Raw genomic sequence first — 53,102 nt, 5'->3', positions numbered from 1 at the left:
CGCGTGGGGAACCGGTGCCCGATATCGACGAGGTTCCAGGCTTGTGACGGGCGTATCGCCGGGGCCGACCGCAGCGGGGTGTCTCGCCGCCGCGTGGCGATCGGCGGGGTCCCGCCGGTCTCCAGCCCGGCGGGTTCCGATGCGGCGCGTCTTGAGCCTCGCGGCCTGTCTGGGCTGGATGTCGGCGGGCTCGGCCGCCGAGCAGCCGCTCAGCATCGAGCAGCTCAACGCCGATGGCTGGGAGATCGCCGGCTACACCGGGACGTTCGACAATCGCTCGTCCCTGATCCTGTTCCGCAAGCGGGACCGGACGTATCTGGTCCAATGTTCGATCCTGTACGACGTGACGCGCAGCCCGCGCGTCATCACGAATTGCTACGCGTTGCACTGAGGCGCACGGCGCGGCTGCGCGCTCAGTCCCAGTCGATGTTCAGGGAGCGCTCGAAGGCGGCTGCCGACATCTCCTTTCCCTTTGGGTCGGCGACCGTGATCTCGCGAAATCCCCGCCGGGCCAGTTCCCAGGTCTTCTCCATCGCCTGCTCGTCGGTGCCGCAGGCGAAGGTCATGACACGCCCGGACGGATCGATCCCCTTGACGGTGAACACACCATTCTCCTCGCTCGTCTGCGTTCATATAGCGCTGCGGCTCCGATCCTGTCCCGGGGGCGACCGCCGCTGGACCCTGACGGGCGACATCGCGTTACCAGGCGGAGAGGCCACAGATGACGAACACCCGCGCGATCCAACCGCCGAAGCACGACCCCGATTCGGTCGCCCCGGGACCAGACGGCCCTCGGGACCGCGATCGGGACGGCTCCAACGAGCCTCTGCCGGTAAGCGACGCGGATCCGGATGTCGGCTTGTCCCAGAAGGGCACCGACGCGGACGCCGTCCTCCGGCGCGAGACGGAGATTTGAGTTCGGGGTCCGAGACCGACGCGCTGAACGCCGGCGTTTGTGCGATGCACACAAGACAGGGCCGTGACCGGACCGGCGGCCCCGGGGGAGACCGAGCATGGCCGATATTCCGAGCCTCGAGGCCCCGTCATGGATGCGCGCCTCGACCGGGAGCAGTCTGAGCCAAGCACACAAACCGTCTGCCGGCTTCATCGAAGGCGCGCGTCGCGTCACCGGCACGATGCAGGACTCGACGGAGTTCGCCCCCATCCAGTCCCGGGACATGTTCGCCCGCGGGCTGGACTCTGCCGAGTCGAAAGTTTGCGCCTCCTTCGATCTCGCCCGGAAACTGGCAGAAGCGCGCCCGGCTCCGGAAGCGGCGCAATTCCAGGCCGAGTTCGCGGGGCAGCGATCTGCCGCCATGCAGGCCCGGGCCCAGGATCTGAACGGCCTCGCCGAGGGCACGTTCCGGCAGGGGACCGAACGCGCCCATCCCCCGATGCAGCCGGGTGCGGACGCAGCCCGGAAGGCGGCCCAACAAGGGCGGGACGCGGCCCTTCATGCGGGCCGGGAGATCCAGCAGGCGACCGAGCAGCTTTCGCATTGATTGCGGCCAGATCGGATCACGGATCCATGCCGGCGGCGGGTCGAAGCGTCGCCGGCCATATCGGGGTGGGGGCGGAGATGATCGAGCGGGACATTGGCCGGCTGGCCGATGAAAGTCTGCGTCTGTGTCTTCGGCAGGCCGAACTCGCCGCGCTCTTGGCAACGGCAGTTCAGTACGCTTGGCTGGACCTGTGTCTTGAGGGATATCGAACGCTGGCGCTCACGATCCGCGTCGGATCGGATCAGCGGGAACGGACACGCCGGCTGATCCAGCGGGGCGTCCCACCGGCGGAGGCCGCCCGCGCGTTGCATCTCGTCTGAGCCCCGAGTGCGGAGACTCGTCCCTGAGGCGTCGCCGGAACCGGGGGCGATCCGGTTGATCGCCCCCGGTTCCGAAACCTCAGCGTCGCGCCTCGGCGGAGGCCTGAACCAGGGACCACCTGGTCGTCGAGGCGGTCCGACCATGATCCGCCGAGGGGACCGGCTGCGGCGTGGTCGTCGGAGCGGTGACGCGGTTACCCTGCCGCAGGGCGTAGGCCAGATCGCGATAGAGCGGCGGCGTCAGGTGCAGGGGCTCCTCGGCCGCGGCCGGCCCGGTGAAGACGGCGGCCGAGATGAGCGCGGACGACGCGAGGATGAAGATCGTGCGCATGGTGCGTCTCCGTTTCGATCGCAGGTCGGGTCGCGGTAAGCGACCGACGCCGGACGAAACCATGTTTTTGTGCGCTGCGGTATGCTTATCACGCAATGCAACATAACGCCGTATCGGCATTGTGGTGCAGAGATCGAGGGGCATCGTCAGCCATGATGCGCAGTCAACCGCACCGCGCGTCATGCATTCGATGCAAAGGGGGTAAAATTCATCACCATTGAACTCAAAGGAAAATTGAAGAGCTGTAAGATATAATTTGATCCGACGGTGGTTGCGGCCGGATGATGGGCAGGATCCGGCTGTGGCAGCACCGTGATCGTGGCGACACGAATCAGCAACACGTTCGCCAGATCCACGTCACACGGGGGCGCTATCGAGCGTTCGAGACCCGACGCATCCGGAGCGCTTGCATGACGCCCGCTGATCTCGACAAACGCGCGGAGCTGACCGTCTGGCCGAAACGCGGACCCGGCCGATCGGCGCAGGGCCGCCCATTCGCAACCCTGCGCGAAGCGCTCGCCGTCGCCGTGCATGCGATCGAGGCCGAGGATGCGCAGCCCTGGATTATCACCGAGGCCGGCGACATCCTCTCGCCGCGCTGGATCCGGGCCAACGGCCTGCCGCGCGCCCTTCAGTAGGATCCCCCGCTGTGGCGGGGTGGGACCAGCCGCTCAGCAGCCGATGCAGATGTCGTGCACCACATGCTGGTGCCGGGAACCGGTGCGCTGGTTCGGAAGCTGACCGCCGATAACCGGAAACCCGGCCCCGAGCGCTCTGGGCCGGCGGTGGCCCTCGCCGGGGTCGATCTGGGGCGGGGCCGGGATCGCCGGCGGCGCGGACGGTCTCACAGCCACGCTGTTCGCCATGCCGGGCTCGGGGGGCGTGAGGGCCATGCCGGGCGCCGGGGGCACCGGAGCGAATTCGCCCGCCCGGGCCGGCACGAACACGGCGAGAGGCAGAAGCGCGAGGAGGGGCGTGAGGACGAGACGGCACCGCACACGCATCCCGCACTCCCTTCGGATCGACGTCGATGGCGACCGGCGCATCCGCGCCGGTGCGGCTCGCGATCGCCTCAGTAGGCCCGGCCGAAATAGGGCTGCGAGATCGGCCTGTAACGGTTCCTGACCGGCCACGTATAGGGCTGGTCCCGGACGGTCCGCATGTCGGCTCTGAAGCTCGGCGTGCTGAAGCCGAGGGTCTGGTGGGGAACGGCCTTCCCGGCCCCCGGGGGCGGAGAGCCCGCCTCGTGCGCCAGGGCCGCGCCCGACAGACCCAGAACGAGAAAAGCCGCGTACGCGGTGCGGCTCAGATTGACGGTCATCGCCTGCTCCTGTCCCGGCCGTGGTGCCGGTGCGGAAGGAACGGCCGCGCCGGAACGGCGGTTCCGGGCCCGGCGGATCAGTACGCGTTGTCGGCGCCGAAGCAGGCCGCCGTGAGGGCACCGCTGCAGGGAACGTCGATCCGGCCGGGCGCGGCGGCGGCGCCCCCGATGCCTGCGCCGCCGGATGTCCCGCCACCAGCCGACGCCGCAGGCGCCGCTTGGACGAGATCGAGGTCCCGGCCCGCCACCGCGGTCGACGCGGCCGCGATCCCGGCGCCGCCCGAGGCCGTTCCCGCCGCCGTTCCGGTCGTCGCGACCGCCCCCGTGGCGAGGCCCGCGGCGGCTCCGGTCCCGCCGCCGGTGGTGAACGTCCCGAGCCCGGACGAGACGGTCCCGAGGGCGGCCGCGTCGACGGCATTCGTGGCCCCGCTCGAAGTGACGCCCGATGCAGTCGTCGCGCCGGTGCCCTGGCCGGTGGCGATGCCCGATGTGCTGCCGATCCCGGCGCTGGATGCCCCGAACGCGGATATCCCCGACACGGAAGTCCGCGACGCGGACACGCCCGTGCCGGTGCTCAGCCCGGTCGTCAGGCCCGCCGTATTCGTCGTGAACGCCGCGTTGCTGCCCAGGCTGGTCGTCCCGAAGCTCGTCGAGAGCGCGCTGCCCGAGAGCGAGCCGAGGGCGGCGTTCGAACTCGATCCCAGCGTCGTGCCGAAGCCGGCGAGCGTCCCGGTGGCTCCGGTCGTGCCGCTGGATCGGCTGGTGCCGAGCGTCGATCCGGTGACCCCGGCGCCGCCCGTGATGCCGGTGCTCGACGAGAACCCGAGCTGGCCGGCGCCGGGGAGCGCGCTGGTCGGCGCCCCGATCGTGCCGCCGCCACCGCCGGCGCCGCTGAGGCTCAACTGGCCGGCATTCAGCAGGCCGCCGGTCTGTGCCGAGAGGGTCGGGAACGGTCCGGTCGTGGACGTGCCCCCCAGGCTGAGCTGCCCGGGATTGGCGATCGCGGTGATCGGCTCCAGGGAGGCCGCCGTCGGCGCCGTCGCGGTGGCCGACAGGCTCTGCGCCGCGGCCGGGGCGGCGATCGGCAGCAGCAGAACGGCGAGCAGGGCGCGCACCGGCGTTTCCATGGCGGTCTCCGGCCATCTCCGCACAACGGACGTGAGGTCCAACCGAGCCCGCCCGGGGTCGTTCCGGCGACGCGGCGACGCGGCGACGCGGCCCGGCCTTCATGCTGCCGGAAAGGCGGTGTCGTGTCGGCCCAGGATCCGATCAACCGATCTTTGTGCCCGTGCCCGATACCTTCGCCCGAGGCTTGCGCCATGCCGGCTGGCTCGCCGGCCTGCCGGCGCTCGCCCTGATCTGGGCGAGCGCGACGCTCTACGCCGCCCCGCGGATCGCCGAGCGGCTCGAGGCCGCGGGGGCCCGCGTCGCGGCCGGCACGGCCACCGAGACCGGCGAGCCCTGGCTGCGCCTGACCGTGCAGGGCCGCGACCTCGTGGCGGCCGGCGAGGCGCCGGATGCGGGCGCCCGCGCCGCCACCCTGTTCCGCCTCGCCGTCCTGGACGGCCCCCGGCGCATCGTCTCAGAGGTCGGCCTCGTCGAGACCGCGACACCGTTCCAGTGGGCGGCGATCCGCAGGGGCCCAGCCCACGTCGCCCTGGAGGGCAGCCGCCCGGTGGAGATCGGGCGCCGGGCCCTGGAGGCGCGGGTCACCGGGGCGCTCGGCCCCGGCACCAGCCTCGACGATACCGCCCGGGCCGCCCGGGGCGCGCCGCCGGATTTTCCGAGCGCGGCGGCCTTCCTGGCGGCGCGGCTCTCCGGGCTCACGGCGGGCGGACGGGCCGCGCTCAGCGACACCGTTCTCAGCCTGTCCGGCGAGGCCGTCGACGTGCCGGCCTACGAGGCGCTGCGGGCCGCCCTTTCGGAGCCGCCGGCGGGGTTCAGCATCGGCCGCGTCGAGATCCTGCCGCCGCGGGTGGCGCAGTACCGCTTCACCGTCGCGAAGGAAGCGGGCGGGATCGTGCTCGACGGCTTCATCCCCTCCGCGGCCGACCGCGAGACCGCCCTGCGCGCCGCCCAGGAGGCCGCGCAAGAGTCCGCGCAGGGGACGGCAGGCGCGGCCGTGGACGACCGGCTGGTGACCGCCCGGGGGCTCGACCCGGCGATCGACCCGAAAGACCTGATCGCCTTCGCGTTCCGCCTCGCCGCGCTGATCCAGACGGGCCGCGTCGCCTTCGTGGACGGCGCGGTCTCGGTCGGCGGCGACGCCATCGACGGGCAGGCGATCCCCGACGCCGAGGCGCTGATGCGCGACGGCCGCCCCGCCGGCGTCGCGGCCGGCCGGGTCGCGCTGACGGCGCGGCCGCTCTCGCCCTACCGGGTCGCGATCCGCCGGACGCCGGAGACGGTCACGTTCACCGGGCACGTGCCGGACGCGGCCACCCGCGAGCGGGTGCTCGACGCGCTCAGGCCCCGCCTGTTCCGCGAGCCGATCCTCGACCGCACGCGCCTCGCCGAGGGCGCGCCGGCGGATCTCGGGGCGGCGCTCGCCGCCGCGGCGCCCCTGGTGGCAGGCCTCGCTACGGGTGAGGCCAGCGTCTCCGACCGGACGCTGACGCTGACCGGCGAGAGCCTCTACCGCGAGGTCGCGGCCCGCACCGCCGAGCGCCTCGCCGAGGTTCTGCCCCCCGGCTGGACCGGTCGGGCCGCGGTCACGGCCCGGCAGCCGGCGGAGCGGCGTGACCCGGCGGCCTGCCGCGCCGATTTCACCGCCGCGACCGCGGGGGCGGATCTGCGCTTCCCGGCGGGCAGCGCCGTGCCGGGCCCGGCCTTCTACCCCACCCTCGACGCCCTGGCGGCCCTGGCCAAGGCCTGTCCGACCCTGCGCATCGCCGTCTCGGGCCCCGCCGATCCGGCGAAGGCCGCGCCGACACCGGCCGCCGGCCCGGGGGAGGGCGCCCGTCCGGCCGCACCGCCGGAGCCCGAGCCGACCCGCGTCGCCAGCGCGGCCAAGCCGGAGGCCCCCGGCAGGTCGGCGGCCAAGCCCGATGCCAAACCGGACCCGAAGTCGGGCGCCAAGCACGACACCAAGGCAGATGCCAAGCCCGATCCGAAGACATCCGCCAAGGACGCCGCCCGACGCGGCAAGCCCGCCCCCAAAAAATCCGAGGCGGCCGCCGACGAGCCGCCGCAGGACCTGCCCCGGCTGCGCGCCCAGGCCGTGGTGGAGTATCTGCTCCAGGCCGGCGCCCGGCCGGATCAGGTGAGCGCCGGGCCGGACGGACCCGCCGGCCCCGTCGCCTTCGCGCTGCTGCCGTGAGGCCCGATCGATCCGCCGCGCGCGGGCGCCGCACCCGTCTGGAGACCGCACGGCCGTGATGCTGCTGCTTGCCGGATTCTGGCCCGGACTCGCCGGGGCGGGGGCGCTCGGCCTCGGGGTCGGGGCGCTGGCCGGCTGGCCGGACCGATACGCCGTGCCGCTCGGCCTGTTCGTGGCCGCGGGCCTCCTGGCGGCGGCGGCCCTCGCCGCGATCGTGCCCGGCCTGCCCGGGCTCTGGCTGGAGGGCGCGGCCTTGATCCTGCCGCCCTACATCGCGGGCTGCGCCCTCGGCGCCCTCGGACGCCGCCTCGTCGCGCGGCGCTGAGCTCCGGGAACCGTCCCGCCCCCGGCCGGCGTTGCCTCGTCATACGGGCCCGAGGCCCACCCCGCTCGACGAGGCCACCATGTCGACGACCGATCGCCGCCCGCGGCGCTCCGCCCTCCGCCTGCCGCGCCCCCGGGCGGGCGCCGCCGCAACCGGCCTGTTCCTGACCGCTCTGGCGCTCGCCGCCGCGACGATGCCGCTCTCCGAACCCGCCGATGCCACCACCGCCCACGGCACCGCGCAAGCGGCGCTGACCGCCCCGGCCCGCTGAGGGCGAGGACCAGCCCTTTCCGGGCGTTGGTCAAGAGATCCGATGCCACCGCATCGTGCCGGTCGTGCCTCGACCCTGTCCCGGGCGCATGGAGCGCCGGCGGAATGCGACCCGGGATCCAGCACAAGAGCTCGCGAAGCGGCGGTCTGAAACAGACTGTGCCGCGCGCGCGGCCCTCTTTTGTGCTGGGTCCCGGATCAGGTTCCGCTGACGCTCCACCTGTCCGGGAAAGGGCGCGTTGCCCGCCGTCACCGGATCGCCCCGGCCGCCGCCCGCCAAGGCAACCGACCCCGTCCCTGAGCGGTTGTTCGCCCGGGCCCGGGGCGGGCTCCGGGGGGAGGGGCGCATGGGTTTGCTCGAATCGGCGATCGGCGGCGTGCTGGGTCAGGTGTTCGGCGGGCAGAAGGGCAGCGCCGGGGGGATGTCGCCCCTGGTGAAGGCGCTGCTGATGCTGCTGCTGGCCAAGGGCGCAGGCGGCGGCTTCGGCGACATCTTCGGCGGAGGACGCCGGGGCGAGCCCGGCCCCGAGGCCGACCGCTCCGGCGGCGCCGGCCCCTCCGGACGTGATCCCGGCCAGCACCCCGCCGATGCCGGCGGGCGCCGGCCCGACGAGAACGGCGATATCGGCGGCTGGGACCAGTATGGTGGCCGCCGCGACAGCGGCCCGGACGGCACCGTCGACCCGTCCCTGCCGCCCGGCGATTTTTCGGATCTCTCCGGCATGCTCGACGGCCCCGGCGCCGCCCCGGCCCCGAGCCGCGCCGCCCCGGCGGGGCAGGGGGATCTCGGCGGCCTCGACGGGCTGGTGGACCGGTTCCGCCAGGGGGGCCTCGGCGACGTGATCGAGTCCTGGATCGGCCCCGGCGCCAACCGCCCGGTGGCCCCGGACCAGCTCGCCCGGGCGCTCGGCCCCGACACGGTGGACACCCTCCAGAGCCAGACCGGGCTGGACCGCGAGACGCTGCTGTCGCAGCTCGCCCAGGCGCTGCCGGAGGTGGTGCATGCGCTCACCCCGCAGGGGCGGGTGCCGGGGGAGGCGGAGCGAAGGGGATGGTGAGGGCCAAGAGAACGAGATCTAAAAACCTGTGAGTTTGGCACCTGTGGTCGTTACCTAAGCAAGGCTTTTCGCTGATACATTTGTAGCTGGTTTTTATCCCATAAATTCATCGGGAGGGAAATTTGTCATCGCGCACAATCGCTGTTTACGGATTTAATCTTCCTAATATTGATGGCATTTGAAAAATTCGAACGACTCCGATTTTGCCAAAGCATGCCGAGAGGCCTTCCGAAATACGCCGGGCGGCTTGATAAATTTTCCGAATATTCCAGAAGAAGGTAGTACATCTGTGGCAAAGCCAGACCTCAGGAGTGCTGACGCACCGAACTGATTGCCTCAAATTCAAAAATTTTCGGTCTCGTCTTAAACCCGCCGCATCACCAAGCTGGCATTCGTCCCACCAAACCCAAACGAATTCGACAGCACCACATCCACCGGCTTCCGCTTCGCCTCGAACGGCACAAGATCGATCTTGGTCTCGACCGAGGGGTTGTCGAGGTTGAGCGTCGGCGGGATCACGCCGTCGCGCAGGACGAGGATCGAAAAAATTGCCTCCACCGAGCCGGCGGCGCCCAGCAGGTGGCCGACCGAGCTCTTGGTGGACGACATGGTCGCCCCCGCGGCGGCATCGCCCAGGAGCCGCTCAACGGCCTTCAGCTCCAGCTCGTCGCCCATGGGCGTCGAGGTGCCGTGGGCGTTGATGTAGCCGATCTCGGCGGGCGAGATCCCGGCCCGCTTCACCGCCGCGCTCATGCAGCGGAAGGCGCCGTCGCCGTCCGGGGACGGGGAGGTGATGTGGTAGGCGTCGCCCGAGAGGCCGTAGCCCACCACCTCGGCGTAGATCTTCGCGCCGCGGGCCTTGGCGTGCTCGTATTCCTCCAGCACCACGATGCCGGCGCCCTCGCCCATGAGGAAGCCGTCGCGGTCGCGGTCGTAGGGGCGCGAGGCCTTCTCCGGCGTGTCGTTGAAGCCCGTGGTCAGCGCCCGGCAGGCGGAGAAGCCCGCGATCGAGAGGCGGTTCACCGGCGATTCGGCGCCGCCCGCCACCATCACGTCGGCATCGCCCAGCGCGATCAGGCGGCTCGCGTCGCCGATCGCGTGGGCGCCGGTGGAGCAGGCCGTGACCACGGCGTTGTTCGGGCCCTTGAGCCCGTGGGCGATCGAGACCTGCCCGGAGGCGAGGTTGATGATCCGGCCCGGGATGAAGAACGGCGAGATCCGGCGCGGGCCCTTCTCGTGCAGGGTCACGGAGGCGTCGTAGATGCCGCCGATGCCGCCGATGCCGGAGCCGATCAGCACGCCGGTGGCGCACTGGTCCTCGTGGCTCTTGGGCGCCCAGCCGGCATCCTTCAGCGCCTCGTCGGCCGCCGCCATCGCGTAGACGATGAACGGGTCGACCTTGCGCTGCTCCTTCACCTCCATCACGCGGTCCGGGTTGAAGGTGCCGTCGCTGCCGTCGCCGAAGGGGACCTGCGCGGCGATCCGGCAGGGCAGGTCGGCGGATTCGAAGCCGCGGATCGGGCCGGCGCCGCTGTCGCCCGCGATCAGCCGGCTCCAGGTGTGCTCCACCCCGCAGCCCAGCGGCGTGACCATCCCCAGACCCGTGACCACCACCCGCCGCATCGCACTCGTCCCGTCTTGGATCGCGCAGCCAGGCCGCCGCCGGAGCGCATCGTCTATAACCGTCGGAGGCGGATTCGGTCCCGGCTCCGAGCCTTCAAACGCATAACGGCGCGGGGGCTGTTCCGCCTCACCCGCGCCGCGTGGAAGGAAAAATCCGGCGCCGTTACGCGGCGGAGTTCTTCTCCAGGAACTTCACGGCGTCGCCGACCGTCTGGATGGTCTCGGCCGCGTCATCCGGGATCTCGACGTTGAACTCCTCCTCGAAGGCCATGACCAGCTCGACCGTGTCGAGGCTGTCGGCACCGAGGTCGTCGATGAAGTTGGCGCTCTCGACCACCTTCTCGGGCTCGACGCCCAGGTGCTCGACCACGATCTTCTTCACGCGCTCAGCGATATCGCTCATCGGTCTTCCGTCCTCGTCCTTTAAGTCTGTCAGTCTTCTCGGGGTGGTGCGTTGACCGCGTCGCGCCCCTGCGGGCTTGTTGAGCGGCCGGTGTCCGATCGCGCGTGCTTCTGACGGTGAACCGGCAAGGTGCACCGGGATGCCCCCGCCGGGAGGCCCTTGGACTGAAAACCCGCTGAACCGTCAACCCCCTGCGCGGTTGCGGGGGGTTGGTAGCACAGGCCTCCCGCCCTGGCGAGGGGCCGTTCAGAAACCCTTCAGCGGTGTGGCGTTTCCGCGTCGGCGGCGCTGATTCGCCAACGGTTGTGACCAGTATACAGCGCCTAGTACATCGCCATTCCGCCGTTCACGTGCAGCGTATGTCCGGTCACGTAGCCGGCCTCCGCGGAGGCGAGATAGAGGCAGGCGGCGGCGACCTCGGCGCCCTCGCCGAGTCGCCCGGCCGGCACCCGGGCCAGGATGCCCTCGCGCTGCTTCTCGTTCAGCGCGTCGGTCATGGGCGAGGTGATGAAGCCCGGCGCGATGCAGTTGGCCGTGATTCCGCGGGAGGCGACCTCGGCGGCGAGCGACTTGGTCAGGCCCACGAGGCCGGCCTTGGCGGCGGCGTAGTTGCCCTGGCCGGGATTGCCTGTCGAGCCCACCACCGAGCCGATATTGACGATCCGCCCGAAGCGGCGGCGCATCATGCCCTTCACGGCGGCCCGGGACAGGCGGAAGGCGGCGGTGAGGTTGACGGCGAGCACCTGCTCCCACTCCTCGTCCTTCATCCGCATGAACAGGTTGTCCCGGGTGATGCCGGCATTGTTCACGAGGATGTCGAGGGGGCCGATCGCGGCCTCGGCGGCCGGGACGAGGCCCTCGACCGAGTCCTTGTCCGAGAGATCGGCCACGACGGGGCTCGCGCGCTCCCCCAGTTCGGCGGCCAGCGCCTCCAGGGCCGCCTGCCGGGTGCCCGAGAGGGCGACGGTGGCGCCCTGCGCGTGCAGCGCCCGGGCGATCGCCTGCCCGAGGCCGCCGGTGGCGCCGGTGACGAGGGCCTTGCGGCCAGTGAGATCGAACATGCGGGGCTCCTCTGAAAGGGTCCGGATTCAAAAGGCCGAGGCCTTTTGCGGGTGCAGGGCAGCGCCCTGCTGGGTCCGGGCGAAGCCCGACATCGGGGCTCCGCCCCGACACCCCGCCAAAGGGCTCGCCCTTTGGAAACCCGTTACAGCGCGAAGGCGGCGACGTCCGAAGGCGTGCCGATCGCGGTGGCCGTGGCCTGGGGGGCGATGCGCTTGACGAGGCCGGTGAGCACCTTGCCGGCACCCAGTTCATGGAATCGGTCGACCCCGGCGGCCGCCATGGCGGCGACGCTCTCGCGCCAGCGCACCGTGCCGGTGACCTGCTCGACCAGGGCCTTGCGGATCGCCTCCGGCTCGGCGACCGGCGCGGCCGTCACGTTGGCGTAGAGGGTGACGCGGGGCGCCTGCAGGGGGACAGTGGCCAGCGCCCGGGCCATGGCCTCGGCGGCCGGAGCCATCAGCCGGCAGTGGAACGGCGCCGAGACGTTGAGCAGCACGGCGCGCTTGATCCCGCGGCCCGTGGCCAGCCCGATGGCCCGCTCCACGGCGGAACGGTCGCCCGAGAGCACCACCTGCCCGCCGCCATTGTCGTTGGCGACGTCGCAGACCGCGCCGCCGCCGGCCTCCTCGGCCAGGGACCGGGCCGTTTCGAGATCGGTTCCGATCAGCGCCGCCATCGCGCCCGCGCCCGGCGCCACCGCCTCCTGCATGGCCGCGCCGCGCAGGCGCAGGAGTTTCGCGGCATCGGCGATCGTCAGGCTGCCGGCGGCGGCGAGCGCGGCGTACTCGCCGAGGGAATGGCCGGCCACGCAGGCGACGTCGCGCTCCAAGTCGAGGCCGGCCTCGGACTCCAGCACCCGCAGCACCGCGAGGCTCGCCGCCATCAGGGCCGGCTGGGCATTGGTGGTGAGGGTCAGGTCCTCGGCCGGCCCCTCGAACATCAGGCGCGACAGGCCCTGGCCCAGGGCGTCATCGACCGCATCGAGCACGGCCTTCGCCTGCGGGAAGGCCGCGGCGAGGTCCCGCGCCATGCCGACCGTCTGGCTGCCCTGGCCGGGGAAGATGAGTGCGCGCATATCCGGTCTTGATCGCTCCGCGACGCGCGAGCGCCGCCCGTGTCGGCTGAACCTCTGGAATGGCGGGCGGACTGGCACCCGTTGCCGCGGGTGTCAACAATGCGCCGCACCATGCGGCGGCCAGGCCGGCGGACGTGCGCCCTGCGCAAGCCGCTGTGCTTGTTGCACAACGGCATCCGGTGTAGGGTGCGTTCATACCCGACATCACCCATCGCTCAAGCCCAAGGAGCCGCCCCGCATGGCGCGCGTCACCGTCGAAGATTGCATCGAGAAGGTCGAGAACCGGTTCGAGCTGGTCCTGCTGGCGAGCCATCGCGCACGGTTGCTGGCCGCCGGCGCCCCGCTCACCGTCGACCGCGACCGCGACAAGAACCCCGTCGTGGCCCTGCGCGAGATCGGCGACGAGACGATCACCGCGGACGACCTCAAGGAGCAGTTGATCCACTCGCTGCAGAAATACGTCGAGGTCGACGAGCCGGAGGCCGAGACCGTGCCGCTGCTGTCGAGTTCGCCGGCCGCCGCCGCGGTGGCGCCGCAATCCTCGAGCGACGATTCGGCGGTCCAGTTCGATCGCATGAGCGAGGAGGACCTGCTGCGCGGCCTCGAGAACCTCGCCCCGCCGGTCGAGACCGACGACGAGGGCGAGTGAGCCGCACCGCGTGGGTCTCGACGCGCCCGAACTGAGTGAATCCGGACCCGGCCGAGACGCCGGGTTCTCTCGTTCCGAGGACGCTGCGGTCGCACCGGGCGGTTTTCCGCCGCCGGGGGCTGGCGCCGGCACGGCGGTTGCGGAACAATCGGGCGTGACCCCGACATCGCGTCCCCCGCAGGAGCCGATCCCGTCCCGGCGGATGATGCGCCAGTACGAGCTGGTCGAGCGGGTCAAGCGCTACAACCCGACCGCCGACGAGGCGCTGCTCAACCGCGCCTACGTGTACGCCATGCAGGCGCACGGCACGCAGAAGCGCGCCTCGGGCGATCCGTTCTTCGCCCATCCCCTCGAAGTCGCTGCGATCCTGACGGATCTCCACCTCGACGACGCCACGATCGTGGCCGCCGTCCTGCACGACACCGTCGAGGACACCGAGGCGACGCTTGAAGAGATCCGCCGGCTGTTCGGGCCGGAGATCGGCGCGCTGGTCGACGGATTGACCAAGCTCAAGCGATTGGACCTCGTCTCCAAGCAGGCGGCGCAGGGGGAGAACTTCCGCAAGCTGCTGCTCGCGGTGGCGGCGGACGTGCGGGTGCTGTTGGTCAAGCTCGCCGACCGCCTGCACAACATGCGCACCCTCCAGCACATGCGGGACGACAAGCGCCGCCGCATCGCGCAGGAGACGCTGGACATCTACGCGCCGCTCGCCGGCCGGATGGGCATGCAGGAGCTGCGCGAGGAGCTGGAGGATCTGGCCTTCCGCAACCTCGAGCCGGAGGTCTACGCCACCATCACGCAGCGGCTGGCGCGGCTCAGCGCCAAATCCGAGAGCGTGGTCGAGACCATCGCGCAGGTGCTCACCGAGAAGCTCGGCGCGCAGGGGATCATCGCCGAGGTGAACGGCCGACAGAAGCAGCCGTTCTCGATCTGGTCGAAGATGGAGCGCAAGTCGGTCGCCTTCGAGCAGCTCTCCGACATCTTCGGCTTCCGGGTGGTCGTCGACACGGTGCAGGCGTGCTACGCGGCGCTCGGCATCGTCCACACCAGCTGGCCGATGGTCCCGGGCCGGTACAAGGACTACGTCTCGACTCCGAAGCAGAATGATTACCGCTCGATCCACACCACGGTGATCGGGCCGAAGAGCCAGCGCGTCGAGCTGCAGATCCGCACCCGCGCCATGGACGACATCGCCGAGTACGGCATCGCGGCCCACGCCCATTACAAGGAACTCGGGAAGGAGTTGGGCCGCCGCGAGGGCGAGGGCAGCGTGCACCCGAAGCTGGCCGCCGAGAGCGGCGCCTACCAGTGGCTGCGCCGGACCATCGAACTGCTCGCCGAGGGCGACAGCCCGGAGGAGTTTCTGGAGCACACCAAGCTGGAGCTGTTCCAGGATCAGGTGTTCTGCTTCACCCCGAAGGGCCGGCTGATCGCCCTGCCGCGGGGCGCGACGCCGATCGATTTCGCGTATGCGGTGCACACCGATGTCGGCAACACCGCGGTGGGCGCCAAGATCAACGGCCGGATGGCGCCGCTGCTGCACGAACTCGCCAACGGCGACGAGGTCGAGATCATGCGCTCGGACGGCGCCTCGCCGCCGGCCGCCTGGGAATCCCTGGTGGTGACCGGCAAGGCGCGGGCCGCGATCCGGCGGGCGACCCGGGCGGCGGTACGCCGGCAATATGCCGGTCTCGGCCGCCAGATCCTGGACCGGGCCTTCGAGCGGGCCGCCAAGACCTTTTCGGAGGACAAGCTGCGCGGCGCCCTGCCGCGGCTCGCCCGGGCGAGCACCGAGGACGTGTTCGCCGCCGTCGGACGGGGCGAGATGTTCTCCGGGGACGTGGTCCGTGCCGTCTATCCCGACCACCGCGACGAGCGCCGGCCCTCCGCAGCGCAGGGGCCGGCCAATGGCGCCGGCCGGCTCGTCCGCTCGGCCGACCAGACGATGCGGCTGACCTTCCCGGGCGCGGAGGGCAAGGAGGGCGAGGTCGAGGGCCGGAGCGACGCGATCCCGATCCGGGGCCTCGCGGGCGACCTGCCGGTGACCTTCGCGCCGAACGGCGGCGCCGTCCCGGGGGACCGGATCGTCGGCATCCTGACCCCCGAGGTCGGCGTCACCGTCTACCCGATCCAGTCCGCGGCGCTCGCCGCCTTCGACAACGAGCCGGAACGCTGGCTCGACGTCCGGTGGGACGTCGAGGCGCTCGGCGGCGAACGCTTCCCCGCCCGGCTCGCGCTCAAGTCGATCAACGAGCCGGGGGTGTTCGCCCAGATTGCCCAGGTGATCGCCGATCACGACGGCAACATCGACAATATCTCGATGAAGCGGCGCACCCAGGACTTTACCGACATCACCATCGATCTGTCGGTCTGGGATCTCCAGCACCTGAATGCCATCATCGCGGAACTGCGCGGCAAGCGCGCGGTCAACAGCGTCGAGCGCGTGAACGGCTGATCCGTGCCGGCGTTGCGATCTTAGGTTTACAGGATCAGTGACCGCAAAGCTTCTTAAGACCGCCCGCAAACCCGTAATGGCGAACTGTTTCGACCTTCTTGCTTCGCAGCATCCATCTCCCCGGCCACAGACGCGCCGTTCTGCTTGACACGGACGCATTTGGGACGAATGGTTCGCAGGCCTGGGCGACCGCCACCAGCCGACGACCGCGCTTTTCGCCCTGGATTGCTGAGTATATCGACGATCGATCGCGCTGATCCGTCCCGGTCCCGAGGCCGCGATCGGAGTTTGGCCGTTTCTTGAGACGATTTTCCGTCACCTTGTATTATTTTAGGATTCAACCTGTTCATGGCATCAACTCAACGCAGCGCGATCTTTATTGACGGCGCAAATCTCTACGCGACAACCAAAGCCCTCGGTTTCGATATTGATTACAAGAAGCTACTGAAGGAATTCCAATCCCGCGAAAATCTTCTTCGTGCGTTCTATTATACAGCAATGATCGAGGACCAAGAATATTCTTCGATTCGTCCGCTCATAGACTGGCTCGATTACAACGGCTACCGTGTCGTGACCAAGCCGGTGAAAGAGTTCACCGACTCCATGGGACGGCGGAAATACAAGGGCAATATGGACATCGAGCTGGCGATCGACGCCCTGGAGCTCAGCGCCCATATCGATCACATGATCCTGTTCTCGGGCGACGGCGACTTCCGCTCGCTGGTCGAGGCGATGCAGCGGCGCGGCGTCAAGGTCACGGTGATCTCCACGATCCAGACCCAGCCGTCGATGATCTCCGACGAGTTGCGGCGGCAGGCCGACGAGTTCGTCGATCTGGCGAGCCTCTCGGGGCGGATCGGGCGCGAACCGAACGAGCGGCCGGCGCGGGCCGCGGGCGACGCCCCGAGCCGTTACCGCGGGGAAGGCCGTCCGAGCCCGAGCCTGGAGAACCGCTACGGCATCCGCCAGCCGGAGGCCGAGGAGGAGTAGCGCCGCACGCGCCGGTTCGACTCGGTTTCGAAAGGGCGAGACCTTTCGCGGGTCCAGGGCAGCCCCCTGGTGAACGCCTCAGGGCTCCGCCCTGAGGACCCGCCAAAGGGCAAGCCCTTGGAAATCCAGGATTGTGGCGCGAACGGCCTCTCAGGCCGCACGCCCATCGAGCCAGTCGAGGACCTGCCGGGCGCTCTGGTCCGGCGGGAAGACCGGGTAGAACAGGTGGCTGACCACGCCGTCGTCGATCACCAGGGTGAGGCGGCGCAGCAGCACCTGCCCGCCGGCCCAGAAGACCGGCAGGCGCGCCGCCATCGCGAAGGCGCGGTGCGGATCGGAGAGCAGCGGGAACGGCAGGCGCAGCCGTTCGGCTGCCTCCCGCTGGTAGGCGCTCGTCTGGGTCGAGAGGCCGTAGATTTGGGCGACGCCGCACGCTTTCAGATCAGAATGGTGGTCGCGGAAATCGCAAGCCTGCGGCGTGCAGCCCCGGGCGCCGGGGATCGCATCCCAGTCGGGCGTGAGGCCGGGCTGTCCCGGCTCGCCGGTCCGCGGATAGGCGTAGACCACGGTGCGGCCGGTGAGCCGGGCCAGCGAGACCGTGCCGCCGTCGGTGGCGGTCAGCGCCACGTCGGGCAGCCGCATCCCGCGCAGATGATCGGCCGCGCCGTCATCCACGGGGGCGGGGAGGTCGGCGGGCAGAGTGTCGTGGGTGGATGGCATGGTGGCGCGCTCCGTTCGCTGGCGGGGATCGTACGACCGTTCAGCACCGGCGCGAAAGATTGCGCCAGCAGAGCCGGAACGGATGCGGTGCCGGTTGGATCGACAAGGCAGATGCCTGTCCTATCCGTGCCATGCTGGAGCGTGTGATGGGCAAGGCTGCCGAGATTCTGGAGATCCCCGCGACGGTCACGGCTCGGGGTCAGACGACCGTACCGGCCGCGATCCGGCGCCTGCTCGGACTCGGCAAATCCGGACGAATCGTGTTCCGCAGGCTATCGGACGGCACGATCACGATCGCCAAAGTCGATCCACCGGTCGAGGAGGACCGCGCGCTGGGGCCGTTCCTGTTCCTGATCGAGCGGGATCTTGTGAAGTGGCCGGCGGCCATTCGGCCCGTCACTCCGAACCTGTATTGACGGGCCGCCGCTCTGGTCGACGGAGTTGCGATCGATCTGGATGCCCCGCTTCCGAGCGACGAGGAGTGCGCGACGGGCCACCGAGAATCAGCGGGTGGGAGATCCATCCCATCCGTTGTTCCTCGACCAGCTCGAAGATCTCATCGCGACGGTCATGGCGGCCAGGACGAAAGACCCGGGCGGCTATCCGAACAGACGGGTCACGCAGGTGCTCGCCGCAGTCCTGAAAGTCGCATTCGAGGTCATACCAGAGGATCCAACCCGAGCGCAGGATCGACAGGGCGATACGCTTGGAAGCGTACACAGGCGCTCGTTCCGGGCAAGATTCCTTCAGCGATACCGGCCGTTCTTCCGCTACCGCGAAGCGGGCGGGCGTCGCGTGATCGTGCTGGCATGGGTCAACGATGACCGGACGCTCCGCGCTTACGGCAGCAGATCGGACGCCTACGCGGTCTTTCAGACGATGCTGCGCCAGGGCAACCCACCCGACGATTGGGACGCGCGCCTGCACGCGACGGATGCGGAGAGCGAACGTCTGAGACAGATCCGTTGCCTCGGCGATCCCGATTGAGCTGGGTCGCGGCTCCGCCCGCTAACCCCGGTCCCGCAGCAGCCGCGCCCGGTCCCGCTGCCAGTCGCGCTCCTTGGCGGCCTCGCGCTTGTCGTGGGCCTGCTTGCCCTTGCCGAGGCCCAGCTCGACCTTCGCCCGGCCCTTGTCGTTGAAGTAGATCTTCAGCGGCACCACCGTGTAGCCCTGGCGCTGGGTCGCGCCGATCAGCTTGTCGATCTGGCGGCGGTGCAGCAGCAGGCGGCGCGGGCGCTTGGTGTCGTGGTTGAAGCGGTTCGCCTCCAGGTATTCCGGGATGTAGGCGTTGAACAGCATCAGGTCGTTGCCGGACGGGCCGGCATAGGATTCGCCGATGGTCGCCTTGCCGCCGCGCAGGGACTTCACCTCGGTGCCGGTCAGCGCGATGCCGGCCTCGAGCGTGTCCTCGATCGTGTAATGATAGCGCGCGGCGCGGTTGTCGGCGACGATGCGCCGGCCGGGCTCCGGTTTCGGGGCCATTCTTTTATGACTCTCTAAAGCCTACCCAATCAGCCGTCGAGCAGGCCGGCATGCCGCAGGGCGGCGTCCACGATGCGCCGCGTCGCCTCGGAGACCGGCACCATCGGCAGGCGCAGCTCCTCGGCGATGTGGCCGAGCCGGGCCAGCGCGTACTTGACCGGCGCCGGGTTGGCCTCGGCGAACAGGCCGGCCTGGAGCGGGAACAGCCGGTCCTGGAGGGTCAGCGCCTTGGCGTAATCGCCCGCGAGCGAGGCCTCCTGCAGGTCGGCGCAGAGCCGGGGCGCGACGTTCGCCACCACCGAGATGCAGCCGTGGCCGCCGTGGGCGTTGTAGCCGAGCGCCGTCGCATCTTCGCCCGAAAGCTGGAGGAAGCTCTCCCCCATGGCCTGTCGCTGCTGGCTGACGCGGTCGATCCTGGCGGTCGCGTCCTTCACGCCGGCGATGTTCTTCAGCTCGAAGAGCCGGGCCATCGTCTCGACGCTCATGTCGACGACGGAGCGCGGCGGGATGTTGTAGATGATGATCGGAATGCCGACCGCATCGTTGACGGCCTTGAAGTGGGCGTAGAGGCCCTGCTGCGTCGGCTTGTTGTAGTACGGCGTCACCACGAGGACGGCGTCGGCGCCCGCGCGCTCGGCGTGCTGCGCCCGCTCGACCGCCTCGGCGGTGGAATTGGAGCCCGCGCCCGCCACGACCGGCACGCGCCCGCCCGCCTCGTCGATGCAGGCCTCGACCACCCGGTCGTGCTCGGCATGGGTCAGGGTCGGGCTCTCGCCCGTGGTGCCGGTCGGCACGAGGCCGTGGCTGCCCTGCTCGATCTGCCAGCGCACGAGTTTCCGGAAGGCGGCCTCGTCGAAGGCGCCGTCGCGGAACGGCGTCACAAGCGCGGTGAGCGAGCCCCGCAGGCGGCTCCCGGTCATCTCGGTCATCTCAGGCGTCCCAAAGGGTCCCTTCCGGGAATCCGGCGTTCTCGGCGCCGCGCGTGGTCCGCACCTTACGGGCGCGGACGGGCAGACATAGGCGGTCGCGCCACGGCGCGCAAACAGATCGTCGCGACGGTTAACGCGATCTTAATGGTCCCCGCCCGATCCTCGGCCTTTCCCGCTCCGGCGACCAGCAGGGGGAAATCGTGATCCGATCCGCGGCCTCGACTCCCGCCTCGAAGCGCACGTCCCTGGCCGCCGTCGTGCTGATCGCCACGGTCGGCGTGGCGCTCGCGGGCCCGGACGCGCCCGCGACGCAGCCGACCCCGCCCGCGAGCGACGCCGCCCTCTCCACCGCGCAGGTCCGCGACGCCGAGAAGGGTGCCGACCCGGTGGCGGCCGACGCTCTGAAGCTCGATCCCGTCCACACCTCGGGCGACGAGAAGGGCGAGGAGCCCGCCCGGGCGCTGCCGGCCGCGGCCTCGGCCTACGCGTCGGCCGACCCGGACGCCCCCGTGGCCTTCCCGATGCCGGACGCCGCGGTCGCCCCGGCTGCCCCGGTACCCGAGGTGCCCGACCCCGCGCGTCCGAAAATCTCCGGCGACACCGATCCGACGCTGCTGCGCGGCGCCATCGATCTCTACCGCAAGGGCCGGGTCGCGGATGGCGACCGGATGCGCGACGGCTTCACTGACCCGGCCGCCAAGGCGCTGCTCGAATGGGTGGCGATCCGCGCGGGCGCCGGGATCGGATTCAGTCGCACGGTCGCGTTCGCCCGGGCCAACCCGGACTGGCCGGCGGGTCCCCTGCTGCGCCGCCGGGCCGAGGAGGCGCTGCTCTCCGAGCGCAAGCCCCCCGCGGTGGTGCGGGCCTTCTTCGCCACGGCGAAGCCGTCGAGCGCGCCGGGCAAGTTCGCCCTGGCGCTGGCGCTTCGGGCCGACGGCTACGAGGCCGACGCCGCCGAGATGGTCCGGGACCTCTGGCGCAGCGAGAGCTTCGGGCGCAGCCTCGAGGCCAGGGTGCTCGACGCCTTTCCGGAGGCGCTCACCCGGGTCGATCACCGCTACCGGATGGAGCGGGCGCTCCTGAAGGACGATTGGGAGAGCGCCGGCCGGGCGGCCGGCTACGCGGGGGGCGCCTATGCCAGCCTCGTGCGCGCCCGCCGGGCCGTGGAGGACAAGTCCTCCGGCGCCGCCGCGGCGCTCGCCGCCGTGCCGCCGTCGCTGCGCGGGGACGCCTCCTACACCTTCTCCCGGGCGCAGTATTTCCGCCGGGCCGACAAGCCCGAGGAGGCCGCCGCCGTGCTGGCCGCGGCCCCGACCAACCCCGACGTGCTGGTCGATGGCGACGAGTGGTGGGTCGAGCGCCGGATCGTGGCGCGCAAGCTCCTCGACCTCGGCGATGCCAAGACCGCCTACCGGGTCGCCGACGCCCAGGCGGCGCGCACGCCGGAGAAGCGGATCGAGGCCGAATTCCACGCCGGCTGGATCGCGCTGCGCTTCGCCGGCGATCCGGCCGCCGCCGCGCAGCATTTCGCCCAGATGGCCACCATCGCGGAGAGTCCGATCTCGGTGGCGCGGGCCGCCTACTGGCAGGGCCGGGCGGCCGAGGCTGAGGGCCAGACGGACGCGGCGAAGCGCTTCTACGAGAAGGCCGCCCTGCAGCCGATCGCCTATTACGGGCAGGTCGCGCGGGCCCGGCTCGGCCAGACCAGCCTGCCCCTGCGGTCGCCGGCGGATCTCGAAGGGGCGGAGCGGCAGGCCTTCGAGGGGCGGCTGTACGTGCGGGCCCTGCGCATGCTCGGCGAGGCCGGCATCAAGGATCTCGCCCTGCCGCTCTACATCGACGCCGCCCGGGACCTCTCCGACCCGCGCGAACTCCAGGCGCTCGGCGACCTCGCCACCGACATGAAGGATGCCCGCGCCCTGGTGGCGATCGGCAAGCTCGCGGTGCAGCGCGGCCTGCCCCTCGACGCCCACGCCTACCCGACGATCGGCATTCCCGACTACGAGACCTTCACGGCGGTGCCGCAGGTGGAACGGGCCATGGTCTACGCCATCGCCCGGCAGGAGAGCCAGTTCGATCCCCGGGCCCAGTCGGGCGTCGGCGCACGAGGCCTGATGCAGATGATGCCGGCCACCGCCCAGCGCACCGCCCGCCGGGTCGCGGCCGCCTTCGACGTCGACCGCCTGACCAGCGACCCCGCCTACTGCGCCAAGCTGGGGCAGGCCCATCTCGGCGAGTTGATGGAGGATTGGCGCGGCTCCTACGTGCTAGCCTTCGCGTCGTACAACGCGGGCGGCGGCAACGTGAAGAAGTGGATCGACGCCTACGGCGACCCGCGCAAGCCCGGCGTCGACGTGATCGACTGGGTGGAGCGCATCCCCTTCACCGAGACGCGCAACTACGTGCAGCGGGTGATGGAGAACCTCCAGGTCTACCGCTCCCGGCTCGACAGCCGCAGCGCCCTGCTGATCGACGGCGACCTCCACCGCGGGGCGCGGTAGCCGGACCGTAACCGACGCCCCGTCTAGGCGAAGCTTGCGGTTGTGCCATCGGCCCTTCTCTCCCTAGAAGATGGTCCGGTCCGCGTGGACCGGCCCGGGAGGCCGTGGCTGTCGGGAGACTCTTCATGCTGCGTTCGAGATCGGGCTTCGCCCTCCTGCTGAGCACCGCGCTCGCGGCCACCGCGCCGGCCCTGGCCCAGGATACCTCCACCGCCGAGCAGACGATCGACGTGATGAACACGCTGTTCGGCAAGCATCCGGGGGCGCGGGCCAACCACGCCAAGGGTGTGGTGGCGGAGGGCACCTTCACCCCGTCGGCGGAGGCCGCCACGATCAGCAAGGCCTCCCTGTTCCAGGGGCCGGCGGTGCCGGTGACGATCCGCTTCTCCGACGCCACCGGCGTGCCGACCATCCCGGACGGCGCGGCCAACGCCAATCCGCACGGCCTCGCCCTGAAGTTCAAGCTGCAAGACGGCTCCGAGATGGATGTCGTCACCAACTCCTTGAAGTACTTCCCGGTCGCCACCGGCGAGGAGTTCCGCGATCTCCTGAAGGCGGTCGCCGACAGCGGCCCGAACGCGGCCCATCCGACTGCGCTGGAGCGCTTCACCGCCGCGCACCCGGCCGCCGCCACCGCGGGCGGCACGGCCAAGACCCCGTCGAGCCTCGCGCGGCAAACCTATAACGGCGTCAACGCCTTCATCCTTGTGGACAAGGACGGCAAGCGCCAGCCGTTCCGCTTCCGCATCGAGCCGGTGCAGGGCGAGGAGATCCTGCCGCCCGAGGAGGCGGCCAAGCGCGACCCCAATTTCCTGATGGGGGAGATCGGGCCGCGCATCGCCAAGGAGCCGGCGAAGTTCCGTGTCCTGGCCCAGCTCGCCCAAGCCGGCGACCCGACCAACGACGCCACCAAGCCCTGGCCCGACGACCGCAAGACCGTCGATCTCGGCACGCTGACCGTGGCGAAGGCGGTGCCGGACAGCGCCGAGGCCGAGAAGGCGCTCCTGTTCATGCCCAACAACCTGACCGACGGGATCGAGGTCTCGGACGATCCGCTGATCGACGCCCGCGTCCAGGCCTACGCGGTCTCGTTCAGCCGGCGCTCGCAGTAGCGGATCAGCGGGTGGTGCCGGCGGCGGGAGCCGAGGGCGGCTTCGTACCGCCGGTCTGCGGCTTGTCGGTGCCGGTGCGGGCTCCGTCCTGGGTGGCGCCGGTTCCGGTTAGTCCGCCGGCGCCCATGCTGGTCGTGGGGGTCTTGTCCTTGCGGCCGGTATCCTTGCCCTCCGCGGCATAGGCGGATCCCGCGGCGCCGGCGACGAGTCCGGCGAGCAGAGCGGTGCGAGTCAGGCGTCTCACGGGACCTCCGCGGTTCATCGGCAAGTTGTATGCGCCGGACCAACCGGGCGCGCCCAGGACCGTTCCCAGCGCCGGCTGTCCCGGAATTCCAAAGGGCGAGCCCTTTGGCGGGGTATCGGGGCGGAGCTCCGATCTCGGGCTTCGCCCGAACCCAACGGGCTCCGCCCTGCACCCGCGAAAGGGCTCGCCCTTTCGAAACCCGGAATGACGTCAGCCGGCGTCGCGCAGCCCCGCGGCGGCGCGCCGGCCGCGGCGCTCGGCCGGGTCCTGGAAGACGCCCGACCACAGGCCGAGGCGCCGCCCCCAGGCCCGGTCGGCGGCGGCCGCATAGGCGGGGGCGGCGCCGCGGTCGGGTACGGCGAGGCCGCGCGCGACCATCCAGGCGCCGAGATCCTCGTCGCCGACCCGGCACAGGGCCACGACCGCGCCATCGGTGCCGCCGCGCGCCTCGCAGGCGACCGCCGCCCCGCCGATATGGTCGGCGAGCGCCCGGGCGGCGTCCCGGCCGCAGGCGTAGGTCCGGTCCTGCGCGTCCGAGCAGGTCTGGTCGGCATCCGGCGCGACGATGCCGGACAGGCTGACCTGACGCGCGCCGACCCGGAGGGTCCCGCCGTCGATCACCTGGGCCGGGCCCTGCAGGGCCTCGCCGGCCCGGGCGGGGGCGTGCCAGGCGAGGCCGCCGGCCAGGAGAGCGGCCAGCAAGGGCAGGCGCGAGCGGCCCGCCTTGTCGTCCGGGCAGAGGAGGGTGCCGGCGACGCCGGCCGCGCAGGCGAGGAGGGCACCGAGGATCAGCGACATGGTTTCAGGTCTCCGGACGGGGTATGGCCCCCTTGTGCCGAAGCCCCGCCCCGCCACCCTGACGGCGCCTGTCAGCCTCCCGTCAGGCGGCACGCGCTACCGCGTGCCCGCATGAACGCCCGCCGCGCCGCCCTCCTCTGCCTGCTCGCCATCCTCGGAGGCGCACCCGCATCCGCCTCCGAGGATGCCGACCGCGCCCGCCACGCCCTGGAGACGGGCGAGATCCGCCCCCTCGACGAGATCCTGCGCGCGGCCCGGGAGGCGGTGCCGGGCGACGTCGTGTCGGTCGATCTGAAGCGCGACGACGGGCATTGGCGCTACAAGCTGCGCATCCTCGGTGCCGACGGGAAGCGCCGGACCGTGAAGGTCGATGCCGGCACGGCCAAGATCCTGGACGATGACGACGATGAGTGAGGGACATCCGTGCGCGTCCTGATCGTCGAGGACGAGCCCCGCATCGCCGCCGACATCCGCCAGGGGCTGGAGCGGGCCGGCTACGTCGCCGACGTGGTGGGCGACGGCGAGGCCGCGTGGTTCCGCGCCGAGACCGAGCCCTACGACGCCATGGTGCTCGATCTCGGCCTGCCGCGCCTCGACGGGCTCGGGGTGCTGCGCCGGCTGCGGGCCGCCGACGTGGCCCTGCCGGTGCTGATCCTCACCGCCCGGGACGGCTGGCGCGAGCGCGTCGAGGGCATCGATGCCGGGGCCGACGACTACCTCGTCAAGCCGTTCCGCATGGAGGAACTGGTGGCGCGGCTCCGGGCGATCCTGCGGCGCACCGCCGGCCACGCCTCGCCGATCCTGCGCGCCGGCGCGGTGGAGCTCGACACCCGCACCCGGGCGGTCAGCGTCGACGGCCGCCCGACCGAATTGACCGCCCTGGAATACCGGCTCCTGTCGTTCCTGCTACACCGGCCGGGGCAGGTCGTGCCGGCCGGCGACGTGCTCGATCACCTGCACGGGGTTGGCACCGAGCGCGAGGCCAACGCCCTGGAGGCCCTGCTAACCCGCCTGCGGCGCAAGCTCGGGCCGGGGGTGATCGAGACCCGGCGCGGACAGGGCTACTGCGTGCCGGCGCCGGACGGGCCGTGAGGCGGCATTCGCTGCGCCTCCGGCTCGGCCTCGCGGCGGCGGCGCTGATCGCCCTGGCGCTGCTGCTCGCCGGGATCGGGCTGACCGTGATCCTCGACCGGGTGCTCGACGCCCGCACCGCCGACGCCCTCGACCGGACCGCCAAGCTGATCGCCGGCCGGGTCAGCCTCGCGCCGGACGGGAGCCCGACCCTCTCCCGGGAGCCGCCGGACTCGCGCTTCGCCACGCCCTATGGCGGCCTCTACTGGCAGGTGCAGGCGGGATCGCACGTCCTGCGGTCGCGCTCGCTCTGGGACAAGAATTTGGAACTCGGCGCGGACGCGACCGGCATGGTCGACACGACCGGGCCGGACGGGGGTCGGCTCATCGCGGTGGTCCAACCGCTGGCGATCGGGCCGCCGGGCGCCGAAACCGAGCTTCGGGTGATCGTGGCGGAGGATCGGCGCAACCTCGCGGCGAGCCGATCGACCTTCCTGCGCCTGCTCGTCCCGGCACTCGTGGCCCTGTTCGTCGTGCTCACGCTGGCGATGGCGCTGTTCGTGCGCCGGGCACTGGCGCCGTTCCGGGTGCTGCAGGCGGATCTGTTGGCGGTCCATGCCGGGACGCGGACGCGGCTGCCGGAGCACTTCCCCGACGAGGTCCGGCCGCTGGTCGCCGATCTCAACCGACTGCTCGACGCGCAGGAGCGGGCGCTGGTCCGCGCCCGGGACGCGGCGGCCGACATGGCCCACGGCCTCAAGACGCCGCTGGCCGTGCTCGACGCCCTGGCGCGCCGGACCGGGGCCGCCGATCCGACCCTCTCGGCCGAGATCGCCGAGCAGGCCCGGGCGATGGGCGGGCAGGTGGAGCGGGCGCTCGCCCGAGCGCGGATCGCCGCCTCCGGCGACCTGCGGCGGCGCTCCTGCCGGGTCGCCCCGGTGGCGGAACGCCTCGTCGCGACCATGCGCCGGCTGCCGGAGGGCGGTTCCCTCAACTGGGCGGTGTCGATCCCGGAGACGCTCGCCTATCCCGGGGAGGAGGGCGAGCTGATGGAGGTTCTGGGCAACCTCCTCGACAATGCGCGGAAATGGGCCCACCGGCGGGTCCGGATCACCGGCGCGGTGGCCTCCGGGCGCCAGAGCCTCGCCGTGGACGACGACGGCCCCGGCATGAGCGCGGCGGCGATCGCCGGCATCGCCCGCGGCCAGCGCTGGGACGAGACCCGGCCGGGCACCGGCTTCGGCATCGCCATCGCCCGGGACGTCGCCGAGGCCGCGGGGGCGCAGCTGGCGTTCGGGCGCTCGGAGCTGGGGGGCCTGCGGGCAGAGCTGACGTGGCCGGGCGGGTAGAGTGAGAACGAGTGCGCATCCAGTACACCACCTCATCCTGAGGTGACCGCGAAGCGGGCCTCGAAGGAGGGCTCCAGGGACCGCGCGGCTGGCTGGAGGGCTCCTTCGAGGCTTCCGCTGCGCTCCGGCACCGCAGGATGAGGGGCGTGGGGTGGATGCTGGCGGTGATGCCGACGCTCGACCGCTCACCGCCGCGCCTTCACCCTGCCCTCCGCCGGCCGGCTCAGCCGCATCAGCAGCGCGCTCAAGGTCCGAGCGCAGGCCTGCGTCGTGCGGCCCTCCGTGGCGATCGTCAGGTCCGGCCGCTCCGGCGCCTCGTAGGGGGCCGAGATCCCGGTGAAATCCGGGATCCGGCCGGCGCGGGCCAGACGGTACAGGCCCTTCGGGTCGCGGGCCTCGCACAGGCCCAGCGGCGTGTCGACGAACACCTCCACGAACGGGATGTCCCCGGCGATCCGCCGGGCCAGCGCCCGATCGGCGCGGTAGGGCGAGATCAGCGAGACGATCACCACCGAACCGGCCTCGGCCATCAGCCGCGCCACCTCGGCGGTGCGGCGGACGTTCTCGGCCCGGTCCTCCGGCGTGAAGGCGAGATCGGCGTTCAGCCCGTGGCGGAGGTTGTCGCCGTCGAGGACGGCGCTGTGCCGGCCGCGTGCCACCAGCGTCCGATCGACGGCCGCCGCCAGGGTCGACTTGCCCGCCCCCGACAGGCCGGTCAGCCACGCGATGACCGGCCCCTGGCCGAGGCGCGCCCACCGATCCTCCCGGGGCTGGAGGCTGTGCCACGTCACACGGCTTGAGGGCGCGCCGGTCGGAATGTTCTGCACGATGCACATATCCACCGTCTGGAGCATCATCCCGAAAGGTGGTCACCGGCCTTCGGGAAAAAGATGATGCGAAAAGAATGACTTGGAGCATCGTGCCGGCTCTGGTTGCCGGGACGACGCGCGAGGATCGTCCGCGGGCGCGGCCGCCGGTCTTGGAACGGCGCCGCGCAGGCGCGGCGTCAGGGCACGCGCCAGGCCGGGTATCCGACCGCATCGCCCAGGCGTTCCTTGAATTCCTCCAGGAGGTAGGCCGTCCGCCGGCGCCAGGCGGGGGGCGCCTGGAAGGCGACATGGTCCGTCGCCGCCCGCACCAGCGCGGCGACCAGCGCCTCGGTCTCCGGCGCGATCGGCCCGGCGGCGAGTTCGTTCGGGGATGCGGCCGGCGCGGTGTCGATGACCGCATCCCACGGCCGGCCCCAGCAGGCGGCGGCGAAGCGTTCGTTCGCGCCGGCGAAGCGTGCCGCGACCCGGGCCAGGCCGTCCGGCGCATCGCCGCGGAACCGCTCCGCGTCCAGCCCCCGCGACCAGGCCCAGCGATCCAGACAATGGCCGAGCTGCCGCGGATGCCCGATCACCTGCCGGTGCACGCCGAGCCTGTACAGGCGGCACGCGGCCTCCACGGCGAGCGGCCCCGCGCTCCGGTTGGTCCGGTATTCCAGATCGGCGGGGGTCAGCAGCGCGGCGAGGCGGTCCCGCAGGCCGAGACCGTCGATCAGCCGCGCGAGCAGCGGGGCGTCCGACCGGCGGTCGCGGAACGGCACGGCGGTCACGCGGCCCTGCGAGGCCCGGCGCCACGGCGCCAGCAGGGCGTCGTAATCGTAGCGCCCGGAGGCCCCCTCGGCGCCCAGGAAACCGCGGAAGGTGCGCCCCTCGAACACGACCTGGGTCCGCAGGGCGTAGGCCGAGGCCAGCTGCTCCTCCTGCGGCTTGACGACCAGGACCGTCTCCAGGGCGAAGCCGTGCCGCGCGAAGATCCCGGCCAGGACTTCCGGGACCCGCCAGCGCGCCCGCTGCACGGCGAAATCCTCGTAGGAGAGGATCAGCGTATCCGCCCGGGTCGCGCCCAGGATCGCGTCGAGCCGCGCGAGGCCGGCGCGGCGCTCCGCCTCGGACCGGCGCCGGTCGAGCCCCTGGCCGAGCCGGTGGTGATTGACGTCGAGGCTCTCCGGGGCGCCCGGAGGGGCGAGCTTTGGATAGCAGATCCCGGCCGCGTCGAGGCCCGGACGCAGCCGGGCCAGCACCTCCTGGAACGAGGTGGAGCCGGTCCGCGGCATCCCGATATGGACGATTGCGCGTCGCACGTGTCCTGTCGACCCTGTTGGATTCTAGGATCCCGGCCAGTGTCGGCGCGGCAAAGCACAGTCCACGCGGGACGCGCGGACGTCAATATCCGGAAACACAGCCGAGTAGATCCGTAATCACGGTCCGATCACGGGAACGCGACCAGAAATAGCCAAGCTCCGTTTCTGGTCTATTTCAAGTTATGTCAGGCCCGGATGCCGGTTGCACGGCGCGGAGCCGCTCAAGCGGCTGGTTTCCGGATCAGGTTCCGCGTCACGGCACCTGTCCGGGAAGGGGGGGCGATGATGACGGGGCGCGAGCCCCTAGCGCCCGCCCTCGGCGCCGTCGCGGCGGAGCAGGAACACCCCCTGCGCGCCGAACAGGTTCCAGACCCACCAGGGCATCGAGAACCGCATCGGCCGGCCGCGGGCGTTGAGCGCGGTGGCGTGCTCGATCCGGGCGCCGATCAGCCGGCAGAGCCCAACGAAGTCGCGGATCGTGCAATGGTGGATGTTGGGCGTCTCCCACCACGCGTCCGGCATGATCTCGGTGATCGGCATGCGCCCGCGCAGGGCGAGTTCGGACCGGACCCGCCAATGCCCGAAATTCGGGAACGAGATGATCACCTGCCGGCCGATCCGCAGCAGGTGCTCCAGCACCACCCGGGGGTTGCGGGTCGCCTGGATGGTCTGGGACAGGACCACCACGTCGAAGGCCCCGTCCGGGTAGTTGGCGAGGTCGGTGTCGGCGTCACCCTGGATCACCGAGAGGCCCCGGGCGAGGCAGGCGTTCACGCCCTCCCGGGACAGCTCGATCCCGCGCCCGTCGATGCCGCGGCGGTCGCGCAGGAGCGCCAGCAGCGAGCCGTCGCCGCAGCCGATGTCGAGGACGCGGGCCCCCGCCGGCACGAGGCCCAGCACCACGAGGTGGTCGACCCGCGGCGCGCCGCTCTCCCCGGCATGGGGGAGGGCGTCCGCGCTCTCCCAGGGCGCGCCGTGAGCGAGCCTGCCGAGGGCGATCTTGCCCGATGCGCCGGTCACAGGCCGCGCGCCCGGGCTGCGGCGTCGATGAAGCCGCGCGCCGCGGAGAACATCGCCGGCTCGTCGAGCAGGAAGGCGTCGTGGCCCTTGTCGCTCTCGACCTCCACGAAGGCGACCGGCGCGGCGGCGGCGTTGAGCGCGTGCACGATCGCGCGGGAATCCCGGGTCGGAAACAGCCAGTCCGAGGTGAACGAGATCACGCAGAACCGGGTCTTCGTGTCCCGGAACGCGTTGGCGAGCACGCCGCCATGGTCCTCGGCGAGGTCGAAATAGTCCATCGCCCGGGTGAGATAGAGGTAGGCGTTCGCGTCGAACCGCTCGACGAAGCTCAGGCCCTGGTGGCGCAGGTAGCTCTCGATCTGGAAGTCGGCGTTGAACGAGAAGGTCGGCGCCGAGCCGCCCTGGAAGCGGCGGCCGAATTTTCGGTGAAGCGCCGGCTCGGACAGATAGGTGATGTGCGCGCCCATCCGGGCGACGCCGAGGCCCTTGGCGGGGCGCGTACCCGCGTCGAGGTAGCGCCCGTCCGCCCAGGCGGGATCGGCCATGATCGCCTGCCGGCCGACCTCGTGGAACGCGATGTTCTGCGCCGAGTGGCGGGCGCCGGTGGCGATCGGCATCGCGGCGAAGACGCGCTCGGGATAGAGCGCCGCCCATTGCAGCACCTGCATCCCGCCCATCGAGCCGCCGATGCACAGGAACAGGTCTTGGACGCCGAGATGCTCCAGCAACATGGCCTGGGCGCGGACCATGTCGCGGATCGTCACCAGCGGGAAGTCCAGCCCGTAGGCCCGGCCGGTGACCGGATCGATCGAGGCCGGGCCGGTGGAGCCCATGCAGGAGCCGATGACGTTGGAGCAGACGACGAAGTAGCGGTCCGTGTCGATCGGCTTGCCGGGTCCGACCAGCGTCTCCCACCAGCCGGACTTGCCGGTGACCGGATGGGTGTGGGCGAAGTACTGGTCGCCGGTCAGCGCGTGGCAGATCAGCACCGCGTTGGAGCGGGCGGCGTTGAGGGTGCCGGCGGTCTGGTAGGCGATCTGGAAGGGCGCCAGTTCGACGCCGGCATCGGTGAGGAGCGGCCTGTCCGCGCCGAAGCGGGCGACCGGGCTCTTCGGGTCGAGCGCCTGCGAGCGCTCGGAGGCGCGCCGGGCCGGCTCGTCGATCGGGTCCGGCCGGAGGGCCGTGTCCGGTTGGGTGTCCATGGCGGATCTGGGGCGGGTCTCGACGACCGTGTCTCCGAGCGGGTCCGAGCCGGAAGAGCACGGTCTCGCCTGACGCGCCGCCCTCGCCCGACACGGCCAGCGAGGGTGTGGAGGTAATGCGCGCGGCGGCGAGCGTCAACGCGCGCCGCCGCAACCGTTCACCGACCTGTTTCGCGCCAGTCCGAGACGCCTGCCGTCCAGTGCGCCTCGACCGACCGGGCTGCCGTGGCCGACGCCAGCGCCCGCTCGGCCCGCATCCAGGCGGGCTCGACCATGCAGGCCGCGCCGTCCCGGACGATATCGAAAACCGGGCTCATGTCCCCCTCCGTCCTGCGATGACGGAGGTCTAGCTCGCGCCGCCAAGCGTGACGGTGCGGCCGAGCACGCGCGGCTTCCGGCTCACGCGATGGGTGCGGCCATCACGGCCAGCCCCAGCGCCGGTAACGCGACCGCCAGCGCGGCACGGGCATCCAGCCGGTCGGCAGCGGCGCCGGCGCGCCAGTGCCGGCTGGCCGTGCTCTCGATCAGGAGACCGGCCAGCACGAGGGCGCAGCCGGCCAGCGCCTGGAACGAAACCATGAAACCCTCACCCAACCACCCGCCGGTCCTGGTCCGGCGGTCGAATCCGGTTGGAAAAATCGGTCCGGTGCCCGGCGGTTCCTCAGCGGATCGCCGCCGCGCAGGCGGCGAAGACCAGGGCGGCTCCGGCCGCGGTGATGCAGCCGTTGGCCCATGGCGCCGCCTCCGCGCGCCGCAGGCGGCAATCCGCGGCGACCGAGGTCAGGATCCCGATCAGAAACAGACTGCAAGGGATCAGGTCACCGGGCATTCTCGATCCATCCACGCGTGGGCCGGGCGCGGCACGCCCGTTGCGCCCTGTCTGCGGATTCAACAGGCCGAAACGTGGCGGGTGCCCCGCGGCATTTGCGCGTCGCCGGTTTTGCCGCGGCGGGATGATCGCCGTCAGCGCTCGGCCGGGGCCGGCCCCGTGTCGAAATCCTCCGGGCCCATGTCGAGGAGGTCGTTCGGCGTCTCGATGCGGTCGTAGGCGCGGCTGGCCGCGGCCTCGACCGCCGCCTGGTTGCGGGCGAACAGGTCGAGGGGCGCCACGTCGGCGCCCGCGCCGAAATGCTGGCGCAGCACCGGGATCGGCACGTCGATCCCGATCACGCGCTCGCCGTTGGTCATGGCGAAGCGGATCAGGGTCTCGTCGGCGGGCAGAATGTGGGCACCGCCGTCCATGTAGCGTTCGAGGGGCATGGGATCGCTCCGTATCTCGGAAGGTCGAGACGACAGGTAGGGCGACGCGATCCCGCGTGAATTGATTGGCGCGGAGCGGCTGCACCTTCGAACCCGGCAAAGGTGGAGATCTGATCGTCCGCCGCGCGGGTCTGACGTCGGTCCTTCGGCAGCAGGGCGACGCGAAGGAACGCGGCACCGGGCTCTGGCGGAAGATCCCGAAGGGTCTGGAGATCAAGGACGAGGGCTGATGCTGAGATACCCCGTGGTCCTGACGCCCGATGACGACGGAACCCAACTCCTGACCTGCCCCGATCTGCCGGAGGTGACGAGCCTCGGCGCGGACGAGGCCGATATGCTCGCCCACGGGGCGGATGCGGTCGCGACCGCCCTCAAGGGACGCATCACGGCGCGACAGCCTGTTCCGGCCCCCGGTGCACCGACGAGCCACGCGGTGGCCCTGTAGGCACTCACGGCGCTCAAGCTCGAGCTGTATCGGGCGATGCTGGCGCCCGACATCCGCAAGGCCGATCTGCTCCGCCGGCTCAACGTGCATCCGCCGCAGGTCGACCGGCTGCTGGATCTCGATCACGAGTCCCGCCTGGATCAGATCGAGGCGGCGCTCTCCGCGTGCGGACGCGAGATCGTCGTGACGACCCGGGCCGCTTGAGCCCGGACCTGTCCGGCGCCGCGGCCGCGGCGTGAAGGTGCAGCGGGTTCACCGGCACAGGAAATGTTGTAGACGGGCGCGAACCGTCCTCCGCACCGCGCATCCCGAGTCGCCCCGCAATGTCCGCCCCGCAGCCCGCCCGCCCGGAACCGCGCCCCGGAGTCCTGGCGATCGACACCTACGTGCCCGGCAAGAGCGGGCGGCCCGGCGGCGGCACGGTCTACAAGCTCTCGTCCAACGAGACGCCGCTCGGCCCGAGCCCGGCGGCGCTCGCCGCGCTGCACGAGGCCACCGCCAAGCTCGAGACCTATCCGGACGGACGGGCCACGGCCCTGCGCGCGGCCATCGCCAAGCGCTACGGGCTCGATCCCGAGCGGATCGTCTGCGGCGCGGGCTCGGACGAGCTGCTCTCGCTGCTCGCCTACGCGTATGGCGGGCCGGGGACCGAGGGCATCTACTCGGAGCACGGATTCCTGGTCTACCGGATCGCCATCCTGGCCTCGGGCGCCGAGCCCGTGGTGGCGCCTGAGCGCGACCTCACCACCGACGTCGACGCGATCCTGGCCCGGGTCACGGAGCGGACCCGGATCGTCTACGTCACGAACCCCAGCAACCCGACCGGCACCTATCTGCCCTTCGACGAGATCCGCCGCCTGCAGGCCAGCCTGCCGCCGCACGTGCTGCTGGTGATCGACGGCGCCTATGCCGAGTACGTCCGGGCGAACGACTACTCGGCCGGGCTGGAACTCGCGCTGGAATCCGAGAACGTCGTGATGACCCGGACCTTCTCGAAGATCCACGGCCTCGCCGCTGTGCGGATCGGCTGGATGGTGGCGCCGGCCCACGTGGTGGACGCGGTCAACCGGATCCGCGGCCCGTTCAACGTCTCGGGACCGGCGATCGCCGCGGGCTCGGCGGCCATCGCGGACGAGGCGCATATGGCGGCGGCCGCCGCCCACAACGCGGAATGGCTGCCGAAGCTCACCGAGGGCGCCCGCGCGCTTGGCCTCACGGTCACGCCGAGCATGGCAAACTTCGTGCTGATCCACTTCCCCGACGTTCCCGGCCGCTCGGCCGCGGATGCGGACGCGTTTCTGACCGAGCGTGGGCTGATCACCCGGCGGGTCACCGCCTACGGGCTGCCGAACGCCCTGCGGGTGACCGTGGCGGGCGCAGAGGCCAACACGGCCTTCCTGGCCGCGCTCGGCGACTTCGTGCGGGGCGCGCATGCCTGAGGAATCCAGGGCCCCCATCAACCGCCTCGCCATCGTCGGCCTCGGGCTGATCGGCTCCTCGATCGCCCGGGCGGCCCGGCGCTACGGCCTCGCCCGCACCATCGTGGCGGTGGACCGGGACCCGGCCGTACGCGAACGGGTGCGCGAACTCGGCATCGCCGATAGCGTCACCGGCGACCCGGCGGAGGGCGCGGCCGACACCGACCTCGTGATCCTGTGCGTCCCGGTGGGCGCCATCGGCGCGGCGGCGGCCGAGATGATGCCGCATCTCAAGCCCGGCGCGATCGTCTCGGATGTCGGCTCGGTGAAGGGAGCCGTGGTGGCGGCGATCCGGCCGCACCTGCCCGACGGCGTCGCCCTGGTCCCCGGCCACCCGATCGCCGGGACCGAGTTCTCGGGGCCGGACGCAGGCTTCGCGACCCTGTTCCAGGGCCGCTGGTGCATCCTGACCCCGCCCGAGGGCACCGACCCGGCGGCGATCGAGACCGTTCGCGCCCTTTGGGCGGGGATGGGCGCCAATGTCGAGACGATGAGCGCCGAGCACCACGACCACGTGCTCGCCATCACCAGCCACCTGCCGCACCTGATCGCCTACAACATCGTGGGCACGGCGGCGGAGCTGGAGGAGGCGACGCAGTCCGAGGTGATCAAGTTCTCGGCGAGCGGATTCCGCGATTTCACCCGCATCGCCGCCTCGGACCCGACCATGTGGCGCGACATCTTCCTCAACAACCGCGACGCGGTGCTGGAGATGCTCGGCCGGTTCAACGAGGACCTCTCGGCGCTGGCCAAGGCGGTGCGCTGGGGCGACGGCGAGGCGCTGCACGCGATGTTCACCCGCACGCGGGCGATCCGGCGCAGCATCGTGGCCTCCGGCCAGGAGACCGCGGCGCCGGATTTCGGAAGGCCACGGCCGCCGGAGGAATAGGGCGAACCCCAATCCTCCCACCCACCCCCCTCATCCTGAGGCGCCGGAGCGAAGCGGAGGCCTCGAAGGAGCCCTCCAGAGGCCGCGCGATCCCTGGAGCCCTCCTTCGAGGCCAGCTGACGCAGTCACCTCAGAATAAGGGGATTGGATGGGATATGGACCGGCCTCACGCCGGCGGGCGGTTGACCAGCGCCGGCTGCGCCGTGGTCCGCTCCGGGAACAGGGCGCGCAGGGCTTCGAGCTTCGGCGCGTCGTTGATGGCGATGTAGGGGTGCCCCGGGTGCAGGGCCATGAAGTCCTGGTGGTAGCCCTCCGCCGGGTAGAAGGCCGCCCCCGGCTCGATCCGGGTGGCGATCGGCCGCGCGTAGATCTTCGCCGCGTCGAGCTGGGCGATGTAGGCCCGCGCCACCTGCGCCTGCCCGGAATCCTGCGGGAACAGGGCCGAGCGGTACTGCCGGCCGCTATCGGGACCCTGGCGGTCCACCTGCGTCGGGTCCAGCGCCACCGAGAAGAAGATCCGCAGCAATTCGTCGTAGCGGATCTGGGCCGGGTCGTAGGTGACCGCCACGGCCTCGGCATGACCGGTCCCGCCGCCGCTCACCGTCCGGTAATCGGCGTCGGCCCGGGTGCCGCCGGCGTACCCTGAGACCGCGCCCGTCACGCCGCGGACGTGCTGGAACACCCCCTGCACGCCCCAGAAGCAGCCGCCCGCGAAGACGGCCACGTGCGGGCCCGGCGCCTCGGCTGAGCGGGTCACGGCCTCCGGCAGGCGCCGGGGTGCCTCGTCGGCGAAGGCCGGCAGGCGCGGCAGCAGGACGGCCGCGGCCAGGCCGAGCCCGAGGGCCGCCCCGAGGAGCGGGCGGATCGTGGTGCGAAGAGCCATGGGGGTCCTCCTGTCGGGTAACGACAATGCCTTCGCCCGTAAGTCAGCCGCGGTTACGCGCGGCAGGCCGCATTGCGGCGGCGCCCGCATGGGTCTACGCACCCGGCAACAGATCGACTTCCGCGCGCAGGATCCGTCCCGTGACCATCGCCCCCGAGCCCAATTCCTTCCGCACCGGCCCCGACGAGCGCGGCCGCTTCGGCATCTTCGGCGGCCGCTTCGTCGCCGAGACGCTGATGCCGCTGATCCTCGAGCTGGAGGCGGCCTACGAGGCGGCGAAGGTCGATCCCGCCTTCGCGGCCGACATGGCGAGCTACGGCACCCACTATATCGGCCGGCCGAGCCCGCTCTACTACGCCGAGCGCCTCACCGAGCACCTGCGCGCCAAGGCGCCGGCGGGCCAAGGGGCCAAGGTCTATTTCAAGCGCGAGGAGCTGAACCATACCGGCTCCCACAAGGTGAACAACGTGCTGGGCCAGATCCTGCTGGCCCGCCGCATGGGCAAGCCGCGGATCATCGCCGAGACCGGCGCCGGCCAGCACGGCGTCGCCACCGCCACGCTCTGCGCGCGCTTCGGCCTCAAGTGCGTCGTCTACATGGGCGCGGTCGACGTCGCCCGGCAGGCGCCCAACGTCTTCCGCATGAAGATGCTCGGCGCCGAGGTGATCCCGGTGGAATCCGGCACCCGGACCCTCAAGGACGCCATGAACGAGGCCCTGCGCGACTGGGTCACCAACGTCGCCGACACGTTCTACTGCATCGGCACGGTGGCGGGGCCGCACCCGTACCCCGCGATGGTGCGCGACTTCCAGTCGGTGATCGGCCGCGAGACCCGCGAGCAGATGCTCGCCCAGGAGGGCCGCCTGCCGGACTCGCTGATCGCCTGCATCGGCGGCGGCTCGAACGCGATGGGGCTGTTCCACCCGTTCCTGGACGACCGCGAAGTCGAGATCTTCGGGGTCGAGGCGGCGGGCCACGGCGTCGAGAGCGGCCTGCACGCGGCCTCGCTCACGGGCGGCAAGCCGGGGGTGCTGCACGGCAACCGCACCTACCTGCTGATGGACGCGGACGGGCAGATCTCCGACGCGCACTCGATCTCGGCCGGGCTCGACTATCCGGGCATCGGCCCCGAGCACGCGTGGCTGCACGAGATGGGCCGGGTCAAATACCTCTCGGCCACCGATTCCGAGACCCTGGAGGCGTTCAAGCTCTGCTCGATGCTGGAGGGGATCATCCCCGCCCTGGAGCCGGCCCACGCCCTGTCCAAGGTGCTGGACATCGCCCCGCAGCGCCCAGCCGATCACCTGATGGTGCTGAACATGTCGGGCCGCGGCGACAAGGATATTCCGCAGGTGGCCGAGATCTTCGGGACGACGCTCTGAGGGCGCGTCAGCCCTCAGCCAGGATCTTATCCCGCGCCGCGGAGACCAGGAAGGCCGATCGCGTGAGGCCCCGTGCCCGCGCGGCGGCGTCGATCTCGGCCAGGGCCGCCGCGTCCAGCGAGACGTTGACCCGCACCGGGCGGCCGGAATCGAGCAGCAGCGGGACGAGGCCGAGCGTCGCCTCCTCCAGCACCTCGGCCAGGGCCGGGTCGACGCGCAGGGCATCCGGCCCGCGCGGGACCGGCGGCGACAGGCCGGCCGCGATGCGATCCGCCATCCACTCGCTCAGGGCGGCCGTGGCATTCGCCATCGCCTCGTCGACGGTCGCGCCCATGGCGGTGCAGCCGGGGCAATCGGGCACCGCGACGCCGTAGGCACCGGCCTCGCCATCGATCAGCACGGTGTAGCGGGACATCCGCCTCTCCTTAGATCCAGCCCGCAGCGCCGGCGATGTTGCGGGCGTCCGGAATCGTGAGGTCGAGATTACGCGCCACGGCCACGGTGGTCTCCCACAGGGCGAGCGGTGAGAGCCGAAGCGTCCACGAACATCGGTGCCGCCTCAACGGCGCTCATAGAGGCTGTCGATGAAGGCCGCGTCGGCAGGCTTCAGCTCGGGCCCGGCCCGCTCACGAAGCGCCTGGACGAAGTCCGCCGTCTGCTCGAACAGATCGCGCTTGCCCGTCTGATGGGCGATCTCGCTCTGAAGGGCACGGCGCACCGCGTCCGTCTTGTTCGTCCCCAGCAGCAGCATGAGATGCGTCGCAAGCGCATCGACCTGCGGATCCTTGACGGAGAGCGGCATGTCCATGCCCGTTGGATATCCTCGATCGACCTAGGTTATATCCTCGGCCGCCTCACCGCACCGTCACCTGATCCTTGATCCGCTCGTACACGGCCCGGCTGAGCACCCGCTTCGACAACAGCTGCTCCACCGACGTGTACGGGCGCTTGGCGACGATCGCCCGGCCGATGGCGCCGCCCCCCCGCAGGCGGTTGAGATCGGCCACCGAGGCGGTGTTCAGGTCGACCACCGCCAGGGCCCGGGGCCCGGCGCTGTCCTCGGCCTTCTCGACCTCGGCCTGGGCGGCGGCTTCCTGTCCCTGCGGCTGAGCCGGAGCCTGACCTTGCGCGGCCGGATCGGACGGGAAGGCGAGGGCGTCGGACGGCATCTGACCCGGGGCGGCGGGCGCCGCGGCGATCTGAGGCGGAGCGTCGGTCGGGGGCGATGCGTTGAGGCCCCGATCGGACCCGGCCGCCGGTGCCGGGACAGGCGTCGGCGGACTTGGCTGGACGACGGCCGGCGGCTCGGCCACCTGAGGCGGCACGGGTTGGGACACGGGCGCGGGCGCCGGGCTCGGCAACAGGGCCTGCACCACCGCGGCGAGGATGCCGGCGATGATGAGGAGAAGTGAGATTCTGAGGATCGCAGGGCCGCTGAGCACACACCACTCGACGAGATCTAAGCCTCTATAATGCTACAGCTTATGCTTTCGTCGCGTTTCGGCCAACCGGCCGGCGTCCTTCGGCGTTGGATCGCGCGGCGATGACCGGTCCGGCCGACCGCCCGGGGGCGCGCCTCGGGGCCCTGCGCTACCTGCCGACCCTGTTCCGCGAGGTCGCGGCTTCGAGCCCGCGCCTCCTCGCCGCGAGCCTGGCCTTGCGCCTCCTGGCCGCCTGCCTGCCGGTCCTGACCCTGTACCTCGCCAAGCTGATCCTCGACGGGATCGTGGCCGAGCACGCCCGCCCGGCGCCGGAGTCGGGGTTTTCCGGATGGCTCGCCGATCCCGGACGGGCCCGCCTCGCCGGTCTGGTGGCGGCCGAGTTCGGCCTCGCCCTGCTGTCGGACCTGACCGGCCGGCTCACGAATCTCACCGAGACCCTGATCGGCGACCGTTACGCCAACGCGGCCTCCCTGCGGCTGATGGCGCACGCCGCCGCCCTCGACCTCGCGCAGTTCGAGGACAGCGCCCAGCAGGACCGGCTGGAGCGGGCGCGCCGGCAGGTCAGCGGCCGCACCGGTCTCATCGGAACGGTGCTCGGCCAGGTCCAGGCCCTGCTGACCCTGGCCTCGCTGGCCGCGGGGGTCGCGGCGTTCACGCCCTGGCTGGTGGCGCTGATCGGCGCCGCCCTGGTGCCGGCGCTCCTCAACGAGTGGCACTTCACCAAGGCCGGCTACCGCCTCGCGTGGTTCCGCAGCCCGGAGCGGCGCCGGCTCGATTACCTGCGCTACGTCGGCGCCAGCGTCGAGACCGCCAAGGAGATCAAGCTGTTCGGCCTGTCCGACTACCTCACCGGCCTCTACGGGGCGATGGCCGGGCGGCTGCTCGCGGAGAACCGCAGCCTCGCCACCGCCCGGGCCCACTGGGGCTTCGCCTTCGCGAGCCTCGGGACGCTCGCCTACTATGCCGCCTACGCGGCGATCGTCTGGCGGACCGTGGCAGGATCATTCTCGGTGGGGGATCTCGCCTTCCTGGCCGGGGCGTTCCAGCGCCTGCGCGGCGGCATCGAGGGGCTGCTCCTCGGCCTGACCCAGGTGACCGGGCAGGCCCAGTACCTGGACGACTTCTACACGTTCTTCGCGATCCGGCCGCAGGTCCGCACGCCCGCGCATCCGGTGCCGGTGCCGAGCCCGATCCGGGAGGGGCTGGTCTTCGAGGATGTCGGCTACCGCTATCCCGGCACGCAGACCTTCGCGCTGCGCCACCTGTCCTTCGCGGTGCGGGCCGGCGAGACGGTGGCGCTGGTCGGCGGCAACGGCGCCGGCAAGACCACGATCGTCAAGCTGATGACCCGGCTCTACGATCCGCACGAGGGCCGCGTGCTCCTCGACGGGGTGCCGCTGCCGGAATACGACCTCGCGGAGCTGCGGGCGCGGATCGGCGCGATCTTCCAGGATTTCGTCCGCTTCCAGCTCACCGCGGGGGAGAACGTGGCGGTCGGCCGGATCGAGGCCGCCGCGGATACCGACCGGATCGCGGGCGCCGCCGTCCGGGGCCTCGCCGCCCCGGTGATCGAGCGCCTGCCCGAGGGCTACGCCCAGCCGCTCGGCAAGCTCTTCTCGGGCGGCCTCGACCTCTCCGGGGGCGAGTGGCAGAAGATCGCCCTGTCCCGGGCCTACATGCGCGAGGCCGAGATCCTGATCCTGGACGAGCCCACCGCCGCCCTCGATGCCCGGGCCGAGTACGACGTCTTCGCGCGGTTCCGGGAGCTCTCGGCGGGGCGCACGACGGTGCTGATCTCGCACCGCTTCTCGACCGTGCGGATGGCCGACCGCATCCTGGTGCTGGAGGGCGGCCGGGTGCTGGAGGCGGGGAACCACGCCGCCCTGATGGCCCGGGGCGGCCGCTACGCCGAGCTGTTCACCCTCCAGGCCGAGGGCTACCGGTAGTCCCCAGGATTGCCCGATTCGCCAAGCCTGCTATCTGCGGCGGACTGAGAGCCGCTCACAAAACTCCCGCTGCGCCGTCGCGGTCAGAGGGAGAACGCCCGTGCCCGGGCGTTTCGTGAGGCGTTCTGAACCGAGGTCATCCATGCGCCTGCGCCTCCATCGCCTGCTGACGGCCGGCCTTCTCGTCTCCGCCTGGAGCGCGCAGGCGGCCCCCGTCGTCTCCGAGCCGACCGCCCCCGTGCCCGGGGCGCAGAACCAGGCCCCGGCCCAGACCCCGGCCCAGACCCCTCCGCAGGCTCCGGCCCCGGCGCCCGCAATCGTGCTCGCCAACCACCGGGCCGTCTACGACCTGTCGCTGGACGAGGGCGGCAGCAGCCGTTCGGTCGAGAGCGCCCGCGGGCGCATCGTCATCGATTTCCGGGGGGATGCCTGCCGCGGCTATACGATGCTGACCCGGCAGGTGACGGAATTGTCCTCCGGCGAGACCGGGGCGCGCCTGTCCGACATGCGCAGCACCACCTTCGAGGGCGGGCAGGGCCGGGAGTTCCGGTTCAAGACGACGACGCTGACCAACAACCAGCCCGCCGCCCCGGTGGACGGGACCGCCACCGACCAGGGCGATGCCGTCACGGTGAAGCTGAAGGGCGGCGCCAAGCCGTTCACCGTCGAGGGGCCGGTGCTGTTCCCGAGCGAGCACATGCGCCGGCTGATCGAGGCCGCGCGGGCGGGACAGTCGACCCTTTCGGTCAAGGTCTTCGACGGGTCCGACGACGGGAAGAAGGTCTACGACACGTTTGCGGTGATCGGCCACACTGAGACGGGTCCGGCGCCGGCCTCCGGCTCGACCCGGGACAAGCCGCTCCGCGCGGGGGCGATCGCCGGCATGCCGCACTGGCCGGTGCGCCTGAGCTACTACACCGAGGGCGCCGGCGAGCGCACGCCGATCTACACCCTCGGCTTCGACCTCTACGAGAACGGGGTGAGCGGCGCGCTCAAGCTTGATTACGGCGACTTCGCCATCCTGGGCGACATGACCGCTCTCGACATCGACGCCACCGCGGGGAAGGGCGACAAGGACGCGGGGAAGGGCTGCACGCCGTGAGGGCCCACCCGCGCCCATGAAGCGCGCCCTTCCCCGGACAGGTGGAGCGAAGCGGAACCTGATCCGGGACCCAGCGCAGGAACAAACCGCGTCGGCGGCACCGTCCAACCGGACGCTCTGCGTCGTCTCGCGCTGGATCCCGGGTCGCATTCCACTGCGTTTCATGCGCCCGGGAGAGGGCTGCGCCCGACAAGCGGGAACGCCTCACGCCCACTCGTCATCCGGCCGCGGCGAGAGCCGGTGCCACGCCGTGGCGATCCGCTCCGGCTTCACGTCCAGCGCCCGTGCACAGGCCAGAAGCACGTTCTCGTCGCCCATCACGTGATCGAGGACGCCGACCAGGAAAGCCGGCTCCCGGACGCTCGCGCGCAGCGTATCGAGGTCGAGACCGGTCGCCGCGAGGAACGGCAGGAGGCGGTCCTCCTCCCCCGTGATCCACAGCAGAACGTTGAGGGCGAGCCGCTCCGCGGCCTCATCCCCTTGAAGAGGTTTGCCATTCATCAACATGTCAACGCTACAAAGGTGATGGAGGGGCTTCACCGCCCGCTAATCATGATCAGCGAGCACCGGGACAACGGATCATGAAGAAGACGGTGCTGATCGTCGAGGACAACGAGTTGAACATGAAGCTGTTCAACGACCTCCTGGAGGCGAACGGCTACGCGACGCTCAAGACCGCCCACGGCATTGAGGCGATCGAGCTGGCGCGCGCCCACCACCCCGACCTGATCCTGATGGACATCCAGCTCCCGGAGGTCTCGGGCCTCGAAGTCACCAAGTGGCTCAAGGAGGACGACGACCTCAAGTCCATCCCGGTGATCGCCATCACGGCCTTCGCCATGAAGGGCGATGAGGAGCGGATCCGCGAGGGCGGCTGCGAGGCGTATCTGTCGAAGCCGATCTCGGTCGCGAAGTTTTTGGCAACGGTTCGCGCGTATCTTGAGCCGCGGTGACTCCGGAGGGGCATACCGTTGAGGCGGCTCCCCGACCGAGCCGGGGGACCGCCTGAACCGTCTGTCTCGATGCGTGGCCGTGTCCCGACCCGCCCGTCCCGGGCCGCCCTGCCACGCGTCAGCGAGGAACCATGTCGGCCCGCGTCCTGATCGTCGACGACCTGTTCCCCAACGTGAAGCTTCTGGAGACGAAGCTCGGGCTCGAATATTTCGACACCGTCACCGCCATGAACGGCCGGGACGCCATCTCGATCTGCGAGCAGGGCCTGTGCGACCTCGTCCTGCTCGACGTGATGATGCCCGGCATGGACGGGTTCGAGGTCTGCCGCCACCTCAAGGGCAACCCGGTCACCGCCCATATCCCGGTGGTGATGGTCACGGCCCTCGACCAGCCCTCCGACCGCCTGCGCGGCCTCGATGCGGGCGCGGACGACTTCCTGACCAAGCCCGTGGACGACACCGCCCTGTTCACCCGGGTGCGCAGCCTCGTCCGCCTCAAGGCGGTCACCGACGAGCTGCGCCAGCGGGCCTTGGCCTCCGCCGAGTTCGGGATCGGCGATCCCCTGGCGCTCGCCGCGGCGGAGACCGGCCTCGACGCCCGGATCCTGCTGATCGAGGACCGCCCCGGCTCGGCCGAGCGCCTCGCCGGGGCGCTCCGCCAGCACCACGCGGTGACGATCGAGCCCGATCCGCAGGCGGCCCTGGTGCTCGCCGCCGAGGGCGGGTTCGACCTCGCCCTGGTGAGCCTCGACCTCGACGGGTTCGACGGCCTGCGCCTGTGCAGCCAGCTCCGCTCGCTCGACCGCACCCGCGCCATGCCGCTGATCATGCTGGCTGAGGAGCACGACCGCGCCCGGGTGGTGCGCGGGCTCGATTTCGGCGTGCACGACTTCCTGATGCGCCCGGTCGACCGCAACGAGCTGATGGCCCGGGCCCGGACCCAGGTGAAGCGCCGGCGCTTCACGGACGCGCTCCGGGGGGCGATGCAGGCCTCCCTGCAGATGGCCGTGACCGACGCGCTGACCGGCCTGCACAACCGGCGCTACCTCGACAACCACCTCGGCGCGGTGTTCTCGGAGCCGGGCACCCGGCGCTCCGCGCTTGCCGCCCTGATCCTCGACATCGACCACTTCAAGCGGATCAACGACGGCTACGGCCACGAGGCCGGGGACGAGGTGCTGCGGGGCTTCGCCGACCGGGTCCGCCAGCACACGCGGCCGGTCGACATCGTGGCGCGCTACGGCGGCGAGGAGGTGGTGGTGATCCTGCCGGAGGCCGGCCTCGCCGAGGCGCAGGTGATCGCCGAGCGCATCCGCGAGCGGGTCGAGGCGGTACCGTTCGCGGTGCAGCGGGCGACCCGGTCCATCGGCGTGACGGTCTCGATCGGCGTCGCCGTGCGGCAGACGGACGACGCGGATCCCGGCGCCATGCTCCGGCGGGCCGACCTTGCCCTCTACCGGGCCAAGGCGGCGGGGCGGAACCGGGTGGAGGCCCAGGCGGCCTGATCGGCGCGGGCTCTAGCTCAGGTCTTCCCAGGCGACCTTCGTGACCGCCCGCGCCGCCCGCAGCCGCGCGAGGGCGGCGAGGGTCCAGGCCCGGGCATCCCCCCGATGCGACCCGATGCAGCGCAGGCTGCCGCCCGCCTCGCCGAGGGTCAGCGTGCTGGCCTTCACCGCCAGGCCCAGGGCGTCGAGGTCGGCCAGGAGGGCTGCCGGATCGGCCTCCGGGCCGAACTCCACCGTCATCGTGCCGTAGCTGCGCCGCCGCAGAACGGCTTCGAGCCGGCGCAGGGCCTGGAGCGTCACGAGCCCGCAGAGGGTGGCGGCGGTGCCGATCTGCCACCCGCCGCTGCCGAAGCACAGCCCGATCACCGTCGTGAGCCACAGGGTCGCCGCCGTGGTGACCCCGCGCACGATGTTGCCCTGCTTGAGGATCGTGCCGGCGCCGATGAAGCCGATGCCGCCGAGAACACCCTGTGCCAGCCGCATCAGGTCGAGCCGGGTGAGGCCGCCCCGGGAACCGACGGTCTGCGCCAGTAGCCAGTCGGCGAGCAGCATCGCCGTGCAGGCCGAGAGGCAGATCAGCACCAGGGTCCGCAGGCCCGCCGGATGGCCGAGTTCCTCCCGGTCCCAGCCCAGCACGAAGGCCGCCAGGAAGCTGAGGCCGAGCCGGACCGCGATCGTGTCGAGGGTCGGATCGCCGCTCATCGGGCAAGTCCCGGGCAACGCGCAAGTCCCGAGCAAGGCGCAAGTCCCGGGCAAGGCGCAAGTTCCGGGCAAGGCGCAAGTCGCCCGCAAGTCCCGGCCGCCCACCGGATACAGTGGGCCCAGTGGAGGCGCGATGGGCGAAGGTCGGATCGAGGGCAATGCGGTCGCATGGACGCGAGGTATAGCTTGCCGCCACATCAGAAAGACCGCAGGCGCCGGATGAACCGGAATTTAATATCTCGGTGCGCACGCTGCATCGATACACGCGTTGTCGGGCACACTATCGATTGACTTCAGCACCAGGAGCGGACGACCGAATGGACATGCAGGTGCCGGTACGGTCCGGCCGCGACGCGAGCGTGCTGGAGCACCGCCGCCTGTGCAAGATCGCCTCCTCGCCGCACGCCTATGTCCGCGGCACCACGGCGCGCTTCTACGAGCTGATCGCCCGGATGCCGGCCGGAACCCTGCCCGAGGGGCCGCCGGTCTGGATCTGCGGCGACGCGCATCTCGGCAATCTCGGCGCCGTGGCCGATGCCGAGGGGCGGATCGGCATCGAGATCCGCGACCTCGACCAGACCGTGGTGGCGAACCCGGCCTTCGATCTCGTGCGGCTATCGCTGTCGCTGGTCACCGCGGCGCTGAACGCGACGCTGCCCGGCATCGTCACCGCCCGCATGATGGATGCCATGGCGAACGGCTACGCCGAGGGGATCGCCGACCCCGATGGCGTCGAGGGCGCGGTCGCCGAATCCGACATCGTCGCCACCACGAGGCACCGGGCGCTCGGCCGGCGCTGGCGCCACCTGTCCCGCGAGCGCCTGAAGGGCAAGACCGACCACCTGCCGCGGGGGAACCGATTCTTCGACCTCGACCCCGACGAGCAGAATGCGTTGACGGCGCTGATCCGGGATCCGACGGTGCGCCGGCTCGTCCTGGCGCTGGGCAGCGGCGCGACCGATGCCGAGATCCGGCTGCTCGACGCCGCCTACTGGATCAAGGGCTGCAGCTCCCTCGGCCGCCTGCGCTATGCCGGCCTCGTGGAGGGTCTCGGCGGCGCGCGGCCGCACCGCGCGCTCCTCGACGTGAAGGAGGCGGTGCCGCACCTCGCCCCGGCCGCCCGCGGCGCGCCCATGCCGGCCGACCACGCCGAACGCGTGGCGGCGGGCGCCCGGGCGCTGTCGCCGCATCTCGGCGACCGGATGGTGGCCGGCCACGTCCTGGGCAAACCCGTCACGATCCGCGAGCTGATGCCGCAGGATCTCAAGATCGACGCCGAGCAGTTCTCCCGCCGGGAGGCGGTCCGCGTCGCCGGCCACCTCGCCGCGGTCCTCGGCCGGGCCCACGGCCGGCAGATGGACGAGCCCGCCCGCCGGACCTGGATCGATGCGGTGCGGGCCCCCGGCCCGGGCCCCGACGCCCCCGGCTGGCTCTGGTCCGTGGTCACGGACCTGATGGGCGCGCACCAGCGCGGCTATCTGGAGCATTGCTACCGGATCGCCCGCGAGGACCTGTCGCACGGCTGAGCCCGGTGGTCGCCGCCCGGCGCAACCGCCCCCGGTCCGGCCGATCCGGAGCCGGACCGGGGCTGCGCGCGATCATCCGGCGGGGGCGCTCTCCGCCGAAGCGGACATCGGTTCGGCACTAGAGCGCGCGTTGCGGCAACGGCTGATACCCCGTTGCGTGATCCCGACCCACGGTCGGGATCACCGGGCCCGGCGGACGACCGCCGCGCCTTCGCGCGGACGAACCGCGCGGGGTCGGGCTCATCACGGTTCGGTATGGGAGCCGCGCCCGCGGCCTCATCCAGACCTCACCAGCTCAGGCTCAGGGTACCCCGCAGCGTGTGGTCCTGAGCCCGGCCGCCCACCTGACCCGAATAGGCCACCCCCAGGGTCAGGTCCTCCGCGACCCGGGCATCGATCGCCGCCGCGGCCATCAGGGCGTCCCGGGCGAGCGGAACGCCCGCCGTCTCGAACGGACGGCCGCCGCCGAAGGCCATCAGTGCCCGCGGGACCACGTCCCCGAAGGCCCGTTGGTAGCCGAGCGATCCCCGCACCGCCACCGGCAGGCCGAGGCCCAGCGCCTCCGCGATTCCGACCGTGCCCTGGAGGCCGAGGGACGCCGTCTGCACGTCGTAGCCGCGGCCGAACACCCGCAGCGCCGCAGCACCTCCGCGCTCGGTGAACCCGTCGCGCCGCAGATGCAGCGCCGTGCCGCCCACGAACGGCTCCAGCGACGCCGCGCCGCGCGCGAACCGATAGCCGACCTGACCGAAGCCCTGGGCGAGATCACCCTCCACCTTCCCGGTCACGGACTGCGAGAAACCCGGGAACGTCACCCAGCGCCGGGTGTCGAGCGCTTGGCTGCCGTAGACCGCACCGGCCCGCAGGCGCAGCGGACCGAGGGCTGCCCCGCCATAGACGCCCCCGAAGGCGCTCTCTTCCCGGCCGCTCGACAGGCGCGCCGGGATCTCGAAGCCGGCCACGCCGTAGCCCGCCGCCACGCCGACGCGAACCTCGTCGAGGCCGGACAGGTCGGGCGCCGTCTCCAGCCCGAACACGAACCCGCCCAGGTCCCGGGTCACGCGCGCCGCGTTGCCGTCGCCCCGGGTGCTGCCGAGCGTGCCCAGCCCCTGGCCCCAGAGCACGAAACTCGGCCGCACGGGCGCCAGCGCGACGAGGCCGAGGACCGGCTCCCCGGGACCGTCCGCCGCGTAGGCCGCCGGCACGGTCGCGCCGGGGGCGAACCGGCCGGCCAAACCCGCCTCCACAAAGCCCGGACCGTCGAAGCGCAGGCGGTCCAGCAGCGGGCCCTGGATCAGCGACAGGCTCTGCGCGACCGCGGCGATCGCGGTCGCATGAACCTCGCCCGAGAGGACGGTGAGCGCCTGCGTGGCGCCGGCGGCCGTCTGGTTGAGCACGGCGGTGGCCACCTGCGCGGCCGGGCTCGACACCACCGTGGTGATGCCGGTGGTGCCGGTCACCGTCGTGGTCGTCGTACCGTCGACCGAGACCTGCGTGGTCACCGAAGGCCGTGTCGGGGCGGCCGCGGAAGCCGCAGGGGCAGCAGGGGCCGCCACCGTGCTGGTCACGCGCGGTCCCGCTCCGTTCAACGCCGCCGCCGTCCCGGTCTGGTTCGGCGTCGCAGCCCGGCTGGTGAGCGGCGCGGTCTGGGCGAAGCCGAGCGACACGCTGGTGGCGTCGTAGGCCAGCGACGGCGTCAGGAAGGCGAGGTTGCTGGTGGTCCGCAGGCTGTTGAAGCGGCCCGTCACGCCGCCTGTGGCGGTGAGCAGCGTGTAGCGCAGGGCCGGAATGTAGGTGCCCGAGCCCGCCAGCACCTGCACGGTCCCGCCCTGGATCGTCACCGGCCCGGTCACCGCGGTGCGGTCGTTGGCGGTGGGCGTCACCTTGACCGTGTAGAACGAGCCCGGCGCGAAGGTCAGCGGGCCATGGATCGACAGGGTGCCGATCGCCGTGGCGCTGCCCGGCGCCAGCGTGCCGCCCGCCTCGATCAGCGGGTCGCCGATCTTGCCCGAGCCGGCCAGCGTGCCGCCGCGCTTGACCGTGACCTCGGACGCCGTGAGCACGCCGTCGATCTGCAGGGTTCCGGCCGCGACGGTGGTGGCGCCCGTGTAGGTGTTGCGGCCGGCGAGCACGGTGGTGCCGGTGCCCGCCTGGGTGAGGCTGCCCGACCCGGAGATCGCGGGGGCGAAGGCGACGGTGTCGGCCCGGTCGAACACCAGGGTGCCGGCGTTGGCGACGCCGGAGGTCGCCGGGATCGCGCCGGCGGTGCCGCCGTCGCCGAGCCGCAGGGTCGCGCCGGCACCGATGGTGGTGGCACCCGTGTAGCTGCTTGTGCCGGTCAGCGTCAGGGCGCCGGCGCCGGCCAGGGTCAGGCCGACCGCGCCGGCGCCATTCCCGATCGTGCCCGCGAAGGTGCCGGCGCTCAGGCCCGCCACCGTCAGCACGGCCGATCCGCCCGCGCTGCTGGTTACGAGAGCGGCCGGCGAGGCCCCGGCCAGGGCGCCGACGATGTTGCTCGCGCCCGCGAGATCGAGGGTGCCGCTGCCCGCCAGGGTGTAGGCGGAGGCCGCCGAGAAGCCGCCGGCCCCGCCCGCCTTCAGGATCGATCCGTCGCCGACCGTGGTGGCGCCCGTGTAGCGGTTGGCCGTCGAGACGGTGGTGCCGCCGGTGGTGGTCAGCGTGGCGGTGCCGGCGATCCGCGCCAGCGTGCCGCCGGAGGAAGCGACCGGTGCGGTGAGCGCGCCGTTCAGCAGGGTCGCACCGTCGGCGAGGGTGACGGCGGCCTGGATCTGCCGGGTCCCGCCGAGGTCGAGCACGCTGGTGGCGCCCTTGACCGTGGCGGCGGCCGTGGCGCTGCCCAGGGTGCCGGCTCCCGACAGGGCCAGGGTACCAGCGGAGACGGTCGTGCCGCCCGTGTAGGTGTTGGCCCCGGTCAGGATCGTCGTGCCGGCGCGCTGCTGCACGCTGCCTGCGCCCGCGATCACGGGGGCGAAGGTGACGGCTGAGCCGTCCGGGTTGCCGGTGTGGTTGAACACCAGCGTGCCGGAGCCGGCGCCGAACGTCACCTGGGCGGCCGAGATCGTGCCGGCCGGCACCGCCGCCTGGCCCGGGGGCGCGCCGATGGCCAGCGTGCCGGTCGAGCCGTGCTGCTGCGCGAGCGTCAGTGCGCCGCCGGTCACCGCCACGGTCGCGCCCTCCGCGACCGTGAGCGTCCCGGTACCGGAAGAGCCGACGATCAGGCCGATGCTGCTGGTCCAGCGGGAATCGGCGCCTGTCACGGTGACCGAACCGGAGGAGCCGGCGCCGTTGCCGATGTAGCCGATCGTGTTCGAAACCGCCCCGCGATCTGCAACCGTCATTGTTCCGGTGCCGCCCTGGCCCACGTAGAGGTTGAAGCTGTGGGTCCAGGCGGACTTCGCCCCCGTGACCGTCACGGTTCCGACCGAGCCGCGATCGGCGCCGATCGTGCCGCTGCCGCCCGAAGCGGCCCCCCCATGCGCGATGGTGAGCGCGCCCCGTCCGGATGCTCCGACCTTGACGCCGTTCGTGTTGGTCCAGCGGGAATTGGTGCCCATCACGGTGACGTCGGCGGTCGAGCCGCCGGCGGCATCGACGGTGCCGAAGGCATCCGACATCGTTCCGCCACCCGTGATCCGAAGCCGGCCGCCGCGCACGGTCGTGTCGGCCGCGACGGTGTTCGCCCCGGTCAGGGTCCAGGTCCCGGCGCCGTCCTTCGAGAGACCCGCAATGCCGCGGCCGATGGTGCCGGACATCGCGCCGTCGCCCGCTCCGCCCAGCGTGAGGCGCCACGTGTCGAAGGGGGAACTGCCGGTCCCCGTGATGCTGCCCGACACGGTCAACAGGCCCGCATCCGCGTTGATGCGGCTGTCGTCCGTCAAGGTGACCGACCCAGCATAGCTGTTGTCGCCCGAGATGCTGCGCAGGGCGCCGAAGCCGCTCACCCCCGTGCCGGCGAGCGACAGGGCCTCGTTGCCGACCGCGATCCCGCCCTGGAGCTCCAGCGCCGCGCCCGAGGCGACCGTCGTGCCAGTCGCCGCCGTCCCGTCCGCCGCGCCGAGCGCCGTGCTGCTCCGGATGTTGAGCACGCCAGCCGTGATCGTGGTGGCGCCCGAATAGGTGTTGGCGCCGACGAGCGCGAGGGTGCCGGGGCCGGCCAGCATGAGCCCGCCGGCACCGCCGACCGTGCCGGAGGCGGTCAGCGTCGTGACGGCACCGGGCGCGAAGGTGCCGCCGCCGGCGTTGAGCGTGACGGTCCGTGCGCTCGCCACGTCCGCCGTCGTGGCGAGCGTGCCGCCGTCGAAGGACAGGGCGCCCACGGTGGCGCCGAGATTGGCGTCGGACGAGATCTCGAGCATGCCGCCCGAGATCGTGGTGCCGCCCGTGTAGGTGTTGGCGGCGGTGAGCACCGTGGTGCCCGCGAGCTGGCTGACGCCGCCCGCGCCGGTGATCTTCGGCGCGAAGGTGACGGCCGTGCCGTCCGGGTTGCCGGTGTGGTCGAACACCAGCCTGCCGGTGCCGGCGCCGAAATGCACCTCGCCGGCCTGCACCGTGCCGGCGGCAGCCGCTTGGCCGGTCGCCGCGCCGATCGCCAGCGTTCCGGTCGAGCCGGCTTGGTCGGCGACGGTGACCGTGCCGGTGCCGTTGGTGCCGACCGACACCGTGCCGCCCGCCGCCACGGCGAGCGTGCCCGTGCCGCGATGACCGACGGAGAGGTCACTGGCCGCGGTCCAGCGGGAGCCGGAACCGGTCACGGTCGCGCGGCCGGACGAGCCCAACGAAGAAGCGATGGAGCCGTAGGCGCCGGAGAGGCCGCCGCCGGCCTCCAGCCGCAGGGCACCGCCGTCGATCCTGGCGTCGCCGCCGAGCGTGCTCTGCCCCGTCAGCGTCCAGGTGCCGGTCCCGTCCTTGACGAGAGCGCCGATGTGGCCGGCGATGGCGCCCGAGATGATGCCGGTGGCCGCACCGCCCAGGATCAGGTCCCGATCGGCCCCGGCCGCGCCGGAGAGGCCGCCCGACAGGGTCAGCGTATCGGCGTCCACATCGATGCGGCTGCTGTCTGCCAGGGTGATCGGCCCGGCGAAGCCGTTGTCGCCCGAGATGCTGCGCAGGGCACCGCCATTGCGCACCCCCGTGCCGGCGATCGAAAGCGCTTCGGTGCCGACCGCGATCCCGCCCTGGAGTTCCAGCGCCGCGCCCGAGGCCACCGTCGTGCCGGTGGCCGCCGTGCCGTCCGCCGCGCCGAGCGCTGAGGCGTGCCGGATGTTGAGCACGCCACCGGTGACGAGCGTGGCGCCCGTGTAGGTGTTGGCACCGGTGAGCACGACGGTGCCGGGGCCCGCGACGGTGAGCGGTCCGGAGCCGGAGACCACGCCGGAGGCGGTCAGCGTGGTTCCGGCGTCCGGCGCGACCGTGCCGCCGCCGGCGTCGAGCGCGACCGTGCGGGCGGTCGCGAAGCTGGCCGCCGTGGCGAGCGTACCGCCGGAGAAGGACAGCCTGCCGGCGGCGGCGCCGAGATTGGCGTCGGCGGAGACCCGGAGCGTACCGCCGTTGAGCGCCGTGCCGCCCGAATAGGTGTTGGCGCCGGTGAAGGTCTCGGTGCCAGCCGCCAGGATCAGGCCGCCGGTGCCGCCGATCGTGCCGCCGAAGCTGCCGCCAGCGCCGGTGAGCGTCAGGGTCTTCGCGCCCAGCCTGACGGTGCCGGCCTGGCCAGCGGCGGTGTCGGCGAGGCCGGTGATCGCGCTACCGGCCCCGGTCACCGCCGAGATGTCGAACGCGCCGCCGGTGCCCAGCGCCACGCCGCTCGACGCGCCGATAGCACCGGCGCCCGCCAGCGCCAGGGTGCCGTGCGAGATCGTGGTCGCGCCGGCCTAGGTGTGCACGACGGCGACGGCCTCGGTGCCAGCCGGCAGGATCATGCCGCCGGTGCCACCGCTCGTGCCGCCGCAGCCGCCGCAGGCCCCGGCCAGCGCCAGAAGTCTCGCTCCGACGCCGCAGGCGACTGCCTGCCGCGGCGCGGCGTCCCGATGCGACTGGCACCAGCCAGCTTCACGGTGCCTCATGAGAGCGTCGTCGGGCGCGATTGGGGGTGGGCGCAGGTGAAGGCCACGGGGCGAGCCGCCAGGGTACGGCCCGCAGTGCAGCCGATCGTGCCGCCGCAGCTGCCGCCAGCGCCGGTCATCGTCAGGGTCTTCGCGCCCAGCCTGACGGTGCGGGCCTGGCCAGCGGCGGTGTCGGCGAGTCCGGTGATCGCGCTACCGGCCCCGGTCACCGCCGAGATGTCGAACGCGCCGCCGGTGGCCAGCGCCACGC

The 53,102-nt window shown here is 71.9% G+C and carries 63 protein-coding genes (1 of these 63 running past the window's edge); 31 read left to right on the top strand and 32 right to left on the bottom strand.

All coding sequences use genetic code 11. The features are described from left to right. Both MKK75_RS14180 and MKK75_RS14175 read left to right on the top strand, forming a co-directional pair. Window positions 1-47 carry the end of a hypothetical protein gene (locus MKK75_RS14180; RefSeq protein ID WP_244043195.1) on the top strand. The gene continues 130 nt to the left of window position 1, outside the view, so the window shows 47 of its 177 coding nt (coding positions 131-177); its start codon lies beyond the left edge, outside the window; it ends in the stop codon at window positions 45-47. Between the two features lie 92 nt (window positions 48-139). After that, window positions 140-391 carry a hypothetical protein gene (locus MKK75_RS14175; protein WP_244043194.1) on the top strand — a complete coding sequence of 84 codons (252 nt, stop codon included), beginning with the start codon at window positions 140-142 and terminating at the stop codon, window positions 389-391. A gap of 22 nt (window positions 392-413) precedes the next feature. On the opposite strand, the gene MKK75_RS14170 is transcribed toward MKK75_RS14175, so the two are convergent. Next, window positions 414-605 carry a hypothetical protein gene (locus MKK75_RS14170; RefSeq protein WP_010685423.1) on the bottom strand — a complete coding sequence of 64 codons (192 nt, stop codon included), beginning with the start codon at window positions 603-605 and terminating at the stop codon, window positions 414-416. A 116-nt stretch (window positions 606-721) separates the two neighbouring features. On the opposite strand from MKK75_RS14170, the gene MKK75_RS14165 reads away from it, so the two are divergent. The 3 genes from MKK75_RS14165 (at window position 722) to MKK75_RS14155 (ending at window position 1,822) form a co-directional block, all read left to right on the top strand. Next, window positions 722-916, top strand: coding sequence for a hypothetical protein (locus tag MKK75_RS14165; RefSeq protein ID WP_244043193.1), 195 nt, complete (start codon window positions 722-724; stop codon window positions 914-916). Between the two features lie 97 nt (window positions 917-1,013). Then, on the top strand, window positions 1,014-1,502 hold the full coding sequence (locus MKK75_RS14160; RefSeq protein ID WP_244043192.1) for a phasin family protein: 489 nt from the start codon (window positions 1,014-1,016) through the stop codon (window positions 1,500-1,502). 26 nt (window positions 1,503-1,528) lie between these two features. Then, entirely contained in the window at window positions 1,529-1,822 is a 294-nt protein-coding gene (locus tag MKK75_RS14155) for a hypothetical protein (RefSeq protein WP_244043191.1), read from the top strand. A gap of 79 nt (window positions 1,823-1,901) precedes the next feature. Here MKK75_RS14155 and MKK75_RS14150 read toward each other — a convergent pair whose 3' ends face one another. Continuing rightward, window positions 1,902-2,153 (bottom strand): hypothetical protein, encoded by a 252-nt coding sequence (locus MKK75_RS14150; RefSeq protein ID WP_244043190.1) that lies wholly within the window; start codon window positions 2,151-2,153, stop codon window positions 1,902-1,904. Between the two features lie 179 nt (window positions 2,154-2,332). Continuing rightward, window positions 2,333-2,494: a hypothetical protein gene (locus MKK75_RS14145; RefSeq protein WP_244043189.1), complete on the bottom strand. Its 162-nt coding sequence runs from the start codon at window positions 2,492-2,494 to the stop codon at window positions 2,333-2,335. Window positions 2,495-2,563: 69 nt separating this feature from the next. Between MKK75_RS14145 and MKK75_RS14140 the strand changes: the two genes are divergently transcribed. Further along, window positions 2,564-2,791, top strand: coding sequence for a hypothetical protein (locus tag MKK75_RS14140; RefSeq protein WP_244043188.1), 228 nt, complete (start codon window positions 2,564-2,566; stop codon window positions 2,789-2,791). 33 nt (window positions 2,792-2,824) lie between these two features. On the opposite strand, the gene MKK75_RS14135 is transcribed toward MKK75_RS14140, so the two are convergent. The 3 genes from MKK75_RS14135 to MKK75_RS14125 all read right to left on the bottom strand — a co-directional run bounded on the left by MKK75_RS14135 (window position 2,825) and on the right by MKK75_RS14125 (window position 4,601). Continuing rightward, on the bottom strand, window positions 2,825-3,157 hold the full coding sequence (locus MKK75_RS14135) for a hypothetical protein (RefSeq protein WP_244043187.1): 333 nt from the start codon (window positions 3,155-3,157) through the stop codon (window positions 2,825-2,827). A 68-nt stretch (window positions 3,158-3,225) separates the two neighbouring features. Further along, window positions 3,226-3,474 (bottom strand): hypothetical protein, encoded by a 249-nt coding sequence (locus MKK75_RS14130; protein ID WP_244043186.1) that lies wholly within the window; start codon window positions 3,472-3,474, stop codon window positions 3,226-3,228. Window positions 3,475-3,551: 77 nt separating this feature from the next. Beyond that, window positions 3,552-4,601 (bottom strand): hypothetical protein, encoded by a 1,050-nt coding sequence (locus MKK75_RS14125; RefSeq protein WP_244043185.1) that lies wholly within the window; start codon window positions 4,599-4,601, stop codon window positions 3,552-3,554. A gap of 161 nt (window positions 4,602-4,762) precedes the next feature. On the opposite strand from MKK75_RS14125, the gene MKK75_RS14120 reads away from it, so the two are divergent. From MKK75_RS14120 to MKK75_RS14105, 4 genes are all read left to right on the top strand, one after another. Further along, window positions 4,763-6,793 (top strand): hypothetical protein, encoded by a 2,031-nt coding sequence (locus MKK75_RS14120; protein WP_244043184.1) that lies wholly within the window; start codon window positions 4,763-4,765, stop codon window positions 6,791-6,793. Window positions 6,794-6,851: 58 nt separating this feature from the next. Continuing rightward, window positions 6,852-7,118, top strand: a complete 267-nt coding sequence (locus MKK75_RS14115) for a hypothetical protein (protein ID WP_244043203.1) — start codon at window positions 6,852-6,854, stop codon at window positions 7,116-7,118. A 79-nt stretch (window positions 7,119-7,197) separates the two neighbouring features. Further along, window positions 7,198-7,389: a hypothetical protein gene (locus MKK75_RS14110; RefSeq protein ID WP_244043183.1), complete on the top strand. Its 192-nt coding sequence runs from the start codon at window positions 7,198-7,200 to the stop codon at window positions 7,387-7,389. 346 nt (window positions 7,390-7,735) lie between these two features. Next, entirely contained in the window at window positions 7,736-8,446 is a 711-nt protein-coding gene (locus MKK75_RS14105; protein WP_244043182.1) for a YidB family protein, read from the top strand. A 363-nt stretch (window positions 8,447-8,809) separates the two neighbouring features. On the opposite strand, the gene fabF is transcribed toward MKK75_RS14105, so the two are convergent. From fabF to fabD, 4 genes are all read right to left on the bottom strand, one after another. Beyond that, entirely contained in the window at window positions 8,810-10,069 is a 1,260-nt protein-coding gene (gene fabF / locus MKK75_RS14100; protein WP_244043181.1) for a beta-ketoacyl-ACP synthase II, read from the bottom strand. Between the two features lie 163 nt (window positions 10,070-10,232). After that, window positions 10,233-10,472, bottom strand: coding sequence for an acyl carrier protein (locus MKK75_RS14095; RefSeq protein ID WP_007559070.1), 240 nt, complete (start codon window positions 10,470-10,472; stop codon window positions 10,233-10,235). Window positions 10,473-10,795: 323 nt separating this feature from the next. Then, window positions 10,796-11,533, bottom strand: a complete 738-nt coding sequence (gene fabG / locus MKK75_RS14090) for a 3-oxoacyl-[acyl-carrier-protein] reductase (RefSeq protein WP_244043180.1) — start codon at window positions 11,531-11,533, stop codon at window positions 10,796-10,798. 143 nt (window positions 11,534-11,676) lie between these two features. Then, complete coding sequence (gene fabD / locus MKK75_RS14085) at window positions 11,677-12,609, bottom strand: ACP S-malonyltransferase (RefSeq protein WP_244043179.1); 933 nt, start codon at window positions 12,607-12,609, stop codon at window positions 11,677-11,679. 238 nt (window positions 12,610-12,847) lie between these two features. Here fabD and rpoZ point away from each other — a divergent pair, with 238 nt between their 5' ends. The 3 genes from rpoZ to MKK75_RS14070 all read left to right on the top strand — a co-directional run bounded on the left by rpoZ (window position 12,848) and on the right by MKK75_RS14070 (window position 16,703). After that, entirely contained in the window at window positions 12,848-13,258 is a 411-nt protein-coding gene (gene rpoZ / locus MKK75_RS14080) for a DNA-directed RNA polymerase subunit omega (protein WP_244043178.1), read from the top strand. 202 nt (window positions 13,259-13,460) lie between these two features. Then, window positions 13,461-15,713 (top strand): RelA/SpoT family protein, encoded by a 2,253-nt coding sequence (locus MKK75_RS14075; RefSeq protein ID WP_244043202.1) that lies wholly within the window; start codon window positions 13,461-13,463, stop codon window positions 15,711-15,713. Between the two features lie 348 nt (window positions 15,714-16,061). Further along, the gene (locus MKK75_RS14070) at window positions 16,062-16,703 is read left to right on the top strand and encodes an NYN domain-containing protein (RefSeq protein ID WP_244043177.1); all 642 of its coding nucleotides are present in this window, start codon (window positions 16,062-16,064) and stop codon (window positions 16,701-16,703) included. Between the two features lie 150 nt (window positions 16,704-16,853). On the opposite strand, the gene MKK75_RS14065 is transcribed toward MKK75_RS14070, so the two are convergent. Continuing rightward, the gene (locus tag MKK75_RS14065) at window positions 16,854-17,423 is read right to left on the bottom strand and encodes a peroxiredoxin (protein WP_244043176.1); all 570 of its coding nucleotides are present in this window, start codon (window positions 17,421-17,423) and stop codon (window positions 16,854-16,856) included. A gap of 146 nt (window positions 17,424-17,569) precedes the next feature. On the opposite strand from MKK75_RS14065, the gene MKK75_RS14060 reads away from it, so the two are divergent. Together MKK75_RS14060 and MKK75_RS14055 are read left to right on the top strand one after the other, a co-directional pair. After that, on the top strand, window positions 17,570-17,839 hold the full coding sequence (locus MKK75_RS14060; protein ID WP_313901860.1) for a type II toxin-antitoxin system PrlF family antitoxin: 270 nt from the start codon (window positions 17,570-17,572) through the stop codon (window positions 17,837-17,839). Window positions 17,840-17,954: 115 nt separating this feature from the next. After that, the gene (locus MKK75_RS14055) at window positions 17,955-18,410 is read left to right on the top strand and encodes a type II toxin-antitoxin system YhaV family toxin (protein WP_244043175.1); all 456 of its coding nucleotides are present in this window, start codon (window positions 17,955-17,957) and stop codon (window positions 18,408-18,410) included. 21 nt (window positions 18,411-18,431) lie between these two features. Here MKK75_RS14055 and smpB read toward each other — a convergent pair whose 3' ends face one another. Next, the gene (smpB, locus tag MKK75_RS14050) at window positions 18,432-18,905 is read right to left on the bottom strand and encodes an SsrA-binding protein SmpB (protein ID WP_244005249.1); all 474 of its coding nucleotides are present in this window, start codon (window positions 18,903-18,905) and stop codon (window positions 18,432-18,434) included. A 29-nt stretch (window positions 18,906-18,934) separates the two neighbouring features. Further along, window positions 18,935-19,834 carry a 4-hydroxy-tetrahydrodipicolinate synthase gene (gene dapA / locus MKK75_RS14045; RefSeq protein ID WP_244043174.1) on the bottom strand — a complete coding sequence of 300 codons (900 nt, stop codon included), beginning with the start codon at window positions 19,832-19,834 and terminating at the stop codon, window positions 18,935-18,937. A gap of 200 nt (window positions 19,835-20,034) precedes the next feature. On the opposite strand from dapA, the gene MKK75_RS14040 reads away from it, so the two are divergent. Both MKK75_RS14040 and MKK75_RS14035 read left to right on the top strand, forming a co-directional pair. Beyond that, entirely contained in the window at window positions 20,035-22,335 is a 2,301-nt protein-coding gene (locus tag MKK75_RS14040; protein ID WP_244043173.1) for a lytic transglycosylase domain-containing protein, read from the top strand. Window positions 22,336-22,460: 125 nt separating this feature from the next. Then, window positions 22,461-23,447 (top strand): catalase family peroxidase, encoded by a 987-nt coding sequence (locus MKK75_RS14035; RefSeq protein WP_244043172.1) that lies wholly within the window; start codon window positions 22,461-22,463, stop codon window positions 23,445-23,447. A gap of 4 nt (window positions 23,448-23,451) precedes the next feature. Here the strand turns inward: MKK75_RS14035 and MKK75_RS14030 are convergent, their stop codons facing one another. Together MKK75_RS14030 and MKK75_RS14025 are read right to left on the bottom strand one after the other, a co-directional pair. Beyond that, window positions 23,452-23,691, bottom strand: a complete 240-nt coding sequence (locus MKK75_RS14030; RefSeq protein WP_244043171.1) for a hypothetical protein — start codon at window positions 23,689-23,691, stop codon at window positions 23,452-23,454. A 210-nt stretch (window positions 23,692-23,901) separates the two neighbouring features. Continuing rightward, on the bottom strand, window positions 23,902-24,489 hold the full coding sequence (locus MKK75_RS14025; RefSeq protein ID WP_244043170.1) for a thermonuclease family protein: 588 nt from the start codon (window positions 24,487-24,489) through the stop codon (window positions 23,902-23,904). 111 nt (window positions 24,490-24,600) lie between these two features. Between MKK75_RS14025 and MKK75_RS14020 the strand changes: the two genes are divergently transcribed. From MKK75_RS14020 to MKK75_RS14010, 3 genes are read left to right on the top strand one after another with little or no spacing between them, the layout of a single operon-like run. After that, entirely contained in the window at window positions 24,601-24,903 is a 303-nt protein-coding gene (locus MKK75_RS14020; RefSeq protein ID WP_244043169.1) for a PepSY domain-containing protein, read from the top strand. A 9-nt stretch (window positions 24,904-24,912) separates the two neighbouring features. Beyond that, on the top strand, window positions 24,913-25,581 hold the full coding sequence (locus MKK75_RS14015; protein WP_244043168.1) for a response regulator transcription factor: 669 nt from the start codon (window positions 24,913-24,915) through the stop codon (window positions 25,579-25,581). Further along, window positions 25,578-26,909 (top strand): sensor histidine kinase, encoded by a 1,332-nt coding sequence (locus MKK75_RS14010; RefSeq protein ID WP_244043167.1) that lies wholly within the window; start codon window positions 25,578-25,580, stop codon window positions 26,907-26,909. The genes MKK75_RS14015 and MKK75_RS14010 overlap by 4 nt, the downstream gene beginning before the upstream one ends. Window positions 26,910-27,094: 185 nt before the next feature. Here the strand turns inward: MKK75_RS14010 and cysC are convergent, their stop codons facing one another. From cysC to MKK75_RS13970, 8 genes are all read right to left on the bottom strand, one after another. Further along, entirely contained in the window at window positions 27,095-27,745 is a 651-nt protein-coding gene (gene cysC, locus MKK75_RS14005; RefSeq protein WP_244043201.1) for an adenylyl-sulfate kinase, read from the bottom strand. Between the two features lie 170 nt (window positions 27,746-27,915). Further along, window positions 27,916-29,037 carry a hypothetical protein gene (locus MKK75_RS14000; protein ID WP_244043166.1) on the bottom strand — a complete coding sequence of 374 codons (1,122 nt, stop codon included), beginning with the start codon at window positions 29,035-29,037 and terminating at the stop codon, window positions 27,916-27,918. A gap of 303 nt (window positions 29,038-29,340) precedes the next feature. Then, window positions 29,341-30,057: a methionine biosynthesis protein MetW gene (gene metW, locus MKK75_RS13995; RefSeq protein ID WP_244043165.1), complete on the bottom strand. Its 717-nt coding sequence runs from the start codon at window positions 30,055-30,057 to the stop codon at window positions 29,341-29,343. Continuing rightward, window positions 30,054-31,259, bottom strand: coding sequence for a homoserine O-acetyltransferase (locus MKK75_RS13990; protein ID WP_244043164.1), 1,206 nt, complete (start codon window positions 31,257-31,259; stop codon window positions 30,054-30,056). The genes metW and MKK75_RS13990 overlap by 4 nt, the downstream gene beginning before the upstream one ends. A gap of 158 nt (window positions 31,260-31,417) precedes the next feature. Then, complete coding sequence (locus tag MKK75_RS13985) at window positions 31,418-31,576, bottom strand: hypothetical protein (RefSeq protein ID WP_244043163.1); 159 nt, start codon at window positions 31,574-31,576, stop codon at window positions 31,418-31,420. An 82-nt stretch (window positions 31,577-31,658) separates the two neighbouring features. Then, entirely contained in the window at window positions 31,659-31,838 is a 180-nt protein-coding gene (locus tag MKK75_RS13980) for a hypothetical protein (protein WP_244043162.1), read from the bottom strand. A gap of 82 nt (window positions 31,839-31,920) precedes the next feature. Next, complete coding sequence (locus tag MKK75_RS13975; protein WP_244043161.1) at window positions 31,921-32,088, bottom strand: hypothetical protein; 168 nt, start codon at window positions 32,086-32,088, stop codon at window positions 31,921-31,923. 134 nt (window positions 32,089-32,222) lie between these two features. After that, a complete protein-coding gene (locus tag MKK75_RS13970) occupies window positions 32,223-32,519 on the bottom strand; it encodes a hypothetical protein (RefSeq protein WP_244043160.1) in 297 nt (98 codons plus the stop codon). Between the two features lie 65 nt (window positions 32,520-32,584). Here MKK75_RS13970 and MKK75_RS13965 point away from each other — a divergent pair, with 65 nt between their 5' ends. The 5 genes from MKK75_RS13965 (at window position 32,585) to MKK75_RS13945 (ending at window position 35,331) form a co-directional block, all read left to right on the top strand. Continuing rightward, window positions 32,585-32,749, top strand: a complete 165-nt coding sequence (locus MKK75_RS13965; RefSeq protein WP_244043159.1) for an addiction module toxin, HicA family — start codon at window positions 32,585-32,587, stop codon at window positions 32,747-32,749. Continuing rightward, on the top strand, window positions 32,749-32,964 hold the full coding sequence (locus MKK75_RS13960) for a type II toxin-antitoxin system HicB family antitoxin (protein WP_244043158.1): 216 nt from the start codon (window positions 32,749-32,751) through the stop codon (window positions 32,962-32,964). Before MKK75_RS13965 ends, MKK75_RS13960 begins: the two co-directional genes overlap by 1 nt. A gap of 36 nt (window positions 32,965-33,000) precedes the next feature. Continuing rightward, entirely contained in the window at window positions 33,001-33,168 is a 168-nt protein-coding gene (locus tag MKK75_RS13955) for a hypothetical protein (protein WP_244043157.1), read from the top strand. 119 nt (window positions 33,169-33,287) lie between these two features. Continuing rightward, window positions 33,288-34,403: a pyridoxal phosphate-dependent aminotransferase gene (locus MKK75_RS13950; RefSeq protein ID WP_244043156.1), complete on the top strand. Its 1,116-nt coding sequence runs from the start codon at window positions 33,288-33,290 to the stop codon at window positions 34,401-34,403. Next, window positions 34,396-35,331: a prephenate/arogenate dehydrogenase family protein gene (locus tag MKK75_RS13945; protein ID WP_244043155.1), complete on the top strand. Its 936-nt coding sequence runs from the start codon at window positions 34,396-34,398 to the stop codon at window positions 35,329-35,331. Before MKK75_RS13950 ends, MKK75_RS13945 begins: the two co-directional genes overlap by 8 nt. A 166-nt stretch (window positions 35,332-35,497) precedes the next feature. Here MKK75_RS13945 and msrA read toward each other — a convergent pair whose 3' ends face one another. After that, window positions 35,498-36,214: a peptide-methionine (S)-S-oxide reductase MsrA gene (gene msrA, locus MKK75_RS13940; protein WP_244043154.1), complete on the bottom strand. Its 717-nt coding sequence runs from the start codon at window positions 36,212-36,214 to the stop codon at window positions 35,498-35,500. A gap of 140 nt (window positions 36,215-36,354) precedes the next feature. Between msrA and trpB the strand changes: the two genes are divergently transcribed. Further along, window positions 36,355-37,596, top strand: a complete 1,242-nt coding sequence (trpB, locus tag MKK75_RS13935) for a tryptophan synthase subunit beta (protein WP_244043153.1) — start codon at window positions 36,355-36,357, stop codon at window positions 37,594-37,596. Window positions 37,597-37,603: 7 nt separating this feature from the next. Here trpB and MKK75_RS13930 read toward each other — a convergent pair whose 3' ends face one another. The 3 genes from MKK75_RS13930 to MKK75_RS36100 all read right to left on the bottom strand — a co-directional run bounded on the left by MKK75_RS13930 (window position 37,604) and on the right by MKK75_RS36100 (window position 39,038). Further along, on the bottom strand, window positions 37,604-38,011 hold the full coding sequence (locus tag MKK75_RS13930; RefSeq protein ID WP_244043152.1) for a type II toxin-antitoxin system HicB family antitoxin: 408 nt from the start codon (window positions 38,009-38,011) through the stop codon (window positions 37,604-37,606). Between the two features lie 144 nt (window positions 38,012-38,155). Then, the gene (locus tag MKK75_RS13925; RefSeq protein ID WP_244043151.1) at window positions 38,156-38,404 is read right to left on the bottom strand and encodes a type II toxin-antitoxin system VapB family antitoxin; all 249 of its coding nucleotides are present in this window, start codon (window positions 38,402-38,404) and stop codon (window positions 38,156-38,158) included. Window positions 38,405-38,450: 46 nt separating this feature from the next. Beyond that, window positions 38,451-39,038 carry a helix-hairpin-helix domain-containing protein gene (locus tag MKK75_RS36100; RefSeq protein WP_244043150.1) on the bottom strand — a complete coding sequence of 196 codons (588 nt, stop codon included), beginning with the start codon at window positions 39,036-39,038 and terminating at the stop codon, window positions 38,451-38,453. A gap of 101 nt (window positions 39,039-39,139) precedes the next feature. Between MKK75_RS36100 and MKK75_RS13915 the strand changes: the two genes are divergently transcribed. After that, the gene (locus MKK75_RS13915) at window positions 39,140-40,984 is read left to right on the top strand and encodes an ABC transporter ATP-binding protein (RefSeq protein WP_244043149.1); all 1,845 of its coding nucleotides are present in this window, start codon (window positions 39,140-39,142) and stop codon (window positions 40,982-40,984) included. Window positions 40,985-41,126: 142 nt separating this feature from the next. After that, complete coding sequence (locus MKK75_RS13910) at window positions 41,127-42,086, top strand: cell envelope integrity EipB family protein (protein ID WP_244043148.1); 960 nt, start codon at window positions 41,127-41,129, stop codon at window positions 42,084-42,086. 204 nt (window positions 42,087-42,290) lie between these two features. On the opposite strand, the gene MKK75_RS13905 is transcribed toward MKK75_RS13910, so the two are convergent. Continuing rightward, complete coding sequence (locus tag MKK75_RS13905; protein ID WP_244043147.1) at window positions 42,291-42,587, bottom strand: DUF3572 domain-containing protein; 297 nt, start codon at window positions 42,585-42,587, stop codon at window positions 42,291-42,293. A gap of 80 nt (window positions 42,588-42,667) precedes the next feature. On the opposite strand from MKK75_RS13905, the gene MKK75_RS13900 reads away from it, so the two are divergent. Beyond that, window positions 42,668-43,039, top strand: a complete 372-nt coding sequence (locus MKK75_RS13900; protein WP_007560977.1) for a response regulator — start codon at window positions 42,668-42,670, stop codon at window positions 43,037-43,039. 131 nt (window positions 43,040-43,170) lie between these two features. Next, window positions 43,171-44,544 carry a PleD family two-component system response regulator gene (locus tag MKK75_RS13895; protein WP_244043146.1) on the top strand — a complete coding sequence of 458 codons (1,374 nt, stop codon included), beginning with the start codon at window positions 43,171-43,173 and terminating at the stop codon, window positions 44,542-44,544. 12 nt (window positions 44,545-44,556) lie between these two features. Here MKK75_RS13895 and MKK75_RS13890 read toward each other — a convergent pair whose 3' ends face one another. After that, a complete protein-coding gene (locus MKK75_RS13890; protein WP_244043145.1) occupies window positions 44,557-45,246 on the bottom strand; it encodes an MgtC/SapB family protein in 690 nt (229 codons plus the stop codon). Between the two features lie 317 nt (window positions 45,247-45,563). On the opposite strand from MKK75_RS13890, the gene MKK75_RS13885 reads away from it, so the two are divergent. Further along, on the top strand, window positions 45,564-46,772 hold the full coding sequence (locus tag MKK75_RS13885) for a DUF2252 family protein (protein ID WP_244043144.1): 1,209 nt from the start codon (window positions 45,564-45,566) through the stop codon (window positions 46,770-46,772). 287 nt (window positions 46,773-47,059) lie between these two features. Here the strand turns inward: MKK75_RS13885 and MKK75_RS13880 are convergent, their stop codons facing one another. The 3 genes from MKK75_RS13880 to MKK75_RS13870 all read right to left on the bottom strand — a co-directional run. Beyond that, a complete protein-coding gene (locus tag MKK75_RS13880) occupies window positions 47,060-52,588 on the bottom strand; it encodes an autotransporter domain-containing protein (RefSeq protein WP_244043143.1) in 5,529 nt (1,842 codons plus the stop codon). Window positions 52,589-52,660: 72 nt separating this feature from the next. Continuing rightward, window positions 52,661-52,852, bottom strand: a complete 192-nt coding sequence (locus tag MKK75_RS13875; protein ID WP_244043142.1) for a hypothetical protein — start codon at window positions 52,850-52,852, stop codon at window positions 52,661-52,663. Continuing rightward, a partial coding sequence (locus MKK75_RS13870; protein WP_244043141.1) for a hypothetical protein occupies window positions 52,849-53,102 on the bottom strand: 254 nt, incomplete at its 5' end. The genes MKK75_RS13875 and MKK75_RS13870, both read right to left, overlap by 4 nt.

This window comes from Methylobacterium sp. J-030 (assembly GCF_022829545.1).
Lineage (GTDB): Bacteria > Pseudomonadota > Alphaproteobacteria > Rhizobiales > Beijerinckiaceae > Methylobacterium.
Note: the sequence above shows the minus strand (reverse complement) of the source record. Positions and strands in the feature narration are given on the sequence as shown.

Excerpts from the sequence above, each read along its gene's own strand:
- MKK75_RS13905 (WP_244043147.1), bottom strand. The coding sequence starts at position 42,587 with ATGAATGGCAAACCTCTTCAAGGGGATGAGGCCGCGGAGCGGCTCGCC.
- MKK75_RS13910 (WP_244043148.1), top strand. The coding sequence starts at position 41,127 with ATGCGCCTGCGCCTCCATCGCCTGCTGACGGCCGGCCTTCTCGTCTCC.
- dapA (WP_244043174.1), bottom strand. The coding sequence starts at position 19,834 with ATGACCGAGATGACCGGGAGCCGCCTGCGGGGCTCGCTCACCGCGCTT.
- MKK75_RS13915 (WP_244043149.1), top strand. The coding sequence starts at position 39,140 with ATGACCGGTCCGGCCGACCGCCCGGGGGCGCGCCTCGGGGCCCTGCGC.
- fabD (WP_244043179.1), bottom strand. The coding sequence starts at position 12,609 with ATGCGCGCACTCATCTTCCCCGGCCAGGGCAGCCAGACGGTCGGCATG.
- fabG (WP_244043180.1), bottom strand. The coding sequence starts at position 11,533 with ATGTTCGATCTCACTGGCCGCAAGGCCCTCGTCACCGGCGCCACCGGC.
- MKK75_RS14130 (WP_244043186.1), bottom strand. The coding sequence starts at position 3,474 with ATGACCGTCAATCTGAGCCGCACCGCGTACGCGGCTTTTCTCGTTCTG.
- MKK75_RS13945 (WP_244043155.1), top strand. The coding sequence starts at position 34,396 with ATGCCTGAGGAATCCAGGGCCCCCATCAACCGCCTCGCCATCGTCGGC.
- MKK75_RS14095 (WP_007559070.1), bottom strand. The coding sequence starts at position 10,472 with ATGAGCGATATCGCTGAGCGCGTGAAGAAGATCGTGGTCGAGCACCTG.
- MKK75_RS13960 (WP_244043158.1), top strand. The coding sequence starts at position 32,749 with ATGCTGAGATACCCCGTGGTCCTGACGCCCGATGACGACGGAACCCAA.
- rpoZ (WP_244043178.1), top strand. The coding sequence starts at position 12,848 with ATGGCGCGCGTCACCGTCGAAGATTGCATCGAGAAGGTCGAGAACCGG.
- MKK75_RS14070 (WP_244043177.1), top strand. The coding sequence starts at position 16,062 with ATGGCATCAACTCAACGCAGCGCGATCTTTATTGACGGCGCAAATCTC.
- MKK75_RS14020 (WP_244043169.1), top strand. The coding sequence starts at position 24,601 with ATGAACGCCCGCCGCGCCGCCCTCCTCTGCCTGCTCGCCATCCTCGGA.
- MKK75_RS14025 (WP_244043170.1), bottom strand. The coding sequence starts at position 24,489 with ATGTCGCTGATCCTCGGTGCCCTCCTCGCCTGCGCGGCCGGCGTCGCC.
- MKK75_RS13970 (WP_244043160.1), bottom strand. The coding sequence starts at position 32,519 with ATGCCCCTCGAACGCTACATGGACGGCGGTGCCCACATTCTGCCCGCC.
- MKK75_RS13900 (WP_007560977.1), top strand. The coding sequence starts at position 42,668 with ATGAAGAAGACGGTGCTGATCGTCGAGGACAACGAGTTGAACATGAAG.
- MKK75_RS13990 (WP_244043164.1), bottom strand. The coding sequence starts at position 31,259 with ATGGACACCCAACCGGACACGGCCCTCCGGCCGGACCCGATCGACGAG.
- MKK75_RS14155 (WP_244043191.1), top strand. The coding sequence starts at position 1,529 with ATGCCGGCGGCGGGTCGAAGCGTCGCCGGCCATATCGGGGTGGGGGCG.
- MKK75_RS14175 (WP_244043194.1), top strand. The coding sequence starts at position 140 with ATGCGGCGCGTCTTGAGCCTCGCGGCCTGTCTGGGCTGGATGTCGGCG.
- MKK75_RS13895 (WP_244043146.1), top strand. The coding sequence starts at position 43,171 with ATGTCGGCCCGCGTCCTGATCGTCGACGACCTGTTCCCCAACGTGAAG.
- MKK75_RS13925 (WP_244043151.1), bottom strand. The coding sequence starts at position 38,404 with ATGGACATGCCGCTCTCCGTCAAGGATCCGCAGGTCGATGCGCTTGCG.
- MKK75_RS14110 (WP_244043183.1), top strand. The coding sequence starts at position 7,198 with ATGTCGACGACCGATCGCCGCCCGCGGCGCTCCGCCCTCCGCCTGCCG.
- MKK75_RS13890 (WP_244043145.1), bottom strand. The coding sequence starts at position 45,246 with ATGAGCGGCGATCCGACCCTCGACACGATCGCGGTCCGGCTCGGCCTC.
- MKK75_RS14160 (WP_244043192.1), top strand. The coding sequence starts at position 1,014 with ATGGCCGATATTCCGAGCCTCGAGGCCCCGTCATGGATGCGCGCCTCG.
- MKK75_RS13950 (WP_244043156.1), top strand. The coding sequence starts at position 33,288 with ATGTCCGCCCCGCAGCCCGCCCGCCCGGAACCGCGCCCCGGAGTCCTG.
- smpB (WP_244005249.1), bottom strand. The coding sequence starts at position 18,905 with ATGGCCCCGAAACCGGAGCCCGGCCGGCGCATCGTCGCCGACAACCGC.
- MKK75_RS14140 (WP_244043188.1), top strand. The coding sequence starts at position 2,564 with ATGACGCCCGCTGATCTCGACAAACGCGCGGAGCTGACCGTCTGGCCG.
- MKK75_RS13930 (WP_244043152.1), bottom strand. The coding sequence starts at position 38,011 with ATGTCCCGCTACACCGTGCTGATCGATGGCGAGGCCGGTGCCTACGGC.
- MKK75_RS13985 (WP_244043163.1), bottom strand. The coding sequence starts at position 31,576 with ATGAGCCCGGTTTTCGATATCGTCCGGGACGGCGCGGCCTGCATGGTC.
- MKK75_RS14135 (WP_244043187.1), bottom strand. The coding sequence starts at position 3,157 with ATGCGTGTGCGGTGCCGTCTCGTCCTCACGCCCCTCCTCGCGCTTCTG.
- MKK75_RS14165 (WP_244043193.1), top strand. The coding sequence starts at position 722 with ATGACGAACACCCGCGCGATCCAACCGCCGAAGCACGACCCCGATTCG.
- MKK75_RS14065 (WP_244043176.1), bottom strand. The coding sequence starts at position 17,423 with ATGCCATCCACCCACGACACTCTGCCCGCCGACCTCCCCGCCCCCGTG.
- MKK75_RS13885 (WP_244043144.1), top strand. The coding sequence starts at position 45,564 with ATGGACATGCAGGTGCCGGTACGGTCCGGCCGCGACGCGAGCGTGCTG.
- MKK75_RS14075 (WP_244043202.1), top strand. The coding sequence starts at position 13,461 with ATGATGCGCCAGTACGAGCTGGTCGAGCGGGTCAAGCGCTACAACCCG.
- MKK75_RS14150 (WP_244043190.1), bottom strand. The coding sequence starts at position 2,153 with ATGCGCACGATCTTCATCCTCGCGTCGTCCGCGCTCATCTCGGCCGCC.
- msrA (WP_244043154.1), bottom strand. The coding sequence starts at position 36,214 with ATGGCTCTTCGCACCACGATCCGCCCGCTCCTCGGGGCGGCCCTCGGG.
- MKK75_RS13975 (WP_244043161.1), bottom strand. The coding sequence starts at position 32,088 with ATGCCCGGTGACCTGATCCCTTGCAGTCTGTTTCTGATCGGGATCCTG.
- fabF (WP_244043181.1), bottom strand. The coding sequence starts at position 10,069 with ATGCGGCGGGTGGTGGTCACGGGTCTGGGGATGGTCACGCCGCTGGGC.
- MKK75_RS14035 (WP_244043172.1), top strand. The coding sequence starts at position 22,461 with ATGCTGCGTTCGAGATCGGGCTTCGCCCTCCTGCTGAGCACCGCGCTC.
- MKK75_RS13980 (WP_244043162.1), bottom strand. The coding sequence starts at position 31,838 with ATGGTTTCGTTCCAGGCGCTGGCCGGCTGCGCCCTCGTGCTGGCCGGT.
- MKK75_RS13955 (WP_244043157.1), top strand. The coding sequence starts at position 33,001 with ATGCTGGCGCCCGACATCCGCAAGGCCGATCTGCTCCGCCGGCTCAAC.
- MKK75_RS14060 (WP_313901860.1), top strand. The coding sequence starts at position 17,570 with ATGGGCAAGGCTGCCGAGATTCTGGAGATCCCCGCGACGGTCACGGCT.
- MKK75_RS14125 (WP_244043185.1), bottom strand. The coding sequence starts at position 4,601 with ATGGAAACGCCGGTGCGCGCCCTGCTCGCCGTTCTGCTGCTGCCGATC.
- cysC (WP_244043201.1), bottom strand. The coding sequence starts at position 27,745 with ATGTGCATCGTGCAGAACATTCCGACCGGCGCGCCCTCAAGCCGTGTG.
- MKK75_RS14105 (WP_244043182.1), top strand. The coding sequence starts at position 7,736 with ATGGGTTTGCTCGAATCGGCGATCGGCGGCGTGCTGGGTCAGGTGTTC.
- MKK75_RS13875 (WP_244043142.1), bottom strand. The coding sequence starts at position 52,852 with ATGAGGCACCGTGAAGCTGGCTGGTGCCAGTCGCATCGGGACGCCGCG.
- MKK75_RS14115 (WP_244043203.1), top strand. The coding sequence starts at position 6,852 with ATGCTGCTGCTTGCCGGATTCTGGCCCGGACTCGCCGGGGCGGGGGCG.